At 64.1% G+C, this 54,034-nt stretch carries 60 protein-coding genes and 1 tRNA gene (1 of these 61 cut by a window edge); 37 read left to right on the top strand and 24 right to left on the bottom strand.

Annotation, left to right across the window (positions count from 1 at the left end):
• Positions 1-480: 480 nt before the first annotated feature.
• A complete protein-coding gene (locus AC0X69_RS06765) occupies positions 481-792 on the top strand; it encodes a hypothetical protein (RefSeq protein ID WP_482612535.1) in 312 nt (103 codons plus the stop codon).
• A gap of 188 nt (positions 793-980) precedes the next feature.
• On the opposite strand, the gene AC0X69_RS06760 is transcribed toward AC0X69_RS06765, so the two are convergent.
• Positions 981-1,448: a VOC family protein gene (locus AC0X69_RS06760; protein ID WP_482612533.1), complete on the bottom strand. Its 468-nt coding sequence runs from the start codon at positions 1,446-1,448 to the stop codon at positions 981-983.
• Positions 1,449-1,909: 461 nt separating this feature from the next.
• Here AC0X69_RS06760 and AC0X69_RS06755 point away from each other — a divergent pair, with 461 nt between their 5' ends.
• Positions 1,910-2,386, top strand: coding sequence for a MarR family winged helix-turn-helix transcriptional regulator (locus tag AC0X69_RS06755; protein WP_482612531.1), 477 nt, complete (start codon positions 1,910-1,912; stop codon positions 2,384-2,386).
• On the top strand, positions 2,383-2,871 hold the full coding sequence (locus AC0X69_RS06750) for a VOC family protein (protein ID WP_482612529.1): 489 nt from the start codon (positions 2,383-2,385) through the stop codon (positions 2,869-2,871). The genes AC0X69_RS06755 and AC0X69_RS06750 overlap by 4 nt, the downstream gene beginning before the upstream one ends.
• 41 nt (positions 2,872-2,912) lie before the next feature.
• On the opposite strand, the gene AC0X69_RS06745 is transcribed toward AC0X69_RS06750, so the two are convergent.
• From AC0X69_RS06745 to epsC, 3 genes are all read right to left on the bottom strand, one after another.
• Positions 2,913-3,149, bottom strand: a complete 237-nt coding sequence (locus AC0X69_RS06745; protein WP_482612527.1) for a glutaredoxin family protein — start codon at positions 3,147-3,149, stop codon at positions 2,913-2,915.
• A 72-nt stretch (positions 3,150-3,221) separates the two neighbouring features.
• Entirely contained in the window at positions 3,222-3,920 is a 699-nt protein-coding gene (locus tag AC0X69_RS06740; protein WP_482612525.1) for a MarR family winged helix-turn-helix transcriptional regulator, read from the bottom strand.
• Between the two features lie 72 nt (positions 3,921-3,992).
• A complete protein-coding gene (epsC, locus tag AC0X69_RS06735; protein WP_482612523.1) occupies positions 3,993-4,913 on the bottom strand; it encodes a serine O-acetyltransferase EpsC in 921 nt (306 codons plus the stop codon).
• A gap of 149 nt (positions 4,914-5,062) precedes the next feature.
• Between epsC and AC0X69_RS06730 the strand changes: the two genes are divergently transcribed.
• Both AC0X69_RS06730 and AC0X69_RS06725 read left to right on the top strand, forming a co-directional pair.
• Positions 5,063-6,010: a family 2A encapsulin nanocompartment shell protein gene (locus tag AC0X69_RS06730; protein WP_482612521.1), complete on the top strand. Its 948-nt coding sequence runs from the start codon at positions 5,063-5,065 to the stop codon at positions 6,008-6,010.
• A gap of 56 nt (positions 6,011-6,066) precedes the next feature.
• Positions 6,067-8,307 carry a family 2A encapsulin nanocompartment cargo protein cysteine desulfurase gene (locus tag AC0X69_RS06725; RefSeq protein ID WP_482612519.1) on the top strand — a complete coding sequence of 747 codons (2,241 nt, stop codon included), beginning with the start codon at positions 6,067-6,069 and terminating at the stop codon, positions 8,305-8,307.
• A gap of 47 nt (positions 8,308-8,354) precedes the next feature.
• Here AC0X69_RS06725 and AC0X69_RS06720 read toward each other — a convergent pair whose 3' ends face one another.
• Positions 8,355-8,603 (bottom strand): hypothetical protein, encoded by a 249-nt coding sequence (locus AC0X69_RS06720; RefSeq protein WP_482612517.1) that lies wholly within the window; start codon positions 8,601-8,603, stop codon positions 8,355-8,357.
• Positions 8,604-8,811: 208 nt separating this feature from the next.
• Between AC0X69_RS06720 and ftsY the strand changes: the two genes are divergently transcribed.
• The 7 genes from ftsY to AC0X69_RS06685 all read left to right on the top strand — a co-directional run bounded on the left by ftsY (position 8,812) and on the right by AC0X69_RS06685 (position 13,440).
• The gene (gene ftsY, locus AC0X69_RS06715; protein ID WP_482613320.1) at positions 8,812-9,861 is read left to right on the top strand and encodes a signal recognition particle-docking protein FtsY; all 1,050 of its coding nucleotides are present in this window, start codon (positions 8,812-8,814) and stop codon (positions 9,859-9,861) included.
• 5 nt (positions 9,862-9,866) lie between these two features.
• Positions 9,867-10,469, top strand: a complete 603-nt coding sequence (locus AC0X69_RS06710) for a septation protein A (protein WP_482612515.1) — start codon at positions 9,867-9,869, stop codon at positions 10,467-10,469.
• Between the two features lie 236 nt (positions 10,470-10,705).
• Positions 10,706-10,849, top strand: coding sequence for an oxidoreductase (locus AC0X69_RS06705; protein ID WP_482612513.1), 144 nt, complete (start codon positions 10,706-10,708; stop codon positions 10,847-10,849).
• A gap of 50 nt (positions 10,850-10,899) precedes the next feature.
• Positions 10,900-11,853 carry a tyrosine recombinase gene (locus tag AC0X69_RS06700; RefSeq protein ID WP_482612511.1) on the top strand — a complete coding sequence of 318 codons (954 nt, stop codon included), beginning with the start codon at positions 10,900-10,902 and terminating at the stop codon, positions 11,851-11,853.
• A gap of 83 nt (positions 11,854-11,936) precedes the next feature.
• Complete coding sequence (locus AC0X69_RS06695) at positions 11,937-12,500, top strand: bactofilin family protein (protein WP_482612509.1); 564 nt, start codon at positions 11,937-11,939, stop codon at positions 12,498-12,500.
• A gap of 294 nt (positions 12,501-12,794) precedes the next feature.
• Positions 12,795-12,870 (top strand) — tRNA-Glu (locus AC0X69_RS06690).
• A 129-nt stretch (positions 12,871-12,999) separates the two neighbouring features.
• Positions 13,000-13,440: a hypothetical protein gene (locus AC0X69_RS06685; protein WP_482612507.1), complete on the top strand. Its 441-nt coding sequence runs from the start codon at positions 13,000-13,002 to the stop codon at positions 13,438-13,440.
• A gap of 152 nt (positions 13,441-13,592) precedes the next feature.
• Here the strand turns inward: AC0X69_RS06685 and AC0X69_RS06680 are convergent, their stop codons facing one another.
• Positions 13,593-14,459 (bottom strand): hypothetical protein, encoded by an 867-nt coding sequence (locus AC0X69_RS06680; RefSeq protein ID WP_482612505.1) that lies wholly within the window; start codon positions 14,457-14,459, stop codon positions 13,593-13,595.
• Between the two features lie 385 nt (positions 14,460-14,844).
• On the opposite strand from AC0X69_RS06680, the gene AC0X69_RS06675 reads away from it, so the two are divergent.
• Positions 14,845-15,156 carry a PDZ domain-containing protein gene (locus tag AC0X69_RS06675; RefSeq protein WP_482612503.1) on the top strand — a complete coding sequence of 104 codons (312 nt, stop codon included), beginning with the start codon at positions 14,845-14,847 and terminating at the stop codon, positions 15,154-15,156.
• A gap of 129 nt (positions 15,157-15,285) precedes the next feature.
• Here AC0X69_RS06675 and AC0X69_RS06670 read toward each other — a convergent pair whose 3' ends face one another.
• Positions 15,286-15,960 carry an NADAR family protein gene (locus AC0X69_RS06670; protein ID WP_482612501.1) on the bottom strand — a complete coding sequence of 225 codons (675 nt, stop codon included), beginning with the start codon at positions 15,958-15,960 and terminating at the stop codon, positions 15,286-15,288.
• A 321-nt stretch (positions 15,961-16,281) separates the two neighbouring features.
• Between AC0X69_RS06670 and AC0X69_RS06665 the strand changes: the two genes are divergently transcribed.
• Both AC0X69_RS06665 and AC0X69_RS06660 read left to right on the top strand, forming a co-directional pair.
• Entirely contained in the window at positions 16,282-16,425 is a 144-nt protein-coding gene (locus AC0X69_RS06665) for a hypothetical protein (RefSeq protein WP_482612500.1), read from the top strand.
• Positions 16,426-16,619: 194 nt separating this feature from the next.
• A complete protein-coding gene (locus AC0X69_RS06660) occupies positions 16,620-19,847 on the top strand; it encodes a type 2 lanthipeptide synthetase LanM family protein (RefSeq protein WP_482612498.1) in 3,228 nt (1,075 codons plus the stop codon).
• Between the two features lie 48 nt (positions 19,848-19,895).
• On the opposite strand, the gene AC0X69_RS06655 is transcribed toward AC0X69_RS06660, so the two are convergent.
• The 3 genes from AC0X69_RS06655 to AC0X69_RS06645 all read right to left on the bottom strand — a co-directional run bounded on the left by AC0X69_RS06655 (position 19,896) and on the right by AC0X69_RS06645 (position 22,341).
• Positions 19,896-20,657 (bottom strand): ABC transporter permease, encoded by a 762-nt coding sequence (locus AC0X69_RS06655; protein WP_482612496.1) that lies wholly within the window; start codon positions 20,655-20,657, stop codon positions 19,896-19,898.
• On the bottom strand, positions 20,654-21,586 hold the full coding sequence (locus AC0X69_RS06650) for an ABC transporter ATP-binding protein (RefSeq protein WP_482612494.1): 933 nt from the start codon (positions 21,584-21,586) through the stop codon (positions 20,654-20,656). The genes AC0X69_RS06655 and AC0X69_RS06650 overlap by 4 nt, the downstream gene beginning before the upstream one ends.
• An 86-nt stretch (positions 21,587-21,672) precedes the next feature.
• Positions 21,673-22,341 (bottom strand): methyltransferase domain-containing protein, encoded by a 669-nt coding sequence (locus AC0X69_RS06645; RefSeq protein ID WP_482612492.1) that lies wholly within the window; start codon positions 22,339-22,341, stop codon positions 21,673-21,675.
• Between the two features lie 327 nt (positions 22,342-22,668).
• Between AC0X69_RS06645 and sucC the strand changes: the two genes are divergently transcribed.
• The 3 genes from sucC to AC0X69_RS06630 all read left to right on the top strand — a co-directional run bounded on the left by sucC (position 22,669) and on the right by AC0X69_RS06630 (position 26,295).
• On the top strand, positions 22,669-23,865 hold the full coding sequence (gene sucC / locus AC0X69_RS06640; RefSeq protein ID WP_482612490.1) for an ADP-forming succinate--CoA ligase subunit beta: 1,197 nt from the start codon (positions 22,669-22,671) through the stop codon (positions 23,863-23,865).
• A gap of 116 nt (positions 23,866-23,981) precedes the next feature.
• Complete coding sequence (locus AC0X69_RS06635) at positions 23,982-24,383, top strand: hypothetical protein (RefSeq protein ID WP_482612488.1); 402 nt, start codon at positions 23,982-23,984, stop codon at positions 24,381-24,383.
• Positions 24,316-26,295, top strand: a complete 1,980-nt coding sequence (locus AC0X69_RS06630) for a tetratricopeptide repeat protein (RefSeq protein ID WP_482612486.1) — start codon at positions 24,316-24,318, stop codon at positions 26,293-26,295. Before AC0X69_RS06635 ends, AC0X69_RS06630 begins: the two co-directional genes overlap by 68 nt.
• On the opposite strand, the gene AC0X69_RS06625 is transcribed toward AC0X69_RS06630, so the two are convergent.
• The 3 genes from AC0X69_RS06625 to AC0X69_RS06615 all read right to left on the bottom strand — a co-directional run bounded on the left by AC0X69_RS06625 (position 26,296) and on the right by AC0X69_RS06615 (position 28,162).
• A complete protein-coding gene (locus AC0X69_RS06625) occupies positions 26,296-26,715 on the bottom strand; it encodes an EVE domain-containing protein (protein ID WP_482612484.1) in 420 nt (139 codons plus the stop codon).
• The gene (locus AC0X69_RS06620; RefSeq protein WP_482612482.1) at positions 26,715-26,996 is read right to left on the bottom strand and encodes a YciI family protein; all 282 of its coding nucleotides are present in this window, start codon (positions 26,994-26,996) and stop codon (positions 26,715-26,717) included. Before AC0X69_RS06620 ends, AC0X69_RS06625 begins: the two co-directional genes overlap by 1 nt.
• A gap of 128 nt (positions 26,997-27,124) precedes the next feature.
• Positions 27,125-28,162, bottom strand: a complete 1,038-nt coding sequence (locus AC0X69_RS06615) for a coiled-coil domain-containing protein (protein WP_482612480.1) — start codon at positions 28,160-28,162, stop codon at positions 27,125-27,127.
• Between the two features lie 228 nt (positions 28,163-28,390).
• On the opposite strand from AC0X69_RS06615, the gene AC0X69_RS06610 reads away from it, so the two are divergent.
• The gene (locus tag AC0X69_RS06610; RefSeq protein ID WP_482612478.1) at positions 28,391-28,831 is read left to right on the top strand and encodes a hypothetical protein; all 441 of its coding nucleotides are present in this window, start codon (positions 28,391-28,393) and stop codon (positions 28,829-28,831) included.
• Between the two features lie 45 nt (positions 28,832-28,876).
• On the opposite strand, the gene AC0X69_RS06605 is transcribed toward AC0X69_RS06610, so the two are convergent.
• Positions 28,877-29,473 carry a DUF1134 domain-containing protein gene (locus AC0X69_RS06605; RefSeq protein ID WP_482612476.1) on the bottom strand — a complete coding sequence of 199 codons (597 nt, stop codon included), beginning with the start codon at positions 29,471-29,473 and terminating at the stop codon, positions 28,877-28,879.
• Positions 29,474-29,599: 126 nt separating this feature from the next.
• Positions 29,600-30,457 (bottom strand): 3'(2'),5'-bisphosphate nucleotidase CysQ, encoded by an 858-nt coding sequence (cysQ, locus tag AC0X69_RS06600; RefSeq protein WP_482612474.1) that lies wholly within the window; start codon positions 30,455-30,457, stop codon positions 29,600-29,602.
• 188 nt (positions 30,458-30,645) lie between these two features.
• Here cysQ and chpT point away from each other — a divergent pair, with 188 nt between their 5' ends.
• Complete coding sequence (gene chpT, locus AC0X69_RS06595; RefSeq protein ID WP_482612472.1) at positions 30,646-31,326, top strand: histidine phosphotransferase ChpT; 681 nt, start codon at positions 30,646-30,648, stop codon at positions 31,324-31,326.
• A 7-nt stretch (positions 31,327-31,333) separates the two neighbouring features.
• Here chpT and AC0X69_RS06590 read toward each other — a convergent pair whose 3' ends face one another.
• The 3 genes from AC0X69_RS06590 to ctrA form a co-directional block, all read right to left on the bottom strand.
• Positions 31,334-31,846, bottom strand: coding sequence for a DUF1697 domain-containing protein (locus tag AC0X69_RS06590; RefSeq protein WP_482612470.1), 513 nt, complete (start codon positions 31,844-31,846; stop codon positions 31,334-31,336).
• A gap of 158 nt (positions 31,847-32,004) precedes the next feature.
• Positions 32,005-32,595: a DUF4142 domain-containing protein gene (locus AC0X69_RS06585; protein ID WP_482612468.1), complete on the bottom strand. Its 591-nt coding sequence runs from the start codon at positions 32,593-32,595 to the stop codon at positions 32,005-32,007.
• A 164-nt stretch (positions 32,596-32,759) separates the two neighbouring features.
• A complete protein-coding gene (gene ctrA / locus AC0X69_RS06580; RefSeq protein WP_482612466.1) occupies positions 32,760-33,461 on the bottom strand; it encodes a response regulator transcription factor CtrA in 702 nt (233 codons plus the stop codon).
• A gap of 529 nt (positions 33,462-33,990) precedes the next feature.
• Here ctrA and AC0X69_RS06575 point away from each other — a divergent pair.
• The 17 genes from AC0X69_RS06575 (at position 33,991) to dapE (ending at position 47,428) form a co-directional block, all read left to right on the top strand.
• Positions 33,991-34,584 carry a TetR/AcrR family transcriptional regulator gene (locus tag AC0X69_RS06575; RefSeq protein WP_482612464.1) on the top strand — a complete coding sequence of 198 codons (594 nt, stop codon included), beginning with the start codon at positions 33,991-33,993 and terminating at the stop codon, positions 34,582-34,584.
• A 63-nt stretch (positions 34,585-34,647) separates the two neighbouring features.
• Positions 34,648-34,917 (top strand): DUF4242 domain-containing protein, encoded by a 270-nt coding sequence (locus AC0X69_RS06570; protein ID WP_482612462.1) that lies wholly within the window; start codon positions 34,648-34,650, stop codon positions 34,915-34,917.
• Positions 34,918-34,950: 33 nt separating this feature from the next.
• A complete protein-coding gene (mtoX, locus tag AC0X69_RS06565) occupies positions 34,951-36,234 on the top strand; it encodes a methanethiol oxidase (protein ID WP_482612460.1) in 1,284 nt (427 codons plus the stop codon).
• Positions 36,231-36,914, top strand: coding sequence for an SCO family protein (locus tag AC0X69_RS06560; RefSeq protein ID WP_482612458.1), 684 nt, complete (start codon positions 36,231-36,233; stop codon positions 36,912-36,914). Before mtoX ends, AC0X69_RS06560 begins: the two co-directional genes overlap by 4 nt.
• Positions 36,915-36,991: 77 nt before the next feature.
• Positions 36,992-38,113, top strand: coding sequence for a cytochrome-c peroxidase (locus tag AC0X69_RS06555; RefSeq protein ID WP_482612456.1), 1,122 nt, complete (start codon positions 36,992-36,994; stop codon positions 38,111-38,113).
• Positions 38,114-38,335: 222 nt separating this feature from the next.
• Complete coding sequence (gene rpmH, locus AC0X69_RS06550) at positions 38,336-38,470, top strand: 50S ribosomal protein L34 (protein ID WP_083858773.1); 135 nt, start codon at positions 38,336-38,338, stop codon at positions 38,468-38,470.
• A 34-nt stretch (positions 38,471-38,504) separates the two neighbouring features.
• Positions 38,505-38,930, top strand: a complete 426-nt coding sequence (rnpA, locus tag AC0X69_RS06545) for a ribonuclease P protein component (RefSeq protein WP_482612454.1) — start codon at positions 38,505-38,507, stop codon at positions 38,928-38,930.
• Entirely contained in the window at positions 38,927-40,708 is a 1,782-nt protein-coding gene (yidC, locus tag AC0X69_RS06540; RefSeq protein WP_482612452.1) for a membrane protein insertase YidC, read from the top strand. The genes rnpA and yidC overlap by 4 nt, the downstream gene beginning before the upstream one ends.
• Before the next feature lie 67 nt (positions 40,709-40,775).
• The gene (gene yihA / locus AC0X69_RS06535; RefSeq protein WP_482612450.1) at positions 40,776-41,438 is read left to right on the top strand and encodes a ribosome biogenesis GTP-binding protein YihA/YsxC; all 663 of its coding nucleotides are present in this window, start codon (positions 40,776-40,778) and stop codon (positions 41,436-41,438) included.
• Between the two features lie 174 nt (positions 41,439-41,612).
• A complete protein-coding gene (gene argB, locus AC0X69_RS06530; RefSeq protein ID WP_482612448.1) occupies positions 41,613-42,479 on the top strand; it encodes an acetylglutamate kinase in 867 nt (288 codons plus the stop codon).
• 164 nt (positions 42,480-42,643) lie between these two features.
• Positions 42,644-43,339: an NAD-dependent deacylase gene (locus tag AC0X69_RS06525; protein WP_482612446.1), complete on the top strand. Its 696-nt coding sequence runs from the start codon at positions 42,644-42,646 to the stop codon at positions 43,337-43,339.
• 154 nt (positions 43,340-43,493) lie between these two features.
• A complete protein-coding gene (locus AC0X69_RS06520) occupies positions 43,494-44,195 on the top strand; it encodes a pyrimidine 5'-nucleotidase (RefSeq protein WP_482612444.1) in 702 nt (233 codons plus the stop codon).
• 254 nt (positions 44,196-44,449) lie between these two features.
• Positions 44,450-45,307 carry a 2,3,4,5-tetrahydropyridine-2,6-dicarboxylate N-succinyltransferase gene (gene dapD / locus AC0X69_RS06515; protein ID WP_482612442.1) on the top strand — a complete coding sequence of 286 codons (858 nt, stop codon included), beginning with the start codon at positions 44,450-44,452 and terminating at the stop codon, positions 45,305-45,307.
• Positions 45,307-45,786 (top strand): hypothetical protein, encoded by a 480-nt coding sequence (locus AC0X69_RS06510; protein ID WP_482612440.1) that lies wholly within the window; start codon positions 45,307-45,309, stop codon positions 45,784-45,786. The genes dapD and AC0X69_RS06510 overlap by 1 nt, the downstream gene beginning before the upstream one ends.
• 61 nt (positions 45,787-45,847) lie before the next feature.
• Entirely contained in the window at positions 45,848-46,075 is a 228-nt protein-coding gene (locus AC0X69_RS06505) for a DUF1902 domain-containing protein (RefSeq protein WP_482612438.1), read from the top strand.
• A complete protein-coding gene (locus AC0X69_RS06500) occupies positions 46,075-46,269 on the top strand; it encodes a type II toxin-antitoxin system HicA family toxin (protein ID WP_482612436.1) in 195 nt (64 codons plus the stop codon). Before AC0X69_RS06505 ends, AC0X69_RS06500 begins: the two co-directional genes overlap by 1 nt.
• 1 nt (position 46,270) lies before the next feature.
• Entirely contained in the window at positions 46,271-47,428 is a 1,158-nt protein-coding gene (gene dapE, locus AC0X69_RS06495) for a succinyl-diaminopimelate desuccinylase (RefSeq protein ID WP_482612434.1), read from the top strand.
• A 203-nt stretch (positions 47,429-47,631) separates the two neighbouring features.
• On the opposite strand, the gene AC0X69_RS06490 is transcribed toward dapE, so the two are convergent.
• From AC0X69_RS06490 to AC0X69_RS06465, 6 genes are all read right to left on the bottom strand, one after another.
• Entirely contained in the window at positions 47,632-48,849 is a 1,218-nt protein-coding gene (locus AC0X69_RS06490; protein WP_482612432.1) for an LL-diaminopimelate aminotransferase, read from the bottom strand.
• 98 nt (positions 48,850-48,947) lie between these two features.
• Positions 48,948-50,972, bottom strand: a complete 2,025-nt coding sequence (locus AC0X69_RS06485; RefSeq protein WP_482612430.1) for a hypothetical protein — start codon at positions 50,970-50,972, stop codon at positions 48,948-48,950.
• 261 nt (positions 50,973-51,233) lie between these two features.
• On the bottom strand, positions 51,234-52,229 hold the full coding sequence (locus AC0X69_RS06480) for a L,D-transpeptidase (RefSeq protein WP_482612428.1): 996 nt from the start codon (positions 52,227-52,229) through the stop codon (positions 51,234-51,236).
• Positions 52,230-52,396: 167 nt separating this feature from the next.
• On the bottom strand, positions 52,397-52,684 hold the full coding sequence (locus AC0X69_RS06475; protein WP_482612426.1) for a response regulator: 288 nt from the start codon (positions 52,682-52,684) through the stop codon (positions 52,397-52,399).
• The gene (locus AC0X69_RS06470) at positions 52,681-53,964 is read right to left on the bottom strand and encodes an ATP-binding protein (RefSeq protein ID WP_482612424.1); all 1,284 of its coding nucleotides are present in this window, start codon (positions 53,962-53,964) and stop codon (positions 52,681-52,683) included. Before AC0X69_RS06470 ends, AC0X69_RS06475 begins: the two co-directional genes overlap by 4 nt.
• Positions 53,964-54,034, bottom strand: partial view of a DUF7125 family protein gene (locus AC0X69_RS06465; protein WP_482613319.1) — the 3' portion only. 1,411 nt of this gene lie beyond the right edge of the window; the window shows 71 of its 1,482 coding nt (coding positions 1,412-1,482); its start codon lies beyond the right edge, outside the window; the stop codon is at positions 53,964-53,966. The genes AC0X69_RS06470 and AC0X69_RS06465 overlap by 1 nt, the downstream gene beginning before the upstream one ends.

The raw sequence follows: 54,034 nt of genomic DNA, 5'->3' as shown, positions 1-54,034 counted from the left end.
CGGCTCGCAATATTGCCGCCAGGCCGAAGGCCTGATCGGGAATCCAGAGCAAATTCGCGAATGATTGGCTTTTCTGGATCCCGATCGCGCGCTGCGCGCGCGTCGGGAACGGCGCCCGGGTCAATTCCACCAGCGCGCGCCTTGGGAAGGACAGGACTACGCCATGCAGCGTGCGGGGGAGCGCGTCTCAATGGTCAGTGTCATTCCCGGCAGGCCGAAGGCTGATCGGGAATCCAGAGTGGTTTCGCGAATGATCGGCATTTCTGGATTCCCGATCGCGCGCTGCGCGCGCGTCGGGAATGACATCGAGGCATGTGCCCAAACGCGCGCGACGGGAATGACACTACTTAGCGGCGCGTGGGAAATGACAGCTTTGCTCGCATGTTTCCAAACGACAGCGAGGCTTTCGCTGTCCTCTTGACGCGGCGCTTGCGCAGCCAATTTCACCCTCATGCGCCCAGCGGTAGCGAGGGTAAGACAATGGCCACTTATCGTGTTCGCGAAGTCAAATTCCTCGAGACCGAGGGCGGCCACGTCAAGCTGAAGCCGCTGCGCGAATATGAGCGCGAAGCGTCGGACGCGGCGAGCGTCATCGCCGAGGTCAGCCGCTTCTTCGAGATGGAGCTCTCCAGCCCCAAGGCGCTCGACGTCGTCGATTTCGACGAGGTGATCATCCTCGATGAAAAGGGCGCGGTCGTCGCCCGCTTCGGCGTGGCCGACTTCTGGGAGCAGGAGTGGAACGCCGTCGCCGCGAGAACAGGCGCCGAAAAAGTCGACAGACTTTCTCGCTGAGAAGCTGCAACGAGTTTTGCGCCGAGCGTATTGCCGAGAGTCGAACGCCTGATCGAGAATTGCGCGCATATTCGCGAATGACCGGCTTTTCCGGTTTCCCGATCGCGCGCAACGCGCGCGTCGGGAAGGGCGCCGGGGGTAATCCCGAGAGCGCGCGTCGCGATCGATCCATCCAAATGCGGCGCGATCTAGGATTCGCCGCGAAACGCTCTCTCGACCGCGGCGATGTCGATCTTCACCATGCCGAGCATCGCCTGAAAGGCGCGCCCCGCGGCGGCGCGATCTTCATCCATGAACATGCGCGGCAGCGCTTCCGGCACGATCTGCCAGCGCACGCCATAGCGGTCTTTGAGCCAACTGCATTGGATCGGCGTTCCGCCGCCCGCGAGCAGCTTCTCCCAAAGCGCGTCGGTCTCGCGCTGGTCCTTGGTCATCACAGAGATCGAAAAGTTTTCATTATGAATCGTCTCGCGGCCCATGTTCAGACCCTGATAGGGCGTCCCGGCGAGGGTGAAGGAGACGAGCAGGGCGGGTCCTTCCGGCTCGCGGCGGAAGGTGCCTTCGAAGACCGAATCCGGAATGACAGAGACATAGAAGCGCGCCGCTTCCTCCGCCTGATCCTTGAAGGCGATGCAGGTTCTGACTTTGGAATTCATGGCTGCTCCTTGCTTCGTGTCTGGCATTTCTAAAGGCGGTTAGGTTTCCTCATCCTAAAGGAGCGCCCGAAGGGCGCGTCTCGAAGGACGAGGAAACCTTCATGCGCCGGTTCTGCAACGCGCCCTCGTGCTTCGAGACGCCGGCCTGAGATCGGGCCGGCTCCTCAGCATGAGGGCGAGGGGGGCTGCGACGGCTCCTGGGCATGAGGGCGTGGGCGCTGCGACGGCTCCTCAGCATCAGGGTGAGGGAGGCGGAACTTTCGGAGTCATGGCTGCTCCTTGGCGGTTGTCATTCCCGACGCGCGCCTGCGCGCGATCGGGAATCCAGAGCTTCACCCGCCTTCGTAACTCTGGATTCCCGATCAGGTCTGCGGCCTGTCAGGGAAGAAGTGCCGCGATTTGTGCGCCCCGAACGAAGACTGGACAATCTTCATAAACGTTGATATCAACATATCAACGCCATGTCAAAGAAGCTGCCGATCGAGGTCGTTCATGAGGTCCGCGACGCCTGTCTCTGCCTTGCCACGCAACGCGCCGCGCGCAGGCTCGCGCGACGATTCGATCGGGGCTTCGCGCCGCTCGGACTCACCAACGGGCAGTTCTCGCTGATGATGTCGCTCAACGCGCCGCAGCCGCCGACGTTGGGGCGGCTCGCCGAGGCGCTCGCCATGGATCGCACGACGCTCACCGCGGCGCTGAAATCCCTGGAGCGGCGCGGGCTCGTCGAAACGCGACTCGACGAGAAGGACCGCCGCGCGCGCAGGCTGTTCCTGACGGCGGCGGGGCGCGATCTGCTCGCCGCCGCGCTGCCGATCTGGCGGCGCGAACATGCCGCGCTCGACGCGCAAATGTCGCACAGCGACGGACAAAGGCTGCGCAAGGCGCTGCGCACATTAGGGGCTGAAACGCACACAGCAGGAAAGGACGTCAAAGCATGAACGCCAATGTCGAAAAAAAACCGCCATGCATGCGGTCGATCACGCCGCATCTCATCTGCGCCGGCGCCGCCGACGCGATCGAGTTCTACAAAAAGGCGTTCGGCGCCGAAGAGACGATGCGGATGCCGGGGCCCGACGGGCGGCTGATGCATGCGGCGGTGAAGATCGGCGACTCCATGCTGATGCTCGTCGACGAAATGCCGGAATGGGGCGCGCTGGGGCCGAAGGCGCTCAACGGCTCGCCGGTCACGATCCATCTCATGGTCGACAATGTCGACGAGGTTTACGCGCGCGCGGTCGCCGCCGGCGCGGCGGCGAAAATGCCGGTCGCCGACATGTTCTGGGGCGACCGCTATGGCAAGGTGGTCGACCCCTTCGGCCATGAATGGTCGATCGCGACGCATGTGCGCGACATGACCCCGGAGGAAATGCTGGAGGCGGGGCGCGAGGCGATGGCGAAGGGCTGCGCCGAGGCGACGGCCTGATAAAGGAAAGCGGGCCGGAATGCCGGCCCGCTTCTTCTTGCTTATTTCAGCGCCGAAAGATCAGCCCCGAAATTGATGTGATAGGGCTGCCCGGCGATGACGAGCGCCGGCACCGACTTCACCCCGGCGCGCTCCGCCTCGGCGATGCGGTTCTTGCTCTCGCCCAGATGGACGATCTCGACGTCGAATTTCTTCGGGTCGAGGCTGTCGGCAAGCTTGCGCTCGGCGTCGACGCAGACCGGACATCCGGCGTGGTAAAAAATCGCTTTCTCTGACATAGTGAGGCTCCTTCTTCGTGCTGCGAAGCGGGACAGGGGCGGTTCGCTGCGCCAACTCGGCGGACCGTCCCTTCATTTGACGCCCGAGGGCGCCGGTTCTGCGGCCCTGCCGGACCGCGTCTCTCTCGCGACCGCGCCTGGCGCCGGGCCGCAAGAAAACTGTCGCCAAAGCTCATCTGAGTCCTGCGCCGCTTCGTGATCGGCGCAATCGAGCCGCAACGCCTCAGCGCCGAAGGCGGCGTCGACGAGGGCGCAGTGGTGCGGGGCCGCGGCGTCGTCATGGGCGTAGGGCCGGAAATGCCGGCAGGCGACGCACATGCGCTGCGGGGCGATCGCGCCTTCGCGCTGCAGGTTGCGAATCAGCTTGATGACGAGCGCCAGGAGCTGCGCCTGTTCGCCCGTCTCGAGCGCCGCCAGCGCGCGCTCTGTCGCGCCGACGCGCGCTTCGACGCTCTCCGCCAGCGCGCGGCCCGGCGCCGTCGCGCGCGCGGTCGTGGCGCGGGCGTCCTGCGCCTCCGCGCGCCGCTCGGCGAATCCCTTGCGCTCCAGCGCCGCGATCGAATCGGTCGCCGTCGGCTGGCTGACGCCGATCGCCGCCGCCACCGCGCCGACCCGCGCGCCGCCGCGGCGGGTGAGAAAGCTCAAAATCTGCGCCTGCGTCGGATTGAGCGGCGTTTGCGCCAGCGCCTCCCATTGGTCGGCGCGCAGCGCCGCCCCGAGGCGTTCGAGGCCGTCGCGCAATTTGCGGGCGAGGGTGGGCGGCTGCGTCATGCACAGCAATATATAGGACTACTATATATTTGCAAGAGCGTCACGCTTTCGGCCGGCGCGGCGGCGATCGATCTAGATTCCGGCGCCGTGATCGAAGAGTTCGATCCGCGCTTTCGCCTGGGTGATGTTGCTGCCTGGCGGCACGCTGTGCGTGAGCCAGACATTGCCGCCGATGGTCGATCCCCGGCCGATGGTGATGCGCCCGAGCACCGTCGCGCCGGCGTAGATCACCACGTCGTCTTCGAGGATCGGGTGTCGCGGCTTGCCCTTCTCGAGGGCGCCGTTTTCGTCGATGTCGAATCGCTTCGCGCCGAGAGTCACTGCTTGATAAAGCCGCACATTTTTGCCGATCCGCGCCGTTTCGCCGATGACGACGCCGGTGCCGTGGTCGATGAAGAAGCCCTGGTCGATCTCGGCGCCCGGATGAATGTCGATGCCGGTTTGCGAGTGGGCGATTTCCGCGATGATGCGCGCGAGCATCGGAACGCCCAGCAGATACAGCTCATGCGCGAGCCGATGTTTGATCAGGGCGGAGACGCCGGGATAGCAGAAGATGATTTCATCGAGACTCTTGGCGGCCGGATCGCCGGCGTAAGCCGCGCGAATATCGGCGTCGAGCAGAAGGCGCACGCAGGGAATCGCGCGGGCGAAGGCGTCGACGACGTCTTTAGGGCGTCGTTCGTCCTGCGGCGCGCCGCTGGACATCAGCGCGAATTCGCGCCGGACCTGTTCGCGCAGGCCGGCAAGGCAGGTTTTCAGCGTCGATACGATGAACTCGTCCGTGCTGTCGGAGGGCAGTTCGGGCGGTCCGTAGTGCCGCGGGTAAAGGACCGCGGTGATCCCATCGACGATCGACGCCATCACGAATTTTGACGGCAGCTGCGGAGGCGCTCCGACGCCATAACGCTGCGTCTGCGCAGCCCGACGCAGCGCGCTCAATCCGGAGACGATCGCGTCGATGTCATGGTCCTTCGAGAGAGTCTCAAGCAGCATTGTCAATCGCTTTCAAAGTCAGGGAGAGGCGCCGAACCCTAACTTGACCATAAAACAGGTATAGTCTATCGACAAGGTATAGTTTTCCAGTCGCGACGTCCGTAGGCCTAGCCTCGGGCGGAGCAATCTTGCTGAGGGGATAAGCATTTATGACCGCAGAACCCGAAGTTCGCCGGACATTGAGCGAGTCGGCGGCCCGCCAGCTCGCGAACGCGACGAAGACGCGCCCACAATGGTCCGGCATCACGCCGCGCTGGCTGGTGTCGTTCCTGCCCTGGGTGCCGGTTGAAGCGGGCATCTATCGACTGAACCGGGTCAAGGAGGCGACGGCGCTCAGCGACGCCGACGTCCAGTGCAGCCCCGCGCGCGACCGCGACGCCGACTTGCCGGAGACTTTCGTCGATTACGAGGATGCGCCGCGCGAATATTCGATGAACGCGGTGACCACGATCCTCGACGTGCAGACCCGCGTCTCCGATCTCTACAACCACCCCTACGACCAGATTCAGGAGCAGGTGCGTCTCCTCACCGAAAAGGTGAAGGAGAAGCAGGAAGCCGAACTCATCAACAACGCCGAATACGGCTTCCTCGCCAATGCGCATCCGTCGATGAAGATCAGCACGCGCACCGGGGCGCCGCAGCCTGACGATCTCGACGATCTGATCGCCAAAGTGTGGAAGGAGCCTGCCTTCTTTCTCGCGCATCCCCGCGCCATCGCGGCTTTTGGGCGCGAATGCACGCGCCGCGGCGTTCCGCCGCCAACCGTGACGCTGTTCGGCTCCCCCTTCGTCACCTGGCGCGGCCTGCCGCTTATCCCAAGCGACAAGCTCTATGTCGATGAAGCGGGAAAGACGAATATTCTGCTGCTGCGCACCGGCGAGAAAAAACAGGGCGTCGTCGGCCTGTTCCAGCCGGGCGTTCCGGGCGAAGTGGCGCCGAGCCTGTCGGTGAGATTCATGGGAATCAATCGCAAGGCGATCGCCTCCTACCTCATCTCGCTTTATTGCTCGGCCGCCGTGCTGACGCATGACGCGCTCGGCGTGCTCGAAGACGTCGATGTCGGCAAATACCACAAATATCCCGACGAATATCGGTGACCCTTACGGGATCGGCGCGAGCGCGCCGATCCTCATTCTCATGAGGTGTGCAACAGATGCCGATCGCGCCGCAGACGCCGCAACTTGTCGAGCTTCCCGTTGACGGCGCGCCGTCGCAGGACGCGTTCACGCATCATGACGCCGCCGCGCCAGACGCGCAGATCGTCGCGCAATTGGCGAACGGCTTCTTTCGCGCGCTGCCCCATGCGACTCTGCCGACAAACGGCTCGGTGACGCAGCAGACCGGCGCGCCGGCGCTTGCCGGCGCCTTGCCGTCCATTCCCGCCGTGACGCCCAGTCTGACCGATATTCCGGCGCCATCGATCGTAACGACCTTCGCTCCGCATGCGCCGGCGCGGGCGCCCTTCGGTCCGGCCGACTTTCCGCCCACGACGATTCCCTCCGTGGTTCCCACTCCGAATGTCCCCGCGCCGTCAGCGCCGCAGACGTTGCATTCGGCGACGCGTCCCCTGGGTCTCGCGGACATTCCGCAGCCCGGCGCTTCGCTTGGCGGCGCGACATCGTCGATCCCCGGCGAATTGGATTACAGCGAGCCGACCCGGCGCTTGGCGCAGGAGTTCTCGCTGGTCGAGAACAACCGCGACGTTCGCTCTGCAGGCGACTATTATTTTCTTCCCGCCGTGTCGGCGCCGGGGTCCACAGAGCCCTTGCGGTATGAAACGCGCGCGTCGCCGACGGGCGCTGGCTATGGCCATCCCGATCCTTTCTCGCCGCGACAGACGCGCGGAGCCTTGCAAGGCGACGAAATCGTGTCGCGCCACTCTCAAGGCGGCGCCACGCAAGGCTCTTATCCGCTTCACCCAGGCGAGTTTGCGCAAGGCGGCGGCGCTTCCGATTATGCGCATAGCGCGCGCCAGACGCCGGGCGCCTCCAGCGGGCATCCTGATCCGGCGCCGCGACGCGCGACCGAATACGAGACGGTGGCGCATGCGTTTCCCGGCGCGTCGGGCAGTGGAGAGACACGGGGCGTGAGCCACGCGCTCCACGGCGGCGACGAGATTTATGCGGCGCCGAAAGACCGGCGTCGCGAATCCCTCGCAACGCGTCACTTGTTCGATCCCTATCGCGTCAAGCGCGATTTCCCCATCCTCAATCAAAGCGTCAACGGACGGCAGCTCGTCTGGCTCGACAACGCCGCGACGACGCAAAAGCCGCAGTCGGTGATCGACCGGCTCGCCTATTTCTACGAGAATGAGAACTCCAACATTCATCGCGCGGCGCATACGCTCGCGGCGCGCGCGACCGACGCCTATGAGGAAGCGCGCGAGAAAGTCCGCCGCTTCCTGAAGGCGCCGAACGTCAAGGACATTATCTTCGTGCGCGGCGCGACGGAGGGCATCAATCTCGTCGCGCAGAGCTGGGGACGACGCCATGTGCGGGAGGGCGACGAGATCGTCGTCTCGCATCTCGAGCATCACGCGAATATCGTGCCCTGGCAGATGCTGTGCTCGGAGAAGGGCGCGAAGCTCCGGGTCGCGCCTGTCGACGATCGCGGCGCGCTCATTCTCGAGGAATATGAGAAGCTCCTCAATCCGAAAACACGGATCGTCGCCGTCTCACAGGTCTCGAACGCGCTGGGCACGATAACGCCCGTTCAAGAGATCGCTGCGATTGCGCATCGCTACGGAGCCTGCGTGCTGATCGATGGCGCGCAATCGGTCTCGCATATGCCCGTCGACGTCCAGTCGATCGGCTGCGACTTCTTCGTCTTCTCGGGGCATAAGGTGTTCGGGCCGACAGGCATCGGCGTCGTTTACGGAAAGGACTCCGTTCTCGAACATCTCGATCCGTGGCAGGGCGGCGGCAATATGATCGCCGACGTCACTTTCGAGAAGACGATCTATCAGGGGCCGCCCGAGCGCTTCGAGGCCGGCACCGGCAATATCGCCGACGCGGTCGGACTCGGCGCCGCGCTCGACTATGTCGAGAGCATCGGCATGGAGGTGATCGCGCGCTATGAGCATGACCTTCTCGTTTATGCGACCGAGAAGATGCGAACCGTGCCTGGGCTGACCCTCATCGGCACGGCGCCGGAAAAAGCCTCGGTGCTCTCCTTCACGCTAGATGGGCACAACCCGCAGGAGGTTGGCAAAGCGCTGGATCAAGATGGAATCGCCGTCCGCGCCGGACATCACTGCGCCCAGCCGATCCTGCGCCGCTTCGGCCTCGAGGCGACCGTGCGCCCCTCGCTGGCTTTCTACAACACCTGCGCAGATGTAGACGCGCTGGTCACAGCCCTACTGCGGCTGCAGGCGGGGAGAGGCAATCTCCTGTGACTCCACTCCAAGCCCCGCGCGGCGAGGAACTCGGTAGGGCTGCACGCTCAGTCCTGGTCCAGCCGGTAACAGGAGAAGTCGCGATCGGTGAAGCCGGTGCGCCAGTCCTTGAGGTCGTAACGATAACCCGGCGGATACGGGAACTTACAGTCTCCCGCGTAGCTCGGTAGATCCCTGCCACGCCAGCCTGACCGGCCTTCGTAGCCGAAGGATTGAGCAAAGACGGCGTTTCCTGTCGCGATAGCCATCGCCAAGGCTAAGAGGCTCGCAAGCAAAGATCGCTTGTTGCGTTGCATTGTTCCCTCCCGTCCAGTTATCGGATGTAAGAACAACCCGGCCCCCGATGCGATGTTCCGCGCCCCGAGCTGCGACCCCGAGGACTCCGTCGTCGGCAGGCGCCCGGCGATAACCCGCGGCGCCGGGGCGAGAGGCTGCGGCGGCCAGCGGCGCCGCTGGCCCTTTTGGCGCAAGTCGTGTAGGCAAATTCGTAAATTCGGGGAGCGAATGAGCCAGGAAGCGGAAGGGAAGAAGCGCGGCATGTTTTCCCGCCTGTTCGGCGGCAAGAGCGAACCGGCGCAGGAAGCGGCGCCCGAGGCGCCGCCGCCCGAGGAAGAAAAGCGCTCCTGGTGGTCGCGCCTGTCCGGCGGACTTTCCCGCACTTCGCAGGCGATCACCCAGGGCGTCGCCGACGTTTTCACCAAGCGCAAGCTCGACGCGCTCACCCTCGAAGAACTCGAAGACGTGCTGCTGCGCGCCGATCTCGGCGTCGGCGCGGCGACGCGCATCACCGAGGCGGTCGGCAAGGCGCGCTATGAGCGCGACATCGAGCCGGAGGAAGTGCGCGAAATCCTGGCGCGCGAAGTCGAGCGCGTGCTCGCGCCGGTCGCCGCGCCGCTGATCGTCGACGACAGCAAAAAGCCCTTCATCATCCTCGTGGTCGGCGTCAACGGCTCCGGCAAGACGACGACGATCGCCAAGCTCGCCGCGAGATGGACGGGCGAGGACAGGACGGTCATGCTTGCGGCGGGCGACACGTTCCGCGCCGCCGCGGTCGAGCAGCTCAAGGTCTGGGGCGCGCGGCTCGGCGCCGAGGTCATTTCGGGCGCGGAAGGCGCCGATGCGGCGGCCCTCGCGTTCGACGCGATCAAGCGCGCCAAGGAAAATGGAGCCGACATCCTGCTCATGGACACGGCAGGGCGGCTGCAAAACCGCGCCGAGCTGATGGCCGAGCTTGAAAAAATCGTGCGCGTCATGAAAAAAGCGGATGCCGAGGCGCCGCATGCGGTGCTGCTCGTTCTCGACGCCACCGTGGGACAGAACGCGCTGCAGCAGGTGGACGTCTTCGAGCGCGTCGCTGGCGTCACCGGCCTCGTGATGACCAAGCTCGACGGCACCGCGCGGGGCGGTATTCTCGTCGCGATCGCCGAGACTTACGGCCTCCCGATCCACTTCATCGGCGTGGGCGAAAGCGCCGAGGATCTGGAGCCGTTCGCGGCGCGCGACTTCGCGCGGGCGATCGCGGGACTTGAAGAGACGTCAGACGCGGAAAGCTAAGAGAGATGACGCAGGAAACCGCCGTCGCGGCAAAGAAGAAGCTCAATCCCTGGCTGAAGCTCGCGCTGGAGCTGGGACCGCTCCTGCTGTTCTTCGTCGCCAATTCCAAATATGGCATCTTCGCCGCGACCGGCGTGCTGATGGCCGGCGTGGTCCTTACGCTGGTCGTCTCATGGGCGATCACCCGGCATCTGCCGGCGATGCCGGTCGTCACCGCGCTGCTGGTCCTGGTCTTCGGGTCGCTCACCTATTTTCTGCACGACGAAACCTTCATCAAATTGAAGGTGACGATTCTATACACGCTATTCGGCGCCGGCCTCCTTGGCGCGCTTTATTTCGGCAAGCTGCTGCTGCCGATCGTTTTCGACATGGCGATCCATATCGACGACGCCGGCTGGCGCAAACTCACGGTGCGCTGGGGTCTGTTCTTCTTCGCCCTCGCCGGGCTGAATGAAGTCCTGCGCCGCGTGCTGACGACCGACGACTGGGTCAACTTCAAGGTGTTCGGCATCTTGCCGCTGACGCTCATCTTCGCGCTCACTCAGGCGCCGCTGATCATGCGTCATGAAATCCGACCCGAGGACGAAGATCCCGAAGCGCATTTTTGACGTTTGGCGTCGCGCGCGCGTTTTCCAGCGCACGCCCGCTCGGGCGCAGCGGAAGCGCGTTCTTGCGAATCGCTGAAGCGTTCGCAGGCGCTCGAACATGAACGTCTTTTCATGATTGCGCGCGGCGCCGCGCCTCAGATTCCCGGGGCGCGCGCGCCATCGACCGACTCCGGGTTGCAATCGCAGCCCGTTCGGGCGAATAGAGTCGCAGGCTTACAGGGGGCTGAGTCGAATCATTGCCCAGTCTCATCCGCTTTCTGATCGTCGTCGGCGCCATCGCCGGCATCGTCTATGGCGTCATGGTCGCGCTCGTCAGTTACGTGACGCCGCAGCCGCGCCAGATGACCTATACGATTCCCGCGCAGCGGCTGAACAAGTGACGCCCGTCGCTCGCGACGCCTGCGTTTGATAACGCCGCGGAGTTGAGCGCATGAGATCCGATGCGGCGCGCCAGCTTGACGCTTTTCTCGATATGCTGGCCGCGGAGCGTGACGCGGCGCGCAACACGCAGGACGCCTATCGGCGCGATCTTGCCGATTACGTCGCTTATCTTGCGGCGAACGCGCGCGACCCCGGCGTAGCGTCGAGCGAAGACGTGCGCGCCTATCTCGCCTCATTGGAGCCGCGCGGGATGTCTGCCGCGACGGTGGCGCGGCGCCTGTCGGCGATTCGCCAGTTCCACAAATTTCTCTACGTCGATCGCCATCGCGACGATGATCCTGCGGCGTCGCTCGATGGACCGCGCATGCGGCGCAGCGCGCCAGGCGTCTTCTCGACGGCGGAAATCGATCGGCTGCTCGCCGTGGCGAGCGAGGGGCTCGACGATGAGAGCCGGCCCGTGCGCGAGCGTCTGCGCGCGGCGCGCCTCTATGCGCTGCTCGAGACGCTTTACGCCACGGGTCTGCGCGTTTCCGAACTCGTCTCGCTGCCGAAAAGCGCCGCGCATTCGCGCGATTCCTTCATCGCCATCCGCGGCAAGGGCGGGCGCGAGCGTCTAACGCCGCTGACGGATCGCGCGCGTCGCGCGCTTCTCGCCTATCGCAAGCTGCTCGAGGCGGCCGACCCCGCGCGCGCGAACTCCAGCTTTCTCTTTCCCGCCGACAGCGACAGCGGCCATCTGACGCGCCAGGCTTTTGCGCGCGATCTCAAGGCGCTCGCGAGCGCCGCCGGCCTGCCTGCGGCGGACATGCATCCGCATGCGCTGCGCCACGCCTTCGCCAGCCATCTGCTGCAGAACGGCGCCGATCTGCGCGTCGTGCAGGAACTGCTCGGCCACGCCGACATTTCGACGACGCAGATCTATACGCATGTGCTCGACGAGCGCATGCGGGCGATGGTGCGCGATCTGCATCCGCTCTCCGATGCGGCGGAGAAGCCGCGCTGAGCGCTTGAGCGCTTTTTCCATTGAATGTTGAGAGGCGCTCAACGTAAGCTTTTCCACGCATTTGCGGGATCGAGGAGCTTGGTATGGCGAAGAACGCGATGGACTTTCGACCCGAGGAAGAGAATGTCGCCTATATCGGCGCCGGCGTGACGCTGAAGGGCGAGATTTCGGCCCCCGACATCATCATCGTCGACGGGGCGATCGAGGGCGACGTCTCGGCGCGATTCGTCCAGGTCGGGCAGGGGGGCGTGATCCGCGGCACTGTCAGGGCGACGGAAGCCGACGTCAGCGGCTGGATCTCAGATCAGATCGAGGTCAAGCAGCTGCTTGTGGTGCGCGCCACCGGACGCGTCGAGGGCAAGGTGACCTATGGCGAGATCGAACTCGCGAGGGGCGCCGTCGTCGCCGGCGATCTGACCGCGCTCGAAGACTATCGCGCCGCGAAGACTGCGCCGGCGGCCAAAGCGGCCGCCGACCGAATCGAGCGCGTGGAGATCATCGGCGCGCTGCCGAAGCCCTCTTCGATCGATCGCATCAATGAGGCGGTGCGCAGCGCCAAGGGCGGCAAAGGCGCGCTCTATCTCGCCGCCGACGGCGAGGAGAAGCGCGGCGGAACGCGCGCGCTCATCGGCCGCAAAGGCGCCTGAGCCATAGGGCCGCGAACCGGGCGCGCGGCGGCGGGGGTTGGGCAGGCGTCGGCTGGCGACGTCAGCTCGGGCGAGAGTAGGGACGCGCGCAGCAGCGCAGGAGCGTCGCGCGGCTGCTCGGCGTTTAGGGGGTGGCGACGTCAGCCAGGGCGAGAGTGGCGCCGGGCGCAGCAGCGGCGCGCCTCACCGTTTGGGCGCTCGCGACACGCCCCATCGTCGCGCTCGCGATCGCTTTCCTTCCTTGCCTGCGCGCTTGTGCGGCGGGCGGCGGCGGTCTATAGAACGCTCCTTCCCGCTCCCTTCGTCTAGCGGTCTAGGACGTCGCCCTCTCACGGCGAAAACAGGGGTTCGAGTCCCCTAGGGAGCGCCAATAAATTCAGCGGCTTGCATCGTCAGGCCCCGCGGTTTCCCCAGACATACGGAAAAATACGGAAAATGCATTGCTGAGCGTGACTCGCTCGGCATAGACTTCCGCGCGACCGATTGCAGCGGAGGCCTCGTGGAGCCCTACACGATCGTCCGGACAACGTCCGACCTACGCCGCGCGATCGAGGAGCGCAGACGCCAGTTCGGCCTCACGATGCTCGAACTGGACGACGCAGCGGGGACTCAGTCGGGCTATGCGGCAAAGCTTCTCGGGCCAAGCCGCATGAAGAACTTCGGCCATATGTCGCTTGCGGCCCTCCTGGGCGCGTTGGGCCTGAAGCTCGTCGTCGCGCTCGAAGATGCGCCGCACATGCTCGAGGAGTCCGAGCCGATCGGCGACCTTGCCTTGTCGTCTCTCCTGTCCGTGCTCGGGCTGCGGCTCACGCTGGTTGCGAACGATGCGCTGATCCCGTCACTCACGAAGCGCTCCGCTGCATCGCGGACTCTTCACCGCGTGGACGCCCGCGTCCGCAAGATTGCCGAGGCCGCCGACCAGCCCGACCTCGCCGCGTAATCGCGCAGTCCGCGCGGCGCCCCCGGGGGCCTCTCGCGCGAGGGCCGGGGGGGCAGGAAAAACCGGTCGCCGACCCCTATCGCGTGTTTCCCCCGCACGCTTCGCCCCTCATAATTTTTCGGCTGACATGGGATTTCGGGCCTGTCGAAAGCCTAGCGATTTGGCGTTCGTCCTGCCTGATCAGCCGCGCCAGGAGCCCCGGCCCACCACTGCGGCGGCAAGGTACGAAAACTGACGCCCAAGTTTAGAGGGAAGCGATTGAATTGGTCGAAAAGTTTGAAGCGTATTTTAAAGTCAGAGCCTTGCGTTCCAAAAATATTACAGCCGGGAGACGATGTTCCGCAGACCGGTTGCCAAACGTTTCGTCGATTGGTGCAGTCGCTTCGCCAAACAAGCTTGTTTAACAGTACGTCATAATTCGCCTGCATTACGCGCTCAACGATCCACGTGACGTCACCTTCGAACAATATATTGTTTCGTCGATCTGCGTGAATGGTTCCGTCTCTGATGACCATCCAGCGTTTTACTTCGCATGCCGAGTAACCATGACCTGAGCCGGCTAGAAAGTCTGCTAACGGTCTGATCAAGCGATGTCCACCAACTCCAAATGCTCGCTCATAAAGTCGAATCGATTCGTGGAAGCGTCCGGTGCTATGCTGATGGCAAATCCCTTCGGCTAGCAATGCGACGCCATCGAGTCGATCTTCGAGCTGATTTAGATGCTTCTCCAGATTCAGCTCAAACGCTCCGCTGGGAACCGCATTATTAGCTTCTGGAAAGAAGAAGCCAGTCGCTCCTTGCAACAGCGCGTCGTCCAGAGGCGTTTCCGAAATCAAGGCAACGCTCGGCGCGGGAGAAGAAATTTGTCGACGACTGAAATTAGAAATCGATAGTAGGTTTGCATAATGCTCAATCACCTCTTCGGCGGAGCGTCTTAGTCTTACCGGTATGACGAGCTTATTGTCCGCTGTTCGTTTTAGGCGATGTTCTAGCCCCACGATGGCGGCGATAAGCAACAACGTGCCCTGATTAGCCTTTCTCGAAGAGAGCAGGTGATTACCACGAGTGCCACGAGGACTTCGGCACCCAAGGAGTTCTACGGCAGTCGGCCAGTTGCCCCGTCGATGCTCCCGCGTTATTCGCCTTAATGATCGTAGTCAGCTAAATTTTCTAGCCGCATCGCCGCGCCATTGAGCTGCGAAGGGCGGGCAGTCGTGAAGCGCTCCGCTATCGAGGACTGAACGCGGAGCCGACGAGTTTACTCGGCCCTCATCCGAACGGAGCAGGCGTCGAAGAAGCCAGCATGCTACTGACCCAATGAAACAGGTTATTCAGAGTTTTGAGTGTTCGGCCATGACGATCTCGATCGTCAAGACCAGGTTTATTGCAAAGGGAGTGATGAAAATGGCGAATAGAACCATTCGCGTGTGGTGGAAGTCCGTCGCCACAGGCTGGCTGAATTTCAACTGGGATCCGATCACGTCGCAATCGGTCGTTCATATTGCCGCCTGTGAGTGGAAGCCGAGCACGACGATCGGCGGCAAAAGCAAACACCGCGGCGCTGCGCCAATTTTCGTGAAGAACATTCGCCCGCACGGCAGCAATGTCGAGGCGAATGGCGTCGAGTTCTTCGCCCAAGTTGAATGGGGAACGCCGCTCGACGTCGTGTTCGATATCACCGTTTTCGATAAGCCCGAACAGGAGCATACGGTTTAGCCGGTCTTATATCGGCGCCGCCGCGGGACGACACACAGGCGGCGTCGACTCTTGCGGCGTTGTCTTGAGCCAATCGGCGAGAGCCGCCCAACGCGGCGCGATGCGCTGACTGGCCGAGCGCTAATCCAGTCAACGCACATCACAGCTCACGGATGAGATATTCGGATCGGTCTTGTTCCGCAGTTCCTTGCGAAGACGCATCCATATCTGCGCCAGGATGACGCCGGGAATGGTCCGGCTGTCTCGACGCACAATGTGAACGAGCGGACGTTCTCCCGTCGCCAGGAGGGCGGCGCGCGCCTCTTCATTCTGCTGGAATTTCGCGCGACAGGCCTGCTCCATCAAGCGCCAATGCTCCCACGCGCCAACCGGTATGTCCCGGCCGCCGTAGCTGACCGCCGCGCCATATCGCCGGCTTTTGCCGAGTTCGCGCGCATGGGGGCCGTCAAGCGCAGCCAACCTCTCGCGGTCGGAATCATCCTCGAATTTCAGGCCTTGCCAGAAGGACTCTACCGAGCGGTAGAGTCTTCCGTCCAGCTCGAACGGCGTCGTCGTCAGATTGCTGATCGCTTTGGCGAGGGGATCCGAACTCGAGCTGACGACATTGAGCGGTTCGCGGCACGCTTCGAGCCGACGCCCCATGTCATGAAGCTCCAGAGAGCTGACGCCCGGCCGGTCAGCCCGAACATTCAGCACATGATCTTCGTGCGCCGATTTCCATGAGGCGAGCACGCGCGCGTCCTCGTCCGATTGCGGGATCAGCACCACGAGCCCCTCTTTCAAGAGCGCCTTCATCTTTTTCATTTCTCACGCGATTTGCGCATGTTTGAGTCGTCGCCCGGCAGGCGAGCGCCAATCGTGATTGGGTCCGAAATGCTTCAAGCGACAAATCAAAGAGGCGTGGAATCATGGAACAGCGATTGAAGACGCTGCTTGTTCACGGACCCTGAAACTTCCATCCCGCGCTGCGTTTGGCTAATACGAAGATATAACTGGAAAATTTCGAGATCTTCGAGTACATCGCTCAAAATTGCGCGGTCTAAACAGGCTTGAAGCATTCCAACAAGGAACGAATTCACGAGCATGGCGTTATCTCTTCGCACATTGCAAACCCAAGGTGCAGTCATGAACGACAGTGTTCAATTAAACGCCACCGAACAGGAAATTCTCAACTACATCGTCTCAGACGAAGCGCTGGAGGCCGCGGCTGATGTAAGCGCGATGTCGTATACGCATCAGACCTCAGCCTACAACAGGTGTTGCCGCTGAAACCGCACTGACGCCTTCAGTAGGACGCGAGCAGCCATCCATTTCCTGGACGGCTTCTTCTGAGTGCGCTGGAAGTCTTGGATAGCCTCCAAGACGGTCCCAGACGGCGCGCCCAGCCGTTATAGGGATTTCGACGTCATCGTGCCTGTCTCGCACGAGCACAGCGCCGCTCGAACGCCCTAGGCGGGCGACCCTTGGCCGAGCCGCCTATGCATTCCTTTTACGAGCGCCTGATCGTTCGCGCTGCGACGATCGACGAACTCCTTTCTGACGCTTTCGAGACGCTTACCGGCCAAAAAGCGCATGCCGATCTCGCCGCGCAGCGCCTCGCCGCGTGGTGTCGTTCCTGCGCAAGCGGTGACTGGGCGCTGTTCGATCAGCGCCTCGCACGCGATAAAATTCCACTGGCCAAAGCGCTCGAGAGATTTGCAACGGTGCGCCGCGCCGCGTCCGCGCCCCTGCCCGGGTGGGTTGAAGACGCGGTCTGGATCGAGTCGGCCTTGTCGAACGCGGCCGTGTCCCATCCGTCAACTGCCGAACCCGGCGCGGCTCCCTTCGAACATCTGTTCATGCCGCTGGTTGTTGGAGCGGCCGTCAGGCTTTGGAAGTCGATCGATGCTTCCGGCGCCGCGATTTTCGCGACGTCGGCGTCAGAATGTCTGCAGCGCCAGCTGCTAAAGGAGCTTTGCGATCTTTGCGCGCCGGTTTTGTACGAACGCTTCGCGAAGCTGCGGCAAGACCCATCATTGTTAGAGCAGTCCGCTGCGCAACAGGGCGACCTGGCGTCGTGTTATCGACAGTTTATCTGCGAGATGCGGTCTGGCGGATTGCGGCGCCTGTTTGACGAGAAGCCGGTGCTCCTGCGGTTGATCGCGGTCATCACCCGCCAGTGGCTCGACTCGTCAAGAGAATTCGTCCTCCGCCTCAACGCCGATCTGTCGGCGATCCATGAAGAGATACTTCGCGCGCGGCCGAGCGGCGCGGTCAGGAAGATCGATGCGGGGCTTTCCGATCCGCACCATGGCGGTCGTTCGGTGGTCATTGTTGAGTTCGAGGACGGCTCGCGGGTTCTCTACAAACCCAAAGACTTGCGGCTGGACGTTCGCTGGCGCGCGCTCATAGCGCGACTGAATGGCGCCGGCGCGCCGATCAAGCTTAGAACGCCGATCGCGATTGCGCGAGAGGGTTATGGCTGGACCGAGCATATCGAGCACGTCGGCTGCGCCGATCCGGATGGCTGCAAGAGATTTTACCGGCGGGCGGGCGCCTGGCTCGCGCTGTTTTACAGCTTCGCCGGAGGCGACATGCATCAGGAGAACATCATCGCCGCCGGCGAACACCCGGTGCCGATCGATCTCGAAACGATCCTGCAGGCGGCAGACGAAGGTCAGCCTCGCCGAGGGGTCGAGGCGAGCGCCTTCGAATCCGCGAAGAGAATCATCGCGAACTCCGTGATCTCCGTCGGTCTGCTGCCGGCCTACGGAAAATCTGCAGACAACGACGTTTTCGTCGTGGGCGGCATGGCCGCCGAATGGACGGCTGGAACGAAGCGCGTGTGGACAAATCTGAACACGAACGCGATGCGTCCTGAAATGATCAAGGAGACGGGAGCTTCCACTCCCAATCTGCCGCACGTCGACGGCCGCTACGCTAAACTGCGCGATCATGTCGACGATTTTGTCGCCGGCTTCGAGGAATATGCGGAGTTCATTCTGTCGCAAAGCCGCGAACACGGCGCCGAAGTCCTGTGCGACGCATTCCCCGGTCTGCAGGCGCGCAAGGTTCTTCGCCCGACCCAATTTTATACGATGCTCCTCCATCGCCTGCGGAACCACCAGCTTATGAACGATGGCGTTCTGTGGTCGGCGCAGGCGGATTTTCTGGCGAGGTTCGCGGACCCGGAGAACGATGACGATCAGCGTTGGCCATTGCAGCGGGCTGAAAGGGCCGCGCTCCTTGAGCTGAATGTGCCGCATTTCGTCATGCGCAGCGACGGTGGCGAAATATGCGACGGGGCAGGCGCGGCGGCTCGCATCGAGGCGGAGTCTGGGCTTGCGCGCGCACGTGACAGAATCGGGCATTTGAGCAAACAGGAAATCGCGTGGCAGGTTCAGGTCATTCGGCAAAATCTGAACATGCTTTCGGAACCCTCGGACGCGGCGCCGAAAGAGTCGTCGCCAATGCGTTCTCCCAATCTCAAGCTATGCGCCGAGTGGAGGCCACGATCCTTCGGCGATGAGGCGGATGCGATCGCCAGAGAACTCTCCGGCCATGCGATTCGCCGTGATCGGGACGCCGCCTGGATCGGCCTGAGCTGGCTCGCGAATTCCGATGTTTCGCAGCTCGTCGTGCTCGGACACGACCTCTATAACGGCGCATGCGGCATCGCGCTCTTTCTGGCCGCGCACGCCGCGGTTCGTGGACCGCAGGCTTCAGCCGATCTGGCGCTCGCCGGGATTTCACGGCTGCGCAGCGACTTGCGCAGCCGCAACGCCCCGCGTCTGGCGCGATTGCTGGGCTTGGGTGGCGCCACCGGCCTCGGCTCCATCGTTTATGCGCTTAGCACGGTTTCGAAACTCCTCGACCGCAGCGATCTGCTCGAAGACGCGCACCGCGCCGCAGCGTTGATCAGCGACGACCTGATCGAAGCCGACCGGCAACTCGACGTCATCAACGGATGTTCCGGCGCCATTCTCGGCCTTCTCCGACTCTATCGCGACGCCAACTCCGCCGATGTGCTGAAACGAGCGGTCGCATGCGGCGAGCACTTGCTCTCGCGGCCGCGCGTGGGCGCGGAAGGGCGCAGGAGCTGGACCGTCCTCGGCGCGGGCGATGACGCGCTAACCGGAATGTCACATGGCGCCGCCGGCTTTGCCTACGCGCTCGCTTCGCTGTCCGCCGCGACAGGTCGCGAGGAGTTTGCGAGCGCCGCAATGGAATGCATCGCTTACGAAGAATCAAAATATGACGCCGGGCGCGCGAATTGGCCGGATTTCCGTTACGCCGCTCCGCAATGGCGCAGCCAGTGGTGCCATGGCGCGGTGGGCATCGGTCTCGCGCGCCTCGCCATGACACGCGCGGCGTCGCCTTTTATGGAGAAGCGCGCGCTCGACATCAGCGGCGCGCTGGCCGGCGCTGAGCGAGGCTGGCCCAGCGAAGTGGACACGCTCTGCTGTGGCGCAATGGGCAATGTCGAATTCCTTCGCGACGCGGGCGCGGCGCTCGGTCGTCAGGATCTTTCGACCCTCGCCTCGGATCGGCTCACTTCTATCCTTGCGAATGCGGCGTCGGCCGGCGACTATCGATGGAGCCACGGGGAAAGGCCGTTCAATTTGGGACTGTTTCGCGGACTTTCCGGCGTCGGATACACATGCCTGCGGCAGATCGCGGATGACCTGCCCAATGTGCTGATCTGGCAATAGGCGCACATTTCGCGGGCGACGGAAACGCGCCGGCGCGCGTCAGAGCGTCTAGCTGCGCAGGCGATAACCCGTTTGAAAGATCCATACGATCACGGCGACGCACCCGAGGAAAAATCCCGCCATCACGGCAAGGCTCGTCAAGATCGAAACATCGGCCGCGCCGTAAAAGGTCCAGCGAAAGCCGTTCACGAGATAAACAATCGGATTGAATCGCGCGACCGTGCGCCAGCCGTTAGGCAGCATGTCGATCGAATAGAACGCGCCGCCCAGGAAAGTCAGCGGCGAAACGATCATGAGCGGCACGATTTGTAATTTTTCGAAATTGTCCGCCCAGACGCCGAGAATGAAACCGAAGAGACTGAAGCTGACGGACACCAGCGCCAACAGCGCGATCATCCAGACCGGATGACGGATGTCGAAGCTCACAAACAGATTGGCGGTCAAAAGAATCGTCAGTCCGAGAAAGATCGATTTGGTCGCCGCGGCGCCGACGTAACCAAGCAGAACTTCGAACACGGAGACCGGGGCCGAAAGCAACTCATAGATGGCGCCTGTGAAGCGCGGCAGATAGATGCCGATCGAAGCGTTCGCGATGCTCTCGGTGAGAAGAGTCAGCATCACGAGGCCCGGCACGATGAAGGCGCCATAGGGGACGCCGTCGATCGCCGACATGTGGCTTCCGATGGCGGAGCCGAAAACGATGAAATACAGCGACGTCGAAATGACGGGCGTCGCGATGCTCTGAATGATCGTTCGCCATGTGCGTTTCAGCTCGAAAAGATAAATGGCGCGGACCGCATATATGTTCATGGGCGCTTGCCTATGAGATCGACGAATATCTCCTCGAGCGACGAACGGGTCATGTTGATGGACCTGAAGTCGATGTTTCTCTCCACCAGGCGCTTCACGAGATCGGAGACGCCGATGTCGGCAGACTCGCTATCTCCAGGGATTGTATAGGATAGCGTCAGTCCGTCTTCCGACAGCGCCGCCGGCCACGCTGCAAGATCATGCGGCGGCGCCGGAAGAGGGCGCCTCAGTCCGATGAGGACGCGCGTCCGGCCGAGATTCCGAATGAGCGCATGCTTCTCCTCGACCAGCGCCAGCTCGCCGCTGTTCATCACCCCGACGCGGTCGGCCATTTCCTCGGCTTCGTCGATATAATGCGTGGTGAGTATGATGGTGACGCCGTCTTCACGCAGTCGGCGCATCAAGGCCCACATATCGTGCCTGAGCTCCACATCCACGCCCGCGGTGGGCTCGTCGAGAAACAGGATCTGAGGCTCGTGGGCAAGCGCTTTGGCGATCAATACGCGCCGCTTCATGCCGCCAGAGAGTGCAATGATTTGCGTATCCTTCTTGTCCCACAGCGAAAGCGCGCGCAGCACGCGTTCCACATACGCCGGGTTTGGCGGCTTGCCGAACAGACCGCGGCTGAAGCTCACCGTGTCCCAGACTCGCTCGAACATCTCGGTCGCCAGTTCTTGCGGAACGAGCCCAATCCTTGAGCGTGCAGCGCGGTAGTCGCGGAGAATGTCGTGGCCGTCGACGGTCACCGTTCCCGATGTTGGTCGCACCAGGCCGCAGATGACGCCGATCAGCGTGGTTTTTCCCGCGCCGTTCGGTCCGAGAAGCGCGAAGATCTCCCCGCGCGAAATATCGAGATTGACCGACTTTAACGCCTGCAAGCCGCTGGCGTATTTCTTCGTAAGGTCTGTGACGACGACGATCGGATCCATCTTGTGCCCGTCGTTGACGATAAGAGCTTTGCACGGGCTTTGTCACGTCACGTCGTAAGGCGCCATCAGCCGCGACTTAGTCCTTGTCACGAAGCGGCGCATTCGACCGGCGGATAATAGGCCGTTCTGAACAAGACGCGCGTGGCGTCCCTCGATTCGCGCAGGGAGGTCTCAGGCGGGAGCTCGCGCAACTCGTCCTTTGAGAAATTCGCGGGCAGTCCGATCGCGACGGCGGCCCCTGAGCCGATTGCGCGCCGGATGAGCGGCAGCGGGTTCGGGCAAAAGTCTCGCCAGCCGAAGCGCGCTTTTCTGGCGTAATCCGGTCCGCCCCAGGGCGGGTCGATATTCAGCGCGTCGAACGACAGGCTGGAACAGGCTTCCATGACGTCGGCGTGGATGAATTCGATCCGATGCGCGACGCCGTAGATTTCGGCGTTGCGCTTCGCCATGGAAAGCCGGTCGCGATCGATGTCGACGGCGATGACGCGCTTTCCGCATCTGGCGAATCCGATCGCCGACCCGCCGATCCCGCAGAAGGCGTCCAGCACGACGGCGCCGCTGAGCGACTGGCCGATCTCGAGCGCAAAGCGCTCCGGCTTCACCGAGAAGAGGCCGACCTCATCGGTTGCAATCCCTTCATCCCATTTTGAAAACAGCTCGTAGCGGCGATCCCAATATTTCTGGGCGCCGTCGCCGAAGGGGTTGTCCGTCCCGGTCATGACGCGAGCATAGCCGCTCCCCGCGCTCGATCCCATGGATCGCTCCCCGGCAAGGCGGGACGGCGTCGGTCCACGCGCCAAATCTCGGGGCAAAGAAAAAGCCCGGCCAGGTCGGCCGGGCAGTCCAAGGGGGGAGAGGGGAGCTCCGTGTCGATGAAACCCGCCGGGGGCGGAAAATGTTCCAGGCCGCGCGCTCACGCCTCTCAGCGACCGCAGCCGGCGCCTGCTTAGGTCGGCGGCGCCGAGCCGGTTCGCCCCGTCCGCGACCCCGCGCCGCCTTGACGAAACCGTGACGCTCATGCCTTTTGGCCGCGATTTTTTCGCCGCGCCGGCGCGCCAATTGCGCCAGGGAGACACAAGCCCATGAACATCCACGAATATCAGGCCAAGGCCGTTCTGCGCGAATTTGGCGCGCCTGTCGCTGACGGCTTCGCGGTGCTGCGCGCCGAGGACGCCCGCGCCGCCGCCGAAAAGCTGCCCGGCCCGGTCTATGTGGTGAAGGCGCAGATTCACGCCGGCGGGCGCGGCAAGGGTAAGTTCAAGGAGGCGAGCGCCGGCGACAAGGGCGGCGTGCGCATCGCGAAATCCATCGACGAGGCCGAAGCCTTCTCCAAGCAGATGCTCGGCGCGACGCTGGTGACGCTGCAGACCGGCGACGCCGGCAAGCAGGTCAACCGCCTCTACATCGAGGACGGCGCCGCGATCGACAAGGAATTCTACCTCTCGATGCTGATCGACCGCTCGACGTCTCGCATCGCCTATGTCGTGTCGACCGAAGGCGGCATGGACATCGAGAAGGTGGCGCATGACACGCCCGAGAAGATCGTGACCTTCTCGGTCGATCCCGCGACCGGGCTGATGCCGCATCACGGCCGCCAGGTCGCCGCCGCGCTGGGCCTCACCGGCGATCTCGCCAAGCAGGCGGGCGAACTCACCGAAAAGCTCTACGCGGCCTTCGTAGCCAAGGACATGGAGCTGCTCGAGATCAATCCGCTGATCGTGACCAAGGACGGCAAGCTGCGCTGCCTCGACGCCAAGGTCAGCTTCGAGAACAACGCGCTCTACCGTCATCCCGACATGGTCGACCTGCGCGACAAGAGCGAAGAGGACGAGAAGGAGATCGAGGCGTCGAAATACGACCTCGCCTATATCTCGCTCCCCGGCAACATCGGCTGCATGGTCAATGGCGCCGGCCTCGCCATGGCGACGATGGACATCATCAAGCTCTACGGCGAGTTCCCGGCGAACTTCCTTGACGTCGGCGGCGGCGCCACGACCGAGAAGGTCACGGCCGCGTTCAAGATCATTACCGCCGACCCGAATGTGAAGGGCATTCTCGTCAACATCTTCGGCGGCATCATGCGCTGCGACACCATCGCCGAAGGCGTGATCGCGGCCGTGAAGGAAGTGGGCCTCAAAGTGCCGCTCGTGGTGCGCCTCGAGGGCACCAACGTCGATCTCGGCAAGAAGATCATCAATGAGTCGGGGCTCAACGTCATTCCCGCCGACGATCTGGACGACGCGGCGCAGAAGATCGTCGCCGCGATCCGGCAGGCGTAACCTTTCCTTTGGGCTTCTCCCCGCGTAGGGGAGAAGCCGCAGTGCCCATTCGGAAGTGTATGGACGGAGTCAATAGAAATTACCAACAGGGTAACTCGGGAATTTTGCGAGACATTATGCTAAGCGATTCAAATTTTGATGTCCCAAAAGAGCAATGGGAAGCTGCAAAGGCCGAGGCTAAGGCAATCATGATTGAGCGCGCACGGTTGCGCGGAATGATCGCCTACTCTGATCTGGTTTCTAAAATTCGTTCGGTCAGATTGGTCGCGCATGATCCTCGTCTATTCCATCTACTCGGACAAATTTCGAGCGAAGAGGACGAAGCAGGGCGCGGGATGTTGACTGTTATTGTCGTCCACAAGGTTGGAGACATGCAACCTGGCCCTGGATTTTTTGAACTAGCGAAAAGCCTAGGTCGCGACACGAGCGACATTTTGAAATGCTGGGTCGATGAGCTACATCGCGTCCACGCGACTTGGCAGAAACTCAGCAATAAAAACTCAAACCGAGCATTGTAGTAGTTGCTCCGCCTTGCGTCGGCGGCTCAAAAGGGCCATCTTTGGGCGCGACCTTCAACTTTTAGGCCGCCTTCCGAGTGAGGGCGGCCAATGCGCGCGAATGCCGCCTTTTAGGGAAGCGCCTGTGCCCAAATCAGCTCTTCTGCCTGCGTCCCCGGCCAGCCGCGCGAGACGCGCTCTGGCGCGTCTGACTTGCGTCCTCATTGCCGGAGGCGGCGCCTTCGCGCTCTCCTGCGACAGCAGCCTCGCGGCGCGGGAAAATCTGATCGTCGCCCGGCCCTTCGAGGTCGGCTCGAGCCTTTCGGGCAATTATCTCGCGGCGATCGTCGCCGGCGCGCAGCGCGACACGCTCGCCGCTTCGACCTTCTTCCGGGAGGCCTTGCGCGACGACCCCAAGAACTCGGATCTCGCCGATCGCGCCTTCGTCGCCGCGCTCGCCAACGGCAATATGTCGGAGGCGCTGTCGCTCACCGGGCGCGTCATCGCGCATGACCGCACGAACGGGCTCGCGCATCTGGCGCGCGGCGTCGATCTGATCAAGAACCGCAAATACGCCGCCGCGCGCGCCGAGCTCGCCAAGGGCGGGGGCGATCGCCGCCGCGACATCACCTCGACGCTGCTCTCCGCCTGGAGCTACGCCGGCGCCAAGGACACCCGTCGCGCGCTGGCGACGCTCGACACGCTCAACGACGAAGCCTTTCAGGTGTTCCGCGACTATCACGCGGGACTGATCGCCGACATGGGCGGCGACAAGGCTGAGGCCGAAAAGCGCTTCAAGTCGGCCTATACCGCCGAGAAGAACACGCTGCGCCTCGTCGACGCTTACGCGCGCTTCCTTGCGACGCGCGGGCGGCGCGACGAAGCCAAACAGCTCTATCTGGCCTTTGACGAGGTCGCGCCAAATCACCCGATCGTCGTCGCCGGCCTCGCGGCGCTCGACGAAGGCAAGCCGCTGCCGCCCTTCGTGCGCACCGCCGATGAAGGCGCGGGCGAAGTGCTCTATGGGCTCGGCGCCGTCGGCGGCCGCCAGGGCGACGAACTCGCTTCGCTCATCTATCTGCGCCTGTCGCTCTTCCTCGCGCCGGAGAATGCGCTCGCCCTCGTCACGCTCGGCGACGTCTATGAGCGCATGAAGCAGGAAGAGGCGGCGATCGATCTCTATCAGACCGTGCCGAAGGACAGCCCGCTGCGCGTCAACGCCGACGTTCAGGCGGCGCTGCTGCTCGAAACTCTCGGCAAGACCAAGGAGGCGACCGAATCGCTGACCGCGATCGTGGCGGCGAACCCGAAGAATCAGGAAGCCTTGACCGCGCTCGGCAATCTGCAGCGCTCGCGCAAGTCTTTCGCTGACGCCGCCGCGACCTATACGCGCGTGCTGGATCTGCGTCCCAAGGCCGACAAGGGCCAATGGCTGCTCTATTATTATCGCGGCATCGCCAATGAGCGCCGCAAGGACTGGCCGTCAGCGGAAGCCGACCTCAAGAAGGCGCTGGAGCTCAACCCCGATCAGCCGCTGGTGCTGAACTATCTCGGCTATTCATGGGTCGACAAGGGCTCGAACCTCGACGAAGCCTTCAAGATGCTGCGGCGCGCCGTCGATCTGCGGCAGCGCGACGGCTATGTCGTCGACAGTCTGGGCTGGGCCTATTACCGGCTCGGCCGCTATGACGACGCCGTGCGCGAATTGGAGAAGGCGATCGACCTGAAGCCTTCGGATCCGGTGATCAACGATCATCTCGGGGACGCCTATTGGCGCGTGGGCCGCAAGCTCGAAGCGCATTTCCAGTGGAACCATGCGCGCGACCTCAACCCGGATCCGGACGATTTGCCGAAGATCCTCGACAAGATCAAGAACGGCATGTCGGACGCGCCGACGGTCGTCAGCGACAAGGCGGCGCAGAACGGCGGGTGATTAGCCCTTCTCGCCCGCCATCTCCAGAATGACGCGCCACTCTTCGTCGGTCACCGGCTGCACGGAGAGTCGCGAATTGTTGACGAGCACCATGTCCTTGAGGCGCGGCTCGGCTTTGATATCGGCGAGCGTCACCGGCTTTTTCAGCGGCTTCGCCGCCTTCACGTCGACCATGCCGAATTTGCCGCTCTCGTCCGTATGGTCGGGATAATAGGTCTTGATGATCTCGACGATGCCGACGATCGCCTTGTCGTCGTTGGAATGATAGAAGAAGCCCTTCTCGCCCTTCTTCATCGCCATCAGATTGAGTTTGGCCGAGTGGTTGCGCACGCCGTTCCAGAACGTGCCCTTTGCGCCCGCCGCGACCTGCTGGTCCCAGGACCAGCTCGACGGCTCGCTCTTTAGCAGCCAGTGCGCCATCAGAACTGCGTTCCGACGACGCGTTTCCAGGGTCTCAGCTCCACCGAGGCGAAGAGGCCGGCGGCGGCGTAAGGGTCTTCGCCGAGCAGCGCGCGGGCGGCCGCCTCGTTCTCGCAATCGAGAATGAGCATGGAGCCGACCGGCGTCTCGCCGTCGAGAAACGGGCCGCCGAGCTTTACGCGCGCGGCGTGCTTGTCGAGAAAGGCGAGATGCGCGGCGCGGGTCGACATGCGCAGGTCGACGTGACCGGGCTTATCCATGCAAAGGGCGACGAAGAGCACAAGCGGCCTCGCGTGAGAGGGACGAACGCGCAACTTGTTCCAAAGCGCGCGCCGCCGGTCAACAGCGCCGAGGCGATATTCCCGCTTGGTCGTTCGAGGCGCGCTGTCCGGCGCGCGACGGACGCGCGTCAGGCGCGCTTTGCCGGCGCCTGCCGCTCCTGCGCGATGACGCGGTCGCCGAAATCCACGATCGCTTCGCGCAGCGATGCGATTTCCGCGTCGCTCGCCGCGACGGGAACGACGGACAGTCCCTTGGCGCCGTTGACGGCGCGGCGCAGATTGGCGCGCTCGGCGCGCAGCGCCTCGACCGCGCCTTGCAGCATGGCGTTGTCGGCGCGCACTGATTCGAGCTTGCCGGCGGCGTCATTCGCCGCGGCGCGCGCGACGCGCAGCGCGCCTTCCAATTGATCGGAGCCGCTCGTCTGGAGATCCTGGGCGGCTTTGAGCTCCGCTCGCGTCTCATTGAGCTCCGCGGAAAGCGTCTCGCCCTGCGCGCGGGTGGCGGCGAGTTCGCCGGAAAGGCGCGCCACCTGATCTTCGAGTTCCGTCGCCCGCGCGGCCGACTGCGCGGCGCGCGCATGTTCTTCCCGCAACGCCTCAAGCGCGCGCTGCATCTCGCCATTGTGCTGATGCAACGCCGCCACGCGCGATTCATAGGCGACGAGTCCCTCGGGCTGCGCCTCGGTCTCGTCGAGCGGCGCGGACTCCGTCCCGACCAGGCGCAGCCGCGCGACGCGGCTTTCCGCGCGGTCGGTCATTTCGTGCAGCGCCAATTCCGTGGAACTCAAGAGCTCGGTGCGCTCGGCGAGGACTTTCTGCGCTTCGCCGAGCCGCGCGTTCATCTCGCGCATGTCAGCTTCGGCGCGTTCAAGCTGCGCTTCGAGATCGACGATTCGGGCCAGGTGGCGGCCGATCGTCGCGAGATCGTCGGCGCGCGCGGCCTGGGTCGCCTCCATCGCCTGTTCGAGGCGCCGCTCGCGGACAGCGAACTCGGCGCGCAGCAGGTCGCGCTCGGCGACGACCTCGTCCATCGACATCGGCGCAAACATTTGCAGCCGCCGCATCGAAAGACGCATCGCTCGCCGCCAGAAAGCGGGCAGGAACATCAAGGCGAAAAGCCCGGCGACGAGGAAGCCGAGCGCGAAATACATCGCTTGTTCGATCAAGACGCAGCAATCCTTGATCCGTCTCAAGGCGGACGGCGCCGCCGATTTTGCCACGTAATGAAGTGGAACGCAAAGCACGAGCTGCGACCGTCGCATACGCCGAAGCGGCGCCCACGGCGCGGCTTCCGTCTTCGTTCATTTGGATGAGGACTTTCTTGCCCGCGGACCGCAGAACACGCCGAGGCAGGCGGCGCGAGCGCTGCTCGCGGACCGGCGGGAGAGAGGCATATGTCGTTATCGACTGGCTATTTTTGCAGTGGGCGCGAAAGCGGGGCGCCGCATTCGGCGCCGGCGCCGATCCGCGTCAGGCGTTGTCCCGGCGCTCCGGCGCCTCTGTTCGGCGACTCTCGCGATCAGCGCCCGCATGCCGCGAGCGCCGGGGACTTCGCCACGACGCTGGCGGCTGACGAACGCTTTCTGGCCGCCGCGCTAACGCAGGGGGCGCCGGAGTCGCGCCACCGATTCGCGCCGGCCTGTATCGAGAACGACTGCGCGCATTGGAAGGTTGGCGGATGCGAGCTGCTGGGCCGCATCGCGCAGCTGCTCGCCGAAGCGGAGGCGCCGGTGAAGCCGCGTCCGGCTCATGATTGCAGCATTCGCCAGGATTGCCAGTGGCGCCGCCAGCGTGGCGATGCGGCCTGCGGCATTTGCGGTTTCGTCGTGAGCTAATCCCGCGAAGCCGGCTCGCTCATCTGCGTCGGCGCGGCCGTCGGATCAGAACGGGTTCCAGGTCGATTCCGGCGTGAATTTCAGATAGCCGAGATTGAGGCCAAGCCGCGCGCCAAGGCCGGAGCGCACCGGCATGACGACGACCTCGTCATTGTTGAGCGCGGTGAATCCAAAGCCGCCGACGAGATAGGCCGAGCCATTGGCGCCGGAGAACCGCCGATAGATGGCGTCGACCGCCGGCAGGTTATAGACGAGCATCATCGTGCGGGCGCCGTCGGCGCCGGCGTCGACGCCGATCGAAGGACCTTGCCAGAAGACGCGCTGCTTGCCGGCGTTGCGCGTATACATCGTGCCCTCGCCATAGCGGAGCCCACCGACGAACGCGCCGCTCGCCTCCTGGCCGAGGATGTAGGCGTTGGGGCTGCCCCACTGGTGCGACGCGCGCTCGACGCCCTCCGCGAGGCCGCGGGAGATCGAACCGAAGAAGCGGTGGCCGTTCTCGACGATCTCGCCACTCGAAAAAGTTTCGGGCCGCTGCGCGGCGCGCGCGAAAGACGCAGGAGCCGCCCACGCGCAGGCCGAGGCGGCGGCGAGACGAAACAGGTCGCGGCGCGAGGCGGCGTCGAACGAAGGTTTGCTCATGGCGACGAAACTCCGGAACGAACGTGTTGAGGGCCATGCGTCGGCGTCAAGGATGGCCAACGCGCGGCGCAGTTGCGTCGCAAAGGCGACGCGCGGCGTTGCGCCCGCTAAAGTCGCGCGCCGTAGTTAAGGAAGCGTTGCGGCGGCCTCGCGCGCGGCCGCATCCGCCCAGGCGATGAAGGGGCCGTTGCGGTAGTCGGCGGCCCGCTTGCCGTAGCGCAGGGGCGCGCCGTCCGGATCGAGCGTGGCGCCTCCTGCCGCGCGCAGCACGGCGTCGCCAGCGGCGGTGTCCCACTCCATCGTCGGCCCGAAACGCGGATAGACGTCGGCCTCGCCGTTCGCGAGCAGGCAGAATTTGAGCGAAGAGCCGACCGGCACGCTGCGCGCGATATTCTGTTTGGCGAGAAACGCCTTCGTTTGATCGTCGAGGTGAGACTTCGAGATCAGCGCGACCAGACCCTCCGCCGGCCGCGGCCGCGCGCGCAGCGCGCGCCAGTCCTGCGATGGGGGCAGGGCGCCGCCGGGCGCCGCCTGCGCCTCGCAGCCATGGGCGCCGGCAAACCAGACGCGAGACTGCGCCGGCGCGTAAACCGCGCCGACGCGCGGCGCGCCCTTCTCGGCGAGCGCCACATTGATCGTGAAATCGGCGCTGCGGGCGAGAAACTCGCGGGTGCCGTCGATGGGATCGATCAGCAGAAAGGCGTCGCCTGCATCGAGCGTCTTGCCGCGCGCGACGCTCTCCTCGGCCAGAAAAGGCACGCCAGGCAGAGCCGTTTCCAGCTCGCGCAGCAAATAGGCCTCGACGCGCTCGTCTGCCTCGGTCACCGGCGACGTATCGCCCTTAAGGCGCGATTCGATGCTGGATTTGGCCAGCGTCTCCATCGCCAGCGCGCCTGCGGCGATCGCGATGTTGGCGAACAGGCGGGCGAGTTCTTCGATATCCTTGGACGTCCCTGCCGATTGAAAAAAATTCTCCGCAGCCATCGCTCAATTCCCTCAACATCCGTTTGCGAAATCAGGCCTCACGTCATTTGCAATCCGCGCGGCGCCCGCTAGTTTCGTTTAGCCTGATTGCAGTGATTCGCGCGACGCGTCAGTCCGCCGCGCAGCTACGGGAAGACTGGATCAAACTTCCTTCGGACATCGCCGCTTCGCCCGATCTGGATGGCATCATGACCAAATTCTCGCTCGACTCTCTCGATCTTGCTGCGCTCCTTTCTTCAAGGGTCTGCCATGACGTCATTTCGCCTGTCGGCGCGATCGTCAATGGTCTCGAAGTTCTCGAGGAGGAGAAGGACGCCGAGATGCGCGGCCATGCGCTCGCGCTGATCAAATCGAGCGCCAATGAGGCCTCGGCGCGGCTGCAGTTCTGCCGGCTCGCCTTTGGCGCCGCCGGGTCCAAGGGCGCGTCGATCGATACGGGCGACGCCGAGCTTGTGACGCGCCAGCTCATCGCGGACGAGCGCACGCAGCTCTATTGGAGCGTCCCGCGCGTGCTGATGTCCAAGAACAAGGTCAAACTGCTGCTGAACCTCTGCATCATCGCCGACGCGGCCATTCCGCGCGGCGGCGTCATCTCCGTGAGCTCGGCGGGCGAAGACGAGAGGGTGGTTTTCCGCATCGAGGCGAAAGGCGTCAATGCGCGCGTCGCGTCGAACGTGCCGCGCCTGCTCGAAGGCGAATCGGAAGAGGGCGCGATCGACGCGCGCTCCATTCAGGCCTATTACGCCGGCCTCGTCGCCAAATCCTGCGGCATGCAGGTTGTGGTTTCGAGCGAGCCCGAACTCGTGACGATCGAAGCGGTCCCGCAAGCTCAAGCCACGGACGCTTCCGCGGAGAGCGCCGCGGCCTGAGAGCCTCTCAAATTCCGAGCGCCATGCCGACGAGTTTCGCGACCGTGTTCATGTTTCGCGCGGTCCCTTGGCTTGCCGCTGGAATTTTTAGTTTTGAGCGCCCCATGCCAGCGCCGTAGCGGACGTAAATTTCCCGCGCGCCCAGGCGCATCTCCTCGTCTGCCTTGCCGACAGCGTGATCCAGCGCATCCGACGGCGGCTTTGCGTCGAGAAAAATGGCGACGGTGCGATTCGCCGGATGGTCTTGGAAGGGGTTTCCTTCCAACACGGCTTTCATCTCAGCGGCCGTTCGGACCAAAACCCCGACCGGCTTTCCGGCGTAGGCGAGCAAACGCGCCTCCAGCGCGGATTTCACCTTTGGGGCGGAATCTTTCGTTTGGAAGACCACGTTGCCGCTGGCGATGTATGTTTCGACATGCGTGAACCCAGCTTCGAGACACATCGCCCTTAATTCGCTCATCGGGAGCTGGCCGGTTCCTCCGACGTTCACCGCCCGCAGCAATGCGATGTGCCTGGTCATGCCGAAGGTGACCACATGGGAACGGCACAGGTCAACTCCGGACGCAGGAAGCGATGCGCCGGCATCGCGCGAGCAAATTCCCTGATCATCCGCGCAAGGACCCGCGCCAGACTTGAGCGCGGGTCCTGCAATCTTCACCGAGCGAATTATCGGCCCATCTACCTGTCGGCGCTCGTGCTGCGCTGCGTCGCGCGCGGCAGCGCCTTGGCGTCGCGCAGGTGCTGCTCGAGCGAGGGAATGGCGTTTTCCGCCCATCTCTTCAGCTCGGCGTCCGTGCCGCTCTTCGCATAGTTCTGGAAAAGCTTCACCGCTTTCTCATGCCCGTCGATCTGCTGGGTCCGGAAGCGCTCTTCGAAACGCGCGCCGGTCGCCGAGGACAATTGCTGCAACAGGGCCTGGTGTTCCTTGTCGAGTCCAGCCGGAGTCTTGAGGCCGCCTTGCTGCAGCATCGGCCCGAGCTCATTGTCCAGGTTCGTATGATCGCGAACGATCATGCGGGCGTAATCCAGAAACTCTCGCGTATTCGCCTTGTTCTGCGCTTCGCGTCCGGCCTGGATCTCGAAATTGTTGATGTTCCACGCCTTGTCCACGAAGTTCTGGGTCGCGGCGTCGGCTCTGTTCGGCCGCGTCATCGTGTCGGTTGAACCTGATGTGGCCGGTGAACCTGATTTCGACCAGGACGCGGCGAGAGCGTAGCTCGGCGCCAGAAGCGCGAGCGCCATCGCGCCGGCCAGCAGGGGATGTCTCATCTTCGTCTCCTTGGACGTTCGCCCCCCGCACGTAAACCGATCGCGCACACGCCTGTTCCGCAAGACGCTCGGTATCGCAAAAGAAAACGCCGCATTTCGGGATGCGGCGTTTTCTTTTGTGCTTGTGATTGCGCCTTTGCTTCAGCGCTGGCGCTCGCGCGCGTTCAGGCTGTGATGCGTTCGTCCGCTTCGCTCGGCTCGCGCAGCACATAGCCGCGGCCCCAGACGGTCTCGATATAGTTGCGGCCTTCGCTCGCGTTGGCGAGCTTCTTGCGCAATTTGCAGATGAAGACGTCGATGATCTTCAGCTCCGGCTCGTCCATGCCGCCATAGAGATGATTGAGGAACATCTCCTTGGTGAGCGTCGTGCCTTTGCGCAGCGAAAGCAGCTCGAGCATCTGATATTCCTTGCCGGTCAGATGCACGCGGGCGCCGCCGACTTCCACCGTCTTCTGGTCGAGATTGACGACGAGGTCGCCAGTGATGATGACCGATTGCGCGTGGCCCTTGGAGCGGCGGACGATGGCGTGAATGCGCGCGACAAGCTCGTCCTTATGGAAGGGCTTCGTCAGATAGTCGTCGGCGCCGAACCCCAGACCCTTCACCTTGTCTTCGATGCCGGCGAGCCCGGAAAGAATGAGGATCGGCGTCTTCACCTTGGCGACGCGCAGCGTGCGCAGCACCTCATAGCCGGACATGTCGGGCAGATTGAGGTCGAGAAGTATGATGTCGTAATCGTAGAGCTTGCCGAGGTCGATGCCTTCTTCGCCGAGATCGGTCGTATAGACGTTGAAATTCTCGGATTTGAGCATGAGCTCGATACTTTGAGCCGTCGCGCTGTCATCTTCGATCAATAAAACGCGCATGTTGGTTCCCCACCGAGCTCCATCGTCCGCGACCGACGCGTGCGAATGACGCGCGCCAGCGGCCGGCGAGAGTCCTCGCCCCAGCGACCTGACCGACCTTCCAGCGAAGGTAAGCGGAATTGGTTAATAAACCTTCACTTACGCCTCAAACGCGGCCCAAAGTCTTAATCTTGGGCGCTAAGCAAGGCGGACGCGACACGCTACGTCTGGAAGGATACGGACTGCGACGCGAATCACGCGTCGTTTCCAATCTATACGCCGTCGTGAGTCAGGTGGGCAAAGACAAAATACGCGACGCGTAACGAAATGCGCGGACCTCCAAATGAGGTTGGCGCACGCGCTCCTCGCCGCATCCGCGACATGATTCGGTCCCATGCGCGGCGCGAATGAGGCTGTGCGACGCAGCGATCGCCATGCGGCGGAGAACAAGCGCCATCGACATCTCTCCCGCGCCGTCCGAGCCGGCGCAGCCGTGTCGCGCGACCGCCGCTTGCCAAACTGAGACGACTGGTCATATTATCGCGTCGCCATGAGCCGACGCGACGTCAAAGAGCTGAGAGAGAAGCTTCTGGACCGGGGGGTCGTCCTGCTGATGGAGCAGGGCTATCACGGCACCGGGCTGCAGGAGCTGGTCAAAAGCGTCGGCGTGCCGAAAGGCTCCTTCTATAATTATTTCGACAGCAAGGAAGCCTTCAGCGCCGAGGTCGTCAAACATTACATCGATCCGTTCATCAAACGCCTCGACGGACAGCTTCAGCGCAAGGATCTAAGCGCAGCGGCGGCGCTGCGCGCCTATTTCGACGAGCTGATCGAAGAGACGGAACGCACGGATTTCCGGGGCGGATGCCTGCTCGGCAATCTCATCGGCGAGATCGGCGACACGAGCGATCTTTGCCAGACGTCGCTGCGCGAGGCCGTGCACCGCTATCGCGACAAGCTGCGCGAGGGAATCGCCCGCGCTCAGCGGGAAGGCGGTTTCCGCGCCGACATGGACGCGAAGGAGATGGCCGACCTTCTCGTCAATTTCTGGCAGGGGGCGTTGCTGCGCATGAAGATCGAGCGCTCGGTGCGCCCGCTGACGCAGTTCTGCGACATGCTGCTCAACGGCTACTTCAAGGCGTGATCGATTTGCGGCCAAATGAGACGACCGGTCATATCAGTATCGACGCTAGGTAGGGAGAAGACGATGCCGAAATTCATTATCGAACGGGACATTCCCGGCGCCGGGAAAATGACGCAGGCCGATCTCCAGGCGATCTCGCAGCGCTCCTGCGCCGTCCTGCGCGCGCTTCACCCGCGCGCGCAATGGATCGAAAGCTACGTCACCGACGACAAGGTCTATTGCGTCTACATCGCCGAGAACGCGGCGGCGATCAAAGAACATGCGGAACAAGGAGGCTTTCCGGCCAACCGGATCAGCGAAATCAGGGCGATCATAGACCCTGCGACAGCCTGACCAAAGACCGACTGAATAAGGGAGAGTGGTTGAATGAAAAGCTTGCCGATATGCGCAGCATTGTGCGCGCTTGTCTCCGCCTTTGCGCTTGCGCCCGCTGTCGCGGATGAGACCTGCAACTCGCCGTTCATGACCGGGCTGATCAAGGGACAGGAGCAGTATCTCCATGTCTGGACGCTCGGCGAGAAGGGCGTCGGCGATGGATCGGACAAACTCGTCACGATCGACGTCATTCCCGGCTCCGCGACCTACGGCAAGGTGATCCACGCGATCTCCGTCGGCGGGCGCGGCGAAGCGCATCACATGGGATTCACCGACGACCGCAAATATCTCTGGGCCGGCCGTCTCGACGACAGCAAGATCTTCATCTTCGACGTTGGCTCCGATCCGTCGACGCCGAAGCTCGTCAAAACCATCGACAATCTCGCCGAGAGCACCGGTTATGTCGGCCCGCATACGTTTTACGCCTTGCCCGGCCGCATGCTCGTGCAGGCGCTGTCCAACAAGCGGGATCACGGCGGCGTCACGGGCCTCATCACCTACAACAACGCCGGCGATCTCGTGACGACGACGCCGATGCCGCTCAATGACGGCGGCGACGGCTATGGTTACGACATCGCCATCGATCCGGCGCAGAACCGCATGCTCACGTCGAGCTTCACCGGCTGGACCAATTACATGATGGATCTCTCCCAGCTGATCCAGGATTCTTCCGCGATGAAGAATTTCGGAAACACGATGGTGATGTGGGATCTGAAGGCGATGAAGCCGCTGAAGGTGTTTTCCGTTCCCGGCGCGCCGCTCGAAATTCGCTGGGCGCTGAAGCCCGGCGCCAATTGGGCGATCACCGCCGGCGCGCTCACGTCGAAACTTTACCTGATCAAGCAGGACGACAAGAACGAGTGGCAGGCGAAAGCCGTCGCCGACGTCGGCGATCCGTCGAAAATTCCCTTGCCGGTCGACATCTCGATTTCCTCCGACGCGTCGTCGCTGTGGGTCAACACCTTCATGGACGGAACGGCGCGGCTCTTCGATCTCTCCAATCCCGAAGCGCCGAAGCAGGTCTATGCGAAAAAGATCGGCGCTCAGGTGAACATGGTCTCACAGAGCTGGGACGGGAAGCGCGTCTATTTCACCACGTCGCTGCTCGCCAATTGGGACAAGAAGGGCGCCGACAATGAGCAGTTCCTGAAAGGTTATTCCTGGGACGGCAAGGAGCTGAAAGAGGATTTCGTCGTCGACTTCCACAAGGAGGGACTCGGCCGCGCGCATCATATGAAATTCACCGCGCGCGCCCAGAAGGCGGAGCTGCCGTGAGCACCAGGCGCAAACTGGCGCGCGTCGCCAGCGTTTTGACGCTGGCGTTCGCAGCGGCTTCGGCCTTTGCGATGGAGCCGGCGGCCTCGAGGCTGCCGGCGCCGGGAAGCTATGTGCTGCGCCCGATCCAGCGCATGCCCGAGGCGTCGCTGCTCGACTCTAACGGCAAGCCGGCGCCGCTTGCCGCCTTCACGCGGGGTGCCGTGACGGCGCTCGGCTTCTTCTATTCGCGCTGCGCCGATCCCCTCGGCTGTCCTGTCGCCTGGTCGACCTTCGAACAGGCGCGAAAACAGGCCGAAGCCGATCCGCTGCTGAAGGGCAGGCTGCGTCTCGTCTTCGTCAGCCTCGATCCGGCGCGCGACACGCCTTCCGTTATGCGCATGCTGGAGACGGAAGAGAAGGGCGGCGAGGTGCCCTGGGTCTTTCTGACCGGCGCGAGCGAAGCGCAGATGACGCCGCTCCTCGCCGCCATTGGGCAGGATGTCGCCTATGAGACGGGTCGCGCCGGCAAGCGCACCGGCGCGATCCACCATATGCTCAAGGTGTTCCTCATCGATCCAGAAGGCTGGGTGCGCGAGATTTACAGCGCGGCGTTCCTGACGCCGGACGCCCTGCTCAATGACGCGCGCACGCTCGCGCTGGAGTTTCCCGACGCGCGCAATTCGGCGGCGATGAGATGATCGGCGCGCCGTTCGTTGTTGCAAGGCGCGTTATCCCTCCCCTTCACGGGGAGGATCGAACCGCGAAGCGGTTCGGGGTGGGGCGACTTTTTTCCCCACCCCCGACGCGGCGGCGCGTCGCGACCTCCCTGCAAGGGGGCGGTCTCGCGCGCGTGCTGCTCGCGCTGACGATGTTGGTTTGCGCGGGAAAAGCCGCGGCCGAGGACGTTAAACAACCTCTGGGACTGCCGCAGGTTCCCGCGAACGCCGCCGGCACGCCGGCCATGCGCAGGCTCGGCGAGAAGCTCTTCTTCGACCGCGGCCTTTCCGCCAACGGCACGCTGTCCTGCGCCATGTGCCACATTCCGGGGCAGGGCTTCGCGTCAAATCAAAGCGCGCTCTCGATCGGCATGGAGGGGCGGTCGCTGCGCCGTAACGCGCCGTCGCTGTATAATGTCGTGTTCAAGAACTTCCTCTTTCACGACGGACGCGAGACCGATCTCGCCGCGCAGGTCTGGGGACCGCTGCTCGCGGCCGACGAAATGGGCAACGGCGGCATTGGCCCGCTCGTCGCCCGGCTTCGCGCCGACGCCGGCTATGGGCCGCTGTTCGAAGCGGCTTTTCCCGGCGAAGGCGCGACGATGACGACGCTCGGGCGCGCCATCGCCGCCTATGAAGCTTCGCTGCTGCGCGGCGGCGGCCGTTTCGACCGCGCGCTTTTCGGCGGCGAGAAGGACGCGCTGACGCCGCAGGAGTGGCTGGGCTATGAACTCTTCGTCGGAAATGCCGGCTGCGCCGCCTGCCATTCGGTTGGACCAGAGACGGCGCTGTTCACCGACCAGTCCTGGCACAATACCGGCGTCGCGTTCCGGTCGGGGGCGACGAACGGAAAACGGCAGGTGCAGCTCGCGCCCGGGGTTTTCCAGAGCGTCGACATCGCCGCAATCGGCCTCGCTCAAGCCAGGGGCCCGACCGACCTCGGCCGTTTCGAGATCACCAATAGGCCCGGCGACCGCTGGGCCTATGTGACGCCGATGCTGCGCGGGGTTGCAGAGAGCGCGCCCTACATGCACGACGGAAGCTTCAGCACGCTTCCGGAGGTCATCGAATTTTACGATGGCGGGGGAGGGCCCAATCCGGCGCTCGATCCCAAAATCCGTCCCCTGGGCCTGACTGCCCAAGAAAGGGCGGCGCTTGTCGCCTTTCTCGAGGCGCTCTGAACCGAGACTTTGCGCCGACAAACATTGACTTGAACGCACGCTTTCTCCTATATGCCTGCGATCGGCGCCGCTCCAAAAGGGGCGGCGAATGTTTTGTGGCGGCTGCACGCCGCCGCGGGCGCCGAACCATTTCCAAGCCTCGTCTGCGGCTCAGCCGTCGACCGGCTGTCTAGACGAGCGCGGGAGCGGGCGTAACGTCCCTTTCGCCAGCGGAGAAGAACGGTGAAACGGACATTTCAGCCCAGCAAGATTGTGCGCAAGCGGCGTCACGGCTTTCGCGCCCGCATGGCCACTGTCGGCGGACGCAACGTCATCGCCGCGCGGCGCGCCCGTGGACGCAAGCGCCTCTCGGCCTGATCCGGCTTCTGAAGCGGATGAGGCGGATGACTGCATGATGGCGCAAGTCCCCGCCGAAAACGAGAAGTCCTCGCGCCCCGAGACGCTGCGGCGGCGCGGCGATTTCGTGCGCGCGTCGCACGGCGCGCGGGTTGGAATGCCCGCCTTCACGGTGCAGATGGCGCCGCGGGAACTCACGGAGCCGCACGCGCCGGCGCGTTTCGGCCTGACCGTTACGCGCAAGGTCGCGGGCGCCGTGGGGCGCAACCGCATTCGCCGCCGGCTCCGCGAAGCCTTGCGGCTTGGCGGCGCCCTTGGCGCGAAGCCCGGTCGCGATTACGTCTTCGTCGCGCGGCGCGCCGCCCTCTCCGCGCCATTCGCCGAACTGCTCGCGCAGATGACCGAAGGACTCGCCAGACTGAATGATCGCGGCGCGGCGGGTTCGAGACGCAAACAGGAAGACAGGCTTACGCGGCCATGAATGAAAACACCAAGAACATGCTCCTCGCCGCGGCGTTGTCGCTGGTCTTCATCGGCCTGTGGGACTATTTCTACGCCTTCCCCGAGATGGACAGGCAGCGCAAGTCGCAATCGGAGCAGACGCGCCTCGCCCAGACTCCGAAACTCGGCGCGCCCGAGCAGAAGACGGCTGCCGCGCCTCCGGTCAAGGCCGCGCCCAAGACTCGCGCCGAGGCGCTGGCGCTGAGTCCGCGCATCGCCATCGACACGCGGTCGATCTCCGGCTCGATCGCGCTGAAGGGCGCGCGCATCGACGACGTCTCGCTCAAGAACTACCGCGAGACCGTGGACCCCTCGAGTCCGATCATCACGCTGCTTTCGCCCGAAGACGGTCCGAGCCCCTACTACGCTGAACTCGGCTATCTGACCGCCGAGACGGAGAATGCGCCGGCTCTGCCGACCACCGAGACGCTGTGGACGGCGGATGCCGACAGGCTGACCGCAGCGAAGCCGGTGACGCTCACCTGGGACAATGGCCAGGGCCTCGTCTTCAAGCGCGTCATCTCGCTCGACGACGAATATCTCTTCACCGTCAAGGACAGCGTTGAAAACAAGGCCGGCAAGCCCATCACGGTTTACAACTACGCGCGCGTGAGCCGCGTCGGCCACCCGCCCTCCGCCGGCTATGCGGCGCTGCACGAAGGCTTCGTCGGCGTCGTTGGCGACGCCGGGCAGGAAGTCACCTACGACAAGATCGAGAAGGAGGACAACGCGGTCAAGACGTTCAAGGGCGTCGGCGGCTGGGTTGGACTGACGGACAAATATTGGGCGGCGGTCGTCGCGCCCGATCAGAATGCGCCGATGGAGGCGCGCTACGCGTCGATGGGCGGCGCGCTGAAAACCTATCAGGCGGACACGGTCAGCGATCCCAAAACGGTCGCTCCCGGGGAGTCGTCCGAGGCGACGACCTTTGTCTTCGCCGGCGCCAAGGTCGTCGACGTGCTCGACGCCTATAAGGAAAATCCTGGCCTGAAGCGCTTCGATCTCCTGATCGACTGGGGTTGGTTCTACTTCATCACCCGGCCGATGTTCCGGCTCATCGACTTCCTCTACAAGCTGCTCGGCAATTTCGGCCTCGCCATTCTGGCGGTGACGGTGATCGTCAAGCTCGCCTTCCTGCCGCTGGCGAACAAGAGCTATCAGTCGATCGCCAAAATGAAGGCGATTCAGCCGAAGATCAAAGAGCTGAAGGAAAAATACGGCGACGACAAGCACAAGTTCAACATGGAGCAGATGGAGCTCTTCAAGCGGGAGAAGGTCAATCCCGCGAGCGGCTGTTTGCCCGTGATCGTGCAGATTCCGGTCTTCTTCTCGCTCTACAAGGTGTTGGTCGTGACGATCGAAATGCGTCACGCGCCCTTCTTCGGCTGGATCAGGGACCTTTCGGCGCCCGATCCGACCAACGTCTTCAATCTGTTCGGCGTGCTGCCCTTCGATCCCACCCATATCGCCATCTTCGGCCCCTATCTCGCGCTCGGCGTCTGGCCGCTGCTGATGGGCGTCTCGATGTGGCTGCAGATGAAGATGAATCCGGAGCCCGCCGACGAGATTCAGAAGACGATGTTCGCCTGGATGCCGGTGATCTTCACATTCACCATGGGCGGCTTCGCCTCGGGCCTGCTGATCTACTGGACGTGGAACAATCTCCTGTCGATCGTTCAGCAGGGCGTGATCATGAAGCGCGCCGGCGTGAAGTTCGAGTTCTGGGACAATCTGCGCAAGACGTTCCAGAGGGCGTAAACGCGGCAGTCGGCGATCGGCAGTCGTATGATCTACTGCCGAAGCCCGACCGTCGACTGCCGATCCTATGCAAGACGCCGCAGAGACAGACTTTCCGGAACAGGGCCGCCTTCTCTTCGCCGGCCCCTGCGACTTCATTTTCGCGAGCGCCAAGGCGAGCGATCTGCCGCCGCTCGGCCCGCCGGAGATCGCCTTCGCCGGACGCTCCAATGTCGGCAAGTCCTCGCTTCTCAACGCGCTGACCAACCGCAAGACGCTTGCGCGCGTCTCCAATACGCCGGGCCGGACGCAGCAGCTCAATTTCTTCGCGCTTGGCGGCGCGCCCGGCGCCGAGCGGCTGCGTCTCGTCGACATGCCGGGCTATGGCTACGCGGCCGTCGGCAAGGAAAAGGTCGCGAACTGGTCGCAGCTGATGCGCGATTATCTCAAGGGCAGGGCGAGCCTCGCGCGCGTCTTCGTTCTCGTCGACGGTCGCCGCGGCGTCAAGCCTCTCGACGATGAGATGTTCGACCTCCTCGATCAGTCGGCCGTCTCCTATCAGGCGATCCTGACCAAGCGCGACGAGTTGAAGGCGGCGGAGCGCGAGGAGGTCCTCGCCGCCACCTTAAAGGCGCTGGAGAAGCGTCCCGCCGCCTATCCCGAGGTCATTTTCACCTCGGCGCATGACGGCGAGGGAATCGCCGAACTGCGCGCAGCGATCGCCAGGCTCATCGCCGAACGAAACGCTTGAATGCGACGGGCCCCGCGCGCTAGTTGGGCGCGTCAACCCTGGGAGAGGGCAGCGCCTGGGGAATCGGGTGAAGGGCTTCCTCGTCCTTCGAGACGCGTGCTGCGCACGCTCCTCAGGATGAGGAAGCCCTTCACCCGATCACCCTGAGAGAGTTGCGCCCCGCGAGGCTCCACCATGACCGACGCCGTCGACAACGCGCTCCAGCAAGCCCGCATCCTCATGCAGGCGCTGCCGCATATGCTGCGCTACGACGACGCCATCGTCGTGGTGAAATACGGCGGCCACGCCATGGGCGACGATCAGGTCGCGCGTGATTTCTCGCGCGACATGGTGCTGCTCGAACAGTCCGGCGTTAATCCCGTCGTCGTGCATGGCGGCGGGCCGCAGATCGGCGCGATGCTGAAGCGGCTCGGCGTCGAGTCGCGCTTCGCGGATGGCCTGCGCATCACCGACGAGGAGACGATGGACGTCGTCGAAATGGTGCTCGCCGGCGCCATCAACAAACAGATCGTCGGTTTCATCAATTCGGAGGGCGGCCGCGCGATCGGCCTGACCGGCAAGGACGGCCGCATGGTCACCGCCAAGAAGCTCGAGCGCCCCGACGGCGTCGATCTCGGCTTTGTCGGCGAGCCGGAGAAGGTCGACACGACCGTGCTCGATCAGGTGCTGGGCCGCGAACTCATTCCGGTGCTGGCGCCCGTCGCGCAGGGGCCGGACGGCGCGAGCTATAACGTCAACGCCGACACCTTCGCGGGCGCGATCGCCGGCGCGCTGCACGCCAAGCGTCTCATCTTCCTTACCGACGTGCCGGGCGTCCTCGACAAGGACAAAAACATCATCGAGGAGCTGAAGGTCGACGACATTCCAGGCCTCATCGCCGAAGGCGTGATCACTGGCGGCATGATTCCAAAAGTCGAGACCTGCATGTACGCCATCGAACGGGGCGTCGAGGGCGTCGTAATTCTCGACGGGAAACTGCCGCACGCCGTGCTGATCGAATTGCTCACTGACCACGGCGCGGGAACGCTGATCACTCGGTGAAAGTAAGCGACATCGGATCCTCGTCGGCGCGTCATGGCGGGCTTGTGCCAGCCACCACGCCGAGAAGCCGCGCGGTCACGAGGGATGCACGATCGAGTTTGACGCTCCGGCCGCACGGCGTGGACGCCCGCGACGCGCGCGGGCATGACGCGCGGAGAACGGCGATGAACATTTTCGTTCTCACCGGCGCCGGCGTCTCCGCCGAAAGCGGCCTCGGCGTCTTTCGCGGGCCGGGCGCGGCGCTGTGGAAACGCTACGATCCGATGCAGCTCGCGACGCCGGAAGCGTTCGCGCGCGATCCGGCGCTGGTGCACGACTTCTATAATGCGCGGCGGCGCAATCTCCTCGCCGCTTCGCCGAACGCCGCGCATGTCGCGCTGGCGCGTCTTGAGTCAGGTCTCGCGCGGCATGGCGGCGCACTCACGCTCGTCACGCAGAACATCGATGATCTGCACGAACGCGCTGGCTCGACAGGCGTCATTCACATGCATGGCGAATTGCTCAAAGCGCGCTGCCCCTCCTGCGGCGCCGTGCGCGATTGCCGGGAAGAGCTGACGACCGATTCACGCTGCGGCTGCGCCGGCGCGCTGCGTCCGCATGTCGTCTGGTTCGGCGAAACGCCGCTCTATATGGAGGAGATATACGCCGGGCTGGCGGCGGCGGATCTCTTCGCCGCGATCGGCACGTCGGGCGCCGTCTATCCGGCGGCGGGCTTTGTGCGCGAAGCGCGCGCAAGGGGCTTACGCTGCTGCGAACTCAATCTCGAGCCATCAGACAATGCCGCAGAATTCGACGACAGGCGTTACGGCCCAGCAAGCGAGATCGTCCCGTCATGGGTGACGGAGATATTGGCGAAGTGATGCGGAACGACAAAGCGGCGCGCGGTTATTCCCTCCCCCCTTGCGGGGGAGGGTTAGGGAGGGGGGGCATCTCGCGAACTGTATTCGAGTGCGCCCCCCACCCCCAACCCCTCCCCGCAAGGGGGAGGGGAGCGCGCGTCCTGCGCCAATTCGCATGACCAAACTCCTGCCCGACAGATCGCGCTTTACGGAGATCGACACATGGGTGTTCGATCTCGACAATACGCTCTATCCGCAGACGGCGGATCTCTGGCCGAAGATCGACGCGCGCATCACGCTGTTCATGATGCGGCTGTTCGGGCTCGACGCGATTTCGCTGCGCGCGCTGCAAAAGCATTACTATCGCCGCTATGGCACGACGCTGCGCGGGCTGATGACCGAACACGGGATCGACGCCGAGGCCTATCTTGCCTATGTGCACGACATCGACCGTTCGTCGCTGGCGCATAATCATTCGCTCGCCGACGCCATCGCCGCGCTGCCCGGACGCAAGCTCATCCTCACCAATGGCTCGCGTCATCATGCGACCGAAACCGCGAAGCAGCTCGGCATCGATCATGTTTTCGAGGACATTTTCGACATTATCGCCGCGGACTTCGTCGCCAAGCCCGACGAGGGCGCCTATATGCGGTTTTTCGAGAAGCTGAAGATCGAGCCGAAAAGCGCCGCGATTTTCGAGGACATCGACCGCAATCTCGTCGTGCCGCATGCGCGCGGCATGACCACGGTGCTGGTCGTCCCGCCGCATGACGAAGGTCCCGAGCGCGAAGCCTGGGAGATCGCCACCGGCGACGAGCCGCATGTGGATTTCGTGACGGATGATCTGGTGGGGTTTTTGGAAGGGCTGCTTCAATAAGCGACCCACATGCCCGCGTCATGGCCGGGCTTGTTCCGGCCATCCACGCCGGGACGTTCCGCCAATGCTGCCGGCATTCGTAGCGCGGCGCCACGTGGATGCCCGCGACAAGCGCGGGCATGACGCGGAGAGGGTCGCGACTCCTCGGCATGCGGATGAAGAGGGGGCGGGCGTTGCTCCCCGACCCTTGTTGACTCCCCTCGCCAGACCCCTACAACCGCGCCAGCCTTCACCGCATCATTTTCGGGAATTTCATGCCGCACACGGGACTTGAGACGCTCATCACCGCCGCTTTCGAGGATCGCGCCAATATCACCGCGGAGACGCAGGGCGACATCCGCCGCGCCGTCGACAGCGCGCTACGTCTGCTCGACGCCGGCAAGCTGCGCGTCGCCGAGAAGATCGAAGGCCAAGAAGGCCCCGAGAGCTGGAAGGTCAATCAGTGGCTCAAGAAGGCCGTGCTGCTCTCCTTCCGCCTGAATGACATGGCGGTGATCGCGGGCGGGCCGGGCGGCGCGACCTGGTGGGACAAGGTCCCCTCGAAATTCGTCGGCTGGGGCGCTGGCGAGCACGCGGCGGCGGGCTTTCGCTCCGTGCCGGGCGCGATCGTGCGCCATTCGGCCTATGTCGCGCCGGGCGCGATCCTCATGCCCTCCTTCGTCAATCTCGGCGCCTATGTCGACAGCGGGACGATGGTCGACACCTGGGTCACCGTCGGCTCCTGCGCGCAGATCGGCAAGAATGTGCATCTTTCCGGCGGCGTCGGCATCGGCGGGGTGCTGGAGCCCTTGCAGGCGAACCCAACGATCATCGAAGACGATTGTTTCATCGGGGCGCGTTCGGAGGTCGTCGAGGGCGTCGTCGTTGGCAAAGGCTCGGTGCTGTCGATGGGCGTCTTTATCGGCGCCTCGACCAAGATCATCGATCGCGCCACCGGCAAGGTTCACATGGGCTATGTGCCGCCCTATTCGGTGGTCGTTTCCGGCAGCCTGCCGGGCAAGCCCCTGCCGGACGGCGCGCCTGGCCCGTCGCTCTATTGCGCGGTGATCGTCAAGACGGTCGACGCGCAGACGCGCAGCAAAACAGGCATCAACGAACTCCTGAGGGATTGATGGACCGCGAGCGCCTGCGCTTTCTCTATCAGACGGAACAGGGCCGCATCGATCGCGCCACCTGGTTGCGCGGCGCGGGCGCGCTCGCCGCGGTTCTTCTGGCGCTGACGCTGATCTGGTTCGCGCTTCAGCCCTATTCGGTCCATGACCTCGCGACGACGCCGTTCTTCGCGCCGATGACGGTGCTGGCCTATGCCTATGTCATCTTCTACGCCTTCGCCGTCATGCTCATCGTCGTGAGCTTCATCAATCTTTCGACGAAGCGCTTTCGCAACCGCGGACGGGCGCCGCCGCTCGGCCTTGCGAGCGTCGCGCCGCTGCTGGCGCTGGTCGCCGGCGCCGCGCATTTCTGGCAGCCGCGCGCCGCCGAGGTCATGTCGCGCTGGTATGTCTGGGGCGCCGATGCGCTCTTCGTCGCCGCCGCGCTCTGGACCATCTATGAATTGGGCTGGCGGGAGGATGATTCTGCTGGGCGATGAGGAAGTGCTTGGCCGCAGGGGCTTCTTGACATGCCGCCGACGCGGACCGACCTTTCTCCGCATGACAACGCCAATCCAAATTGACGCCCGCTGGGACGACGAAGCTCACGTCTGGATCGCCACTAGCCACGATGCGCCGGGTTTGGTCGTCGAGGCGCCTTCCTGGCCGTCGATGATCGATGAAGTTCGATCCGTCTTGCCGGACTTGCTCGATCTCGATGGGAAGAGCGTGCGGGAAGTTTCTCTCACCTTCAAGGCGGAGACGCATCTCGCGCTCGCCGCCGGCTGATGGCGGGCTTCTATCCGCAGATTGTAGCGCTTCTTATCACCGCCGGATGCAAGCTGGTGCGTCCTGGAAAAGGCAGCCACGAGATCTGGCATAGTCCGATTACCAACCGCAACTTCACATTGCCTCGGACAACGAAATCGCGCCATACGGCGAACGAGGTCCTGAAACAAGCCGGACTCCCGAAAGCCTTCTAAAATGACTCATTCCCACGCGGTTGCGCTTACCCGCGAACTCATCCGTTGTCCATCCGTGACGCCGACCGACGCCGGCGCGCTCGACGTCGTAGAAAATGCGCTGAAGGCCGCTGGCTTCGAGACGCACCGCGTCGTGTTCTCGGAAGCCGGCACGCCCGACATCGACAATCTCTTCGCCAAGATCGGCGAAGGCGCGCCGCATCTCGCCTTCGCCGGCCACACCGACGTCGTGCCGCCGGGCGATCCGGCGCGCTGGCGCTTCGATCCATTTGCCGCTGAGATCGCCGACGGCCGCGTCTACGGCCGCGGCGCCTCGGACATGAAGGGGGCGATCGCGGCGTTCGTCGCAGCGGCGCTCGCCTATGTCGAGCGGCATGGCGCGCCGAAAGGGACGCTGTCCTTGCTCATCACCGGCGATGAGGAAGGCGTGTCGATCAATGGCACCGCGAAGCTCCTCGAATGGGCGCGCCTGCGCGGTGAGCGCTTCGATCACTGCATCGTTGGGGAACCGAGCAATGTCTCGACGCTCGGCGACATGATCAAGATCGGGCGGCGCGGCTCGCTTAACGGACGCGTTCGCGTCATCGGCAAGCAGGGCCATGTCGCCTATCCGCAGCGCGCGGAAAATCCGGCGCCGATCATCGCGCACATCGTCGCCGCGCTTTCAGGCCACGAGCTCGACAAAGGCACGACGCATTTCGAGCGCTCCAATCTCGAATTCTCGACGATCGACATCGGCAACAAGGCGGTCAACGTCATTCCGGGCGAGGCGCGCGCCGAGTTCAACGTCCGCTTCAACGACGTCTGGACGCATGACTCGCTTAAAGAGCGTATTCGGCAGGTGATCAAGCAGGCGGCGCCGAACGCCAATGTCGAAGTCGAATTTCCGCCCTCGAACGCCAAATCCTTCATCACCAAGCCCGGCGCCTTCACCGAACTCGTGATCGAGGCCGTGCGGCAGGCGACGGGCCATACGCCGGAACTCTCGACGACCGGCGGCACCTCCGATGCGCGCTTCATCGTCAATTATTGTCCGGTGCTGGAATTCGGCCTGACCAACGAGACGATCCACGCCGTCGACGAGAACGCCCGCGTCGCCGACATCGACGGGCTCTGCGCGGTGTATCTCAATGTGCTGGAGCGCTATTTCGCGGGCTGACCAACCACGTCATGCCCGCGCTTGTCGCGGGCATCCACGCGATGACGTGACGTAATGATCGTGGCGCGGCTTGACGTGGATGGCCGGCACAAGGCCGGCCATGACGGCTTGGAGGCGCCCCCACCCGCGACGCGGCTGAAAGTCGCCGCGAACGGCATCACGTCGATGGCGCCGCTCCAGGACTGCCATGACGGCTTGGGGCTTCACCCCCGCGCGGCGAGCGGCACGACATTGTGCAGCTGCGCATCCGCCGTCTCGAAGAAGCGGCGCAGATTGCGCGCCGCCTGACGGATGCGCTGCTCGTTCTCGACCAGCGCCAGACGCACGAAGCCTTCGCCATGTTCGCCGAAGCCCTCGCCCGGCGCGACGGCGACATCCGCCTTCTCGATCAGCAGCTTCGAAAATTCCAGCGTCGAGATGTTGCGGAAGCGCTCGGGCGCCGGCGCCCAGGCGAACATCGAGGCGCGCGGCGCCGGGATCGGCCAGCCCGCCTGCGCGAAGCTCTCGACCATCACGTCGCGCCGCCGCTTGTAGATCGCGCGCATCTCCTTGACGCAGTCGTCGGAGCCGTTGAGCGCCGCAACCGCCGCCACCTGCACGGGCGTGAAGGCGCCGTAGTCGAGATAGCTCTTCACCCGCGCCAGCGCCGACAGCAGCCGCTCATTGCCGACCGCGAAGCCGATGCGCCAGCCGGCCATCGAGAAGGTCTTCGACATCGAGGTGAATTCGACGGTGACATCCATCGCGCCCGGCACCTGCAGCACGGAGGGCGGCGGATTGTCGTCGAAATAGACCTCGGCGTAGGCGAGGTCGGAGAGAATGAAGATCTCGTGCTTTTTCGCGAAGGCGACGAGGTCCTTGTAGAAATCCAGCGAGGCGACTTCCGCCGTCGGATTGGACGGATAGCAGACGATGACCGCGATGGGCTTGGGGATCGAGTGCAGGATCGCGCGTTCCAGCGCGCGGAAATAGTCGGGCGTCGGCGCGGAGGGCACCGAGCGGATGACGCCGCCGGCCATCAGAAAGCCGAAGGCGTGGATCGGGTAGGAGGGGTTCGGCACCAGCACCACGTCGCCCGGCGCGGTGATCGCCTGCGCCATATTGGCGAAGCCCTCCTTGGAGCCGAGCGTCGCGACGACCTGCGATTCGGGGTCGAGCGCCACGCCGAAGCGGCGCGCGTAATAGCCGGCCTGGGCGCGGCGCAGCCCGGCGATGCCCTTGCTCGCCGAATAGCGGTCGGTGCGCGGCTTGCCGGCGGTCTCGACGAGCTTCTCGATGACGTGCTTGGGGGCCGGCAGGTCCGGATTGCCCATGCCGAGGTCGATGATGTCGGCGCCGCCGGCCCGCGCCTTGGCCTTGAGGCGGTTCACCTGCTCGAAGACATAAGGGGGCAGACGCTTGATGCGATAGAAATCCGACATTCTGACTTTGTTCCGGAAAGCGCGAAGCTGCGACTCTAGCCTATTTTGCAGGCGCGAGGGAGGGGGCGAAACGACATGGCGCAACCCGCGCGCTTTCGCTAGGCGTGCGGCCAGTGGCGCTCGCGGAACCAGCTGCGATAGTCGCTCATCTTTGCGCGCTGCCCGGCCGGCGCCCGCCGCGCGCAGGTCGCCGCCTCGGCGTTCCCCTCCGCCGCGCCCCACCGCAGTTCGACGCAGTCGTTGGGGTTGTAGCCCATCTCCAGGTCGGCCGCGCGGTCGAGGACGTCTTTCAGCGAGAGCGTCCAGGCGGAGCCGTCGCTGCGCGTATAGGAGAAGGTGCGGGCCGCGAGTTCATGCGCAAGGGCGCTTTGCAGCTGCGCTTTGACGCTGGCCGGGCTCTCGCCGTTCGGCATCGCGTAGCGGTCGCTGCGCCGCGCGACGCGATCGGGATAGCCGCGCACCACGTCGATCGCGATCAGCAGGCGGAGGTCGCGCGCCGGCGTCGAGAAATCCTCCCACGGCCCGGCGGTCGCGAAGATCGCCGGACCATCCGGCATGGACGCCTCGCCGCGTCCGCCGTTCTGGAACTTGCGACCGTTTTCGACCGCCGTGACGCGCGTCTTCACCTGCTCCTCGAGCGCCGTGATCGCCGCCGTCATCGCGCGCATCGGATCGAGCGGCTCGGGCGACATCACCTCATCCATCCGGTCGTAGAACTCCTCCGCGCCGAGCTGCGTCTGCTCCAGCGAGAAATCGCCATAGTCCGAATTCCTGGCGATCTCCCCGTTGGAGAGCGCCCGCAACCCGCCCTTTTCGAGCACGACCGGCCGAAAGCGCTTGAAGCCGGGGCTGCCGAGCGAGGGTTCGTTGACGAAGAGGAAGTTGCCGCGCCAGAACCGCTTGCGGGTGATGGAGCCGTCGGGCTCGGCGTCGACGGCGAGAAAGACGCCCGCGGCGTCCACCGTCTGCGGGACGCGCTGCACGAGCATCATGACGTGGCCGTAGGGATCGGCGTAGACCGTGCCGGGACGCAGCGCCTCCTGTGACAGCGGCACCGTGTAGAAATCCGTCTTGTCGCTGTTTGCCGAAGTCCGCGCCGAACCGGAGTGGACGACGTCGCCCACGGCCCGCGCGAATGCGCCAAACCCCGCCGTCAGCCCGAGCCGTTTCGGCGCGGGCGGCCTGGCGGGAGCGACCGGCGCAGCCGGCGCGGCTGGCGCCCCCGGCTGGGTCTGCTGAGGCTGCGAAAACAGCTGCTGGAGGAAGTTCGTCGGAGGAGCGGCGGCGATACGGGTGGGCGCCGGCGGCACGGCGGCCGACGCCACGGCCTGCTCGGGCGGCGGCGCGGGCCGGGTCACTTCGGGATGCAGCATGTCGAACCGCTCATTGCAGCGCGGCGGCGCGCCGCCGGCCCCGCGCGAGCAGTTCGAATAGGCGAAGGGCAGACCCATCTTGAACGCGAAATAGGCGCGCAGGAAGTAGACGAAATCGGCGCAGTCGGGCTTGAGCGACAGCGCGACGCTGTCTTCGCCCATGCCGAGATGATTGAACAAAACGTTGCGCGACCGGTCGCGCACCACTTCGTGCCACGCCTTCCACGACTGTTCCGCTTCGAGCGGCGCGTCGAAAAGCTTGGCGACCCACGCCGAATACAAATTCTCCGATGCGCGATCCCATGTGTCGCGCAGCTCCCAGACACGGCCTTCCGGCGTGTGCGGCCCCGCCGGCTTGCGCGCGCTTACCGTAATGTCCTTAGCGACCGCGCCGCAGCCGGAGGACACGGCGGCGCCCGAGAGCGTCGCGCGCCAGGTTCCGGCGGCCGGCGCGGCGACTTCGGCGAACCAGACATAGGGCGGTCCGCCCAGCTGGCGGCGACCCGTGGCGGCGACGCTTCCATCGGGCGAAATCAGCGAGAGCGCGCCGTCGTGCGGCTTTTCGGCGGCGACGAGAACGCGCAGCGGCGCGCCCTTCCAGGGCGCGATTGGCGACGCAAGGACCGCGACCTCGGCTGTTTCCGTGCAGCCCGACGACTCCTGGCCCTGCGCCTGCGACAGCGGAAAAAGACACGCAAGAATTGCGGCTGAGATTGTCAGCGATGCAGCGAAACGTCGCGCTGGAATCATTTTTGACCCCCTCTCTTGGACCGTCCTCGACTCGTTTTGCCCGTCAGAGGCCGGTGTGCAGGATACGGAGTTGGCGGAAAATCAGGCCGCTGGCGCGATGGCCGGCCTTGCGCGGCCGCCGATTGCTCAGGCCTATTGTGTGAAAGGAATGGGTCAAAAAGGCGGCTTTGCGCCGCCGCTCTCGCGACGCGGCGCGCGCGACAGCCGTTCGCCTATGACGCGCGCCGATCCCGCGCCGGCGCGCCCCTTACGCAATCCGAATCAATCGGTGGTGACGATCACGAAATCCTTGCCGGAGCGGCTGTCGGGCGACAGCGGCGCGTCGGTCAGCACCATCGTCATGCCGGGATGCATGCGCGTCTGCATGGCGGAGATGAAGGACGGCTCGGCGCGAATCCGCTGAATCACATTGCCGTCCGGCGCAAGCGCCGTATCGTCGCGATGATGCGTGATCGCGCTCCAGTGCATGCCGCGCGAATTCTGGTCGGCGCCGTTCAGCACGAAGACGTGCGAGCCGAGCTTGTCGCCGCCCTCGAGGCCGAGCGTCGATCTCGCGATCACATGATCGTTCTCGATCAACTCGATCACATGGTCCGCCGACGAGGCGATGACGCTGGTGACGGGATAATTCTCCGACTCCGTCCAGTCGGACGGATGCTTCTTGCCTTCGAGGCCGGAAAGCACCTGCTCGAACTCCTGTTCGGCATAGCCGCTCAGCACCATGCCCGGATGGGTCAGCTCCCAGGGATCGGTGTGCGCGCCGGCGATGATGACCGGCGTGCCGATATGGGTGACGCCGAACAGCAGTTCGGAAAATTTCATCGGCAGCCGCACGCAGCCATGCGACGCCGGATAGCCGGGCAGATTGCCGGCATGCAGCGCGACGCCCGACCAGGTAAGGCGGTTCATGTTGGGCATCGGTGCGTCGTCGTAAAGCGACGAGTGATGGTTCCTGTCCTTCTCCAGCACGACGAAGACGCCGGTTGGCGTCGAATGTCCGGGCTTCCCGGTCGAGCAGGTGGAGACGGCGATGCGGACGCCGTTGCGATAGACGTGCACGCGCTGCTGTGGCAGCGACACGACGACGGAGACAGGTCCCGCGGCGGAGAGCTCGGGACGCCAGATGAATTCGCCCGGCTTGAGCCGGCCGATGTCTTCCATCGCGTCGGCGGCATAGGCGCGCCGCCCGATGATGACGGCGCTCGCGCCAAGCAGGCCGCCCAGGAATTCGCGTCGGCGCATCGAAGTGATCGTCATGACATGGCCCCCCAAGGTCCACGAACAATAGACGGCGGGTAGCACGAACGCCTGGACTGGAGAAGTGCGGCGCGTCACATCCAATCGGCGCCTGAGTGATCAGGAAGACGCCCTGCGGGGGCTCGTTTGCCTGTGCAATCCCCTGCGACGAATCACGCGCCGTCTGCTTAGGCTGGCGACTCCGCGAATAATTTTTCCAGTTCTGAAATCTTGATGGGCTTGACGAAATGCCGATCGAAGCCGGCTACGGCGCTTCTCCTGCAATCCTCGGGCTGGCCCCAGCCCGACAAGGCTGCGACGAAGAGCGACTCTCCGTCCGGAAGCTGTCTGATTCGGCGCACGGTCTCGTAACCATCGAGCCCGGGCATGCCGATATCGACAAAGACGATGCGCGGCTTGAACTGCGGAATGATTTCCAGCGCCTCGGCGCCGCCAGCGACGACCCGGACGTTCATTCCGAAGAAGCGATCAGCTCGCCGGTGAGTTCGCCGACAAGGCGGTCGTCGTCCACGACCAAGACCTTCGTTCGCGATGCGCGGCGCTCGATTGTCGCTTGCGGGGGCGCAGCGTTGGAGGCGACGGGCGCTTCGCTCAACGGAAGCCGAACGATGAACGTGCTGCCCTTATCCGCGCCGCCGCTCCGGGCGTCGATCGTGCCTCCGTGCAGCGTTACGAGGCTGCGGGCAAGCGACAGCCCGACGCCAATCCCGCCTTGCGCTCTGCTGAGGTTGCTGTCGACCTGGGCGAAGATGTCGAAAATGCGCGTCAGCATGTCGGGCGGAATGCCGACGCCCGTATCCTTGACGACGACCACCGCGAAGCCGTCCTCCCGCGTCACTGTCACATCGATGGCGCCGTCATCCGCGGTGTATTTCGCGGCGTTGTTGAGGATATTGGCGAACACTTGGTTGAGACGCACGGGATCGCCGTCGATGAAAAGCTGTGTCGAGTTCGCGGAGAGCTGTTTGCGATGTTTTCCGGCCTGAAGTTTGTCGGCCCCATTTTCAAACACTTCGCGCACGAGCGCGACAAGATCCAGGCGCTCCTTTTGAAGCTCTATCTTGCCGTGGGTGATGCGCGAAACCTCGAGGAGGTCGTCGACGATCCGAGTGAGCTGTTGCGTTTGCCTCTCGATCACCGACAGCATGGCGTCGCCATCGCCGCCGGCCGAGCGTCGCTTGATGTAAGCTGCGGAGCTGATCGCGGCCAGAGGATTGCGCAGCTCATGCGCGAGCACGGCGAGGAACTCGTCCTTGCGGCGATTGGCGGTCTGCAGCGCCTCCAGCGCGTCGCGAATGGCGTATTGTAGACGACGGGCTTCAATCGCGTTCTTGAGCGCGCTGATCAGTGAGCGTTTCGGCGCCGGGCGTTCGATGAAGCTGACATTGGGGCGCTTTTCCACCTTTCGCAGCAACGCCAGGTCTTTGTGCGCGCGGCCGCGGGCGAGAAGCAGCACGATGGGCAGCCGGGACCACGCCGGTTCAGGACCGATCAAATCTTCCAATGTGGCCGCGCAACCATGCGGCAACGCCTCTTCCGCGATCAGAATGCAGCCGGCGCCTTTCGCGATCTCTCGGCGCAGCTCTTCTTCGTCGCTGCAAACGCAGCTGCGAAGACCGCTGCGATTGAGCGCGTCTTCGGCAAGGGCGGCGTCGCGTCCGGCGGGCGTCATGATCAGAACGCGCAGGCCGTCGTCGGCTCTCGGGACAATCTCCGCTGCGCTATGCACCGCCATTATCGAATCGGCGCGATGGCTTCGGGATGATACATCGGCGTGCCCGTCAGGACGCCGGTGAAGCCTATGA

Source organism: Methylocystis sp. Uni0008, assembly GCF_056838045.1.
This window is presented reverse-complemented; position numbering and strand designations above follow the sequence as displayed.

What these genes read in the sequence shown, in the direction of transcription:
- AC0X69_RS06745 (WP_482612527.1), bottom strand. Translation starts at nt 3,149, where the DNA reads ATGTCAGAGAAAGCGATTTTTTACCACGCCGGATGTCCGGTCTGCGTC.
- AC0X69_RS06695 (WP_482612509.1), top strand. Translation starts at nt 11,937, where the DNA reads ATGGCGAAGAACGCGATGGACTTTCGACCCGAGGAAGAGAATGTCGCC.
- AC0X69_RS06630 (WP_482612486.1), top strand. Translation starts at nt 24,316, where the DNA reads ATGAGCTACATCGCGTCCACGCGACTTGGCAGAAACTCAGCAATAAAA.
- AC0X69_RS06635 (WP_482612488.1), top strand. Translation starts at nt 23,982, where the DNA reads ATGCTAAGCGATTCAAATTTTGATGTCCCAAAAGAGCAATGGGAAGCT.
- AC0X69_RS06510 (WP_482612440.1), top strand. Translation starts at nt 45,307, where the DNA reads ATGGACCGCGAGCGCCTGCGCTTTCTCTATCAGACGGAACAGGGCCGC.
- AC0X69_RS06710 (WP_482612515.1), top strand. Translation starts at nt 9,867, where the DNA reads ATGACGCAGGAAACCGCCGTCGCGGCAAAGAAGAAGCTCAATCCCTGG.
- AC0X69_RS06765 (WP_482612535.1), top strand. Translation starts at nt 481, where the DNA reads ATGGCCACTTATCGTGTTCGCGAAGTCAAATTCCTCGAGACCGAGGGC.
- AC0X69_RS06650 (WP_482612494.1), bottom strand. Translation starts at nt 21,586, where the DNA reads ATGGATCCGATCGTCGTCGTCACAGACCTTACGAAGAAATACGCCAGC.
- dapD (WP_482612442.1), top strand. Translation starts at nt 44,450, where the DNA reads ATGCCGCACACGGGACTTGAGACGCTCATCACCGCCGCTTTCGAGGAT.
- chpT (WP_482612472.1), top strand. Translation starts at nt 30,646, where the DNA reads ATGACCAAATTCTCGCTCGACTCTCTCGATCTTGCTGCGCTCCTTTCT.
- AC0X69_RS06485 (WP_482612430.1), bottom strand. Translation starts at nt 50,972, where the DNA reads ATGATTCCAGCGCGACGTTTCGCTGCATCGCTGACAATCTCAGCCGCA.
- argB (WP_482612448.1), top strand. Translation starts at nt 41,613, where the DNA reads ATGACCGACGCCGTCGACAACGCGCTCCAGCAAGCCCGCATCCTCATG.
- yidC (WP_482612452.1), top strand. Translation starts at nt 38,927, where the DNA reads ATGAATGAAAACACCAAGAACATGCTCCTCGCCGCGGCGTTGTCGCTG.
- mtoX (WP_482612460.1), top strand. Translation starts at nt 34,951, where the DNA reads ATGAAAAGCTTGCCGATATGCGCAGCATTGTGCGCGCTTGTCTCCGCC.
- ftsY (WP_482613320.1), top strand. Translation starts at nt 8,812, where the DNA reads ATGAGCCAGGAAGCGGAAGGGAAGAAGCGCGGCATGTTTTCCCGCCTG.
- AC0X69_RS06500 (WP_482612436.1), top strand. Translation starts at nt 46,075, where the DNA reads ATGGCGGGCTTCTATCCGCAGATTGTAGCGCTTCTTATCACCGCCGGA.
- AC0X69_RS06670 (WP_482612501.1), bottom strand. Translation starts at nt 15,960, where the DNA reads ATGAAAAAGATGAAGGCGCTCTTGAAAGAGGGGCTCGTGGTGCTGATC.
- AC0X69_RS06590 (WP_482612470.1), bottom strand. Translation starts at nt 31,846, where the DNA reads ATGACCAGGCACATCGCATTGCTGCGGGCGGTGAACGTCGGAGGAACC.
- yihA (WP_482612450.1), top strand. Translation starts at nt 40,776, where the DNA reads ATGCAAGACGCCGCAGAGACAGACTTTCCGGAACAGGGCCGCCTTCTC.
- AC0X69_RS06570 (WP_482612462.1), top strand. Translation starts at nt 34,648, where the DNA reads ATGCCGAAATTCATTATCGAACGGGACATTCCCGGCGCCGGGAAAATG.
- AC0X69_RS06520 (WP_482612444.1), top strand. Translation starts at nt 43,494, where the DNA reads ATGACCAAACTCCTGCCCGACAGATCGCGCTTTACGGAGATCGACACA.
- AC0X69_RS06625 (WP_482612484.1), bottom strand. Translation starts at nt 26,715, where the DNA reads ATGGCGCACTGGCTGCTAAAGAGCGAGCCGTCGAGCTGGTCCTGGGAC.
- AC0X69_RS06490 (WP_482612432.1), bottom strand. Translation starts at nt 48,849, where the DNA reads ATGTCGGATTTCTATCGCATCAAGCGTCTGCCCCCTTATGTCTTCGAG.
- epsC (WP_482612523.1), bottom strand. Translation starts at nt 4,913, where the DNA reads ATGCTGCTTGAGACTCTCTCGAAGGACCATGACATCGACGCGATCGTC.
- AC0X69_RS06525 (WP_482612446.1), top strand. Translation starts at nt 42,644, where the DNA reads ATGAACATTTTCGTTCTCACCGGCGCCGGCGTCTCCGCCGAAAGCGGC.
- rnpA (WP_482612454.1), top strand. Translation starts at nt 38,505, where the DNA reads ATGATGGCGCAAGTCCCCGCCGAAAACGAGAAGTCCTCGCGCCCCGAG.
- AC0X69_RS06480 (WP_482612428.1), bottom strand. Translation starts at nt 52,229, where the DNA reads ATGACGATCACTTCGATGCGCCGACGCGAATTCCTGGGCGGCCTGCTT.
- sucC (WP_482612490.1), top strand. Translation starts at nt 22,669, where the DNA reads ATGAACATCCACGAATATCAGGCCAAGGCCGTTCTGCGCGAATTTGGC.
- AC0X69_RS06700 (WP_482612511.1), top strand. Translation starts at nt 10,900, where the DNA reads ATGAGATCCGATGCGGCGCGCCAGCTTGACGCTTTTCTCGATATGCTG.
- dapE (WP_482612434.1), top strand. Translation starts at nt 46,271, where the DNA reads ATGACTCATTCCCACGCGGTTGCGCTTACCCGCGAACTCATCCGTTGT.
- AC0X69_RS06575 (WP_482612464.1), top strand. Translation starts at nt 33,991, where the DNA reads ATGAGCCGACGCGACGTCAAAGAGCTGAGAGAGAAGCTTCTGGACCGG.
- AC0X69_RS06475 (WP_482612426.1), bottom strand. Translation starts at nt 52,684, where the DNA reads ATGAACGTCCGGGTCGTCGCTGGCGGCGCCGAGGCGCTGGAAATCATT.
- AC0X69_RS06505 (WP_482612438.1), top strand. Translation starts at nt 45,848, where the DNA reads ATGACAACGCCAATCCAAATTGACGCCCGCTGGGACGACGAAGCTCAC.
- AC0X69_RS06470 (WP_482612424.1), bottom strand. Translation starts at nt 53,964, where the DNA reads ATGGCGGTGCATAGCGCAGCGGAGATTGTCCCGAGAGCCGACGACGGC.
- ctrA (WP_482612466.1), bottom strand. Translation starts at nt 33,461, where the DNA reads ATGCGCGTTTTATTGATCGAAGATGACAGCGCGACGGCTCAAAGTATC.
- AC0X69_RS06610 (WP_482612478.1), top strand. Translation starts at nt 28,391, where the DNA reads ATGTCGTTATCGACTGGCTATTTTTGCAGTGGGCGCGAAAGCGGGGCG.
- AC0X69_RS06760 (WP_482612533.1), bottom strand. Translation starts at nt 1,448, where the DNA reads ATGAATTCCAAAGTCAGAACCTGCATCGCCTTCAAGGATCAGGCGGAG.
- AC0X69_RS06585 (WP_482612468.1), bottom strand. Translation starts at nt 32,595, where the DNA reads ATGAGACATCCCCTGCTGGCCGGCGCGATGGCGCTCGCGCTTCTGGCG.
- AC0X69_RS06645 (WP_482612492.1), bottom strand. Translation starts at nt 22,341, where the DNA reads ATGGGATCGAGCGCGGGGAGCGGCTATGCTCGCGTCATGACCGGGACG.
- AC0X69_RS06655 (WP_482612496.1), bottom strand. Translation starts at nt 20,657, where the DNA reads ATGAACATATATGCGGTCCGCGCCATTTATCTTTTCGAGCTGAAACGC.
- AC0X69_RS06750 (WP_482612529.1), top strand. Translation starts at nt 2,383, where the DNA reads ATGAACGCCAATGTCGAAAAAAAACCGCCATGCATGCGGTCGATCACG.
- AC0X69_RS06740 (WP_482612525.1), bottom strand. Translation starts at nt 3,920, where the DNA reads ATGACGCAGCCGCCCACCCTCGCCCGCAAATTGCGCGACGGCCTCGAA.
- AC0X69_RS06605 (WP_482612476.1), bottom strand. Translation starts at nt 29,473, where the DNA reads ATGAGCAAACCTTCGTTCGACGCCGCCTCGCGCCGCGACCTGTTTCGT.
- AC0X69_RS06720 (WP_482612517.1), bottom strand. Translation starts at nt 8,603, where the DNA reads ATGCAACGCAACAAGCGATCTTTGCTTGCGAGCCTCTTAGCCTTGGCG.
- AC0X69_RS06675 (WP_482612503.1), top strand. Translation starts at nt 14,845, where the DNA reads ATGGCGAATAGAACCATTCGCGTGTGGTGGAAGTCCGTCGCCACAGGC.
- AC0X69_RS06755 (WP_482612531.1), top strand. Translation starts at nt 1,910, where the DNA reads ATGTCAAAGAAGCTGCCGATCGAGGTCGTTCATGAGGTCCGCGACGCC.
- AC0X69_RS06665 (WP_482612500.1), top strand. Translation starts at nt 16,282, where the DNA reads ATGAACGACAGTGTTCAATTAAACGCCACCGAACAGGAAATTCTCAAC.
- cysQ (WP_482612474.1), bottom strand. Translation starts at nt 30,457, where the DNA reads ATGGCTGCGGAGAATTTTTTTCAATCGGCAGGGACGTCCAAGGATATC.
- AC0X69_RS06725 (WP_482612519.1), top strand. Translation starts at nt 6,067, where the DNA reads ATGCCGATCGCGCCGCAGACGCCGCAACTTGTCGAGCTTCCCGTTGAC.
- AC0X69_RS06730 (WP_482612521.1), top strand. Translation starts at nt 5,063, where the DNA reads ATGACCGCAGAACCCGAAGTTCGCCGGACATTGAGCGAGTCGGCGGCC.